Origin of the sequence: Kosakonia pseudosacchari, assembly GCF_900184035.1 — a bacterium.
GTDB lineage: Bacteria > Pseudomonadota > Gammaproteobacteria > Enterobacterales > Enterobacteriaceae > Kosakonia > Kosakonia pseudosacchari.
In genome coordinates, this window is the sequence record NZ_FXWP01000010.1 from 1 (window position 1) to 57,671 (window position 57,671).

A 57,671-nucleotide genomic window follows, 5' to 3' on the forward strand; every position below is an offset into this window, starting at 1 on the left:
GACGACGTTGATAGGCCGGGTGTGTAAGCGCAGCGATGCGTTGAGCTAACCGGTACTAATGAACCGTGAGGCTTAACCTTACAACGCCGAAGGTGTTTTGGCGTGAGAGACAGAAAAGATTTTCAGCGTGATACAGATTAGGTCAGAGTGTGAGAACGTTCTGACAGACAGAATTTGCCTGGCGGCACTAGCGCGGTGGTCCCACCTGACCCCATGCCGAACTCAGAAGTGAAACGCCGTAGCGCCGATGGTAGTGTGGGGTCTCCCCATGCGAGAGTAGGGAACTGCCAGGCATCAAATTTAGTGTGCTGATATGGCTCAGTTGGTAGAGCGCACCCTTGGTAAGGGTGAGGTCCCCAGTTCGACTCTGGGTATCAGCACCAGTTATAACGGTTAAAGTTCGGCATTTAGAAAAGAATTTGCCTGGCGGCACTAGCGCGGTGGTCCCACCTGACCCCATGCCGAACTCAGAAGTGAAACGCCGTAGCGCCGATGGTAGTGTGGGGTCTCCCCATGCGAGAGTAGGGAACTGCCAGGCATCAAATAAAGCAAAAGGCCCAGTCTTTCGACTGGGCCTTTTGCTTTTCTACTGCAACATCAAGCTTGATGGTCGCACCGCAGTCATTTGCCTCTATAGCCAATAGCCTTTGAGCATGGACAGGGTTAAGTACCACAGCCCTTGAGAGCTAGTGAGTCTTTCTTCTTCAACAGCCAGACATCAAACACACTAAGTCTGAAGTGAAACGCGTCGTGCCGATAATAGTGTGAGGTCTCCCCCGCGATAGCCGGGAACGTCGAGCAAATAAGCAAGTACATAAGAAGCAAAGAACCACATGCATGCAAGGCAGTAATATTTGGCGTGTCCCTGAATTCTTAAAAATCGAACCCGGTCAGCTCAGTGAGATAGGCAGCCAAAGCAATAAGGCCAGCCCCCAACTTTTTGTTAAGCATGCTTGCACGAGGAGGTTTTACGTGGGCAATAAAAAAGGCCACTCGTATGAATGGCCTGTAAGAAATCATATAGAGATCAATGGATAACCTGCGACAAAAACGCACGAGTACGTTCTGATTTCGGATTCGCAAAGAACTCTTCCGGTGGTGCCTGTTCAACGATTTCACCCCGATCCATAAAGATCACGCGATCGGCAACGGTGCGCGCAAAACCCATTTCGTGGGTGACACACAACATCGTCATGCCGGATTGCGCTAGCCCAATCATGGTATCCAGCACCTCTTTTACCATCTCCGGATCCAGCGCTGAAGTTGGTTCATCAAACAGCATGATTTTAGGTTTCATACATAATGAACGGGCAATCGCTACACGTTGCTGCTGGCCACCGGAAATCTGCCCCGGAAACTTATGTGCATGCTCGGCAATGCGCACACGCTCAAGATAATGCATCGCCAGCGCTTCAGCCTCTTTCCGGGGCATTTTGCGTACCCAAATCGGCGCCAGCGTACAATTTTGCAGGACGGTCAGATGCGGGAATAGATTAAAGTGCTGAAACACCATTCCCACTTCCTGGCGGATCTTTTCGATATTGCGGATATCTTCATTTAACTCTATACCGTCAACGACAATGCGCCCTTGTTGATGCTCTTCGAGGTGGTTGATACAGCGGATCGTTGTCGACTTTCCAGAGCCGGACGGGCCACAAAGCACAATGCGCTCGCCCTGTTTCACATTGAGGTTAATATCTTTCAGTACATGGAACTGACCGTACCATTTATTCACATTTTCGAGCGTAATCATCGCGTCGCCAGATTGCATAGTTGTATTACTCATGAGGATCCTCAGTGCGGTGTACGCCCGGTGTTAAAGCGCTTCTCCAGATACTGGCTATAGCGCGACATGCTAAAACAGAAAACCCAATAAACTAAGGCAGCAAAAACATAGCCTTCGGTGGACATCCCAAGCCATGCAGGATCGACCGTGGCTTGCTGTACGCTGCTGAACAGATCAAACAAGCCGATGATGATCACCAGACTCGTATCTTTGAACAGAGCAATGATGGTGTTCACAAGCCCCGGGATCACCAGCTTCAGCGCCTGCGGTAAAATTACCAGCCCTTGTGTTTTCCAGTATCCCAGCGCCAGAGACTCCGCCGCTTCATATTGCCCCTTCGGCAGTGCTTGTAAGCCACCACGCACCACTTCCGCCACGTAAGCGGACTGAAACAAGATCACACCGACCAGCGCACGGATCAGCTTATCAATACTGGTTCCTTCCGACATAAACAGCGGCAGCATCACTGAGGACATAAACAGCACGGTGATTAAGGGAACGCCGCGCCAGAACTCAATGAAAATGACCGATAACACGCGAACCACCGGCATTTTCGAACGGCGTCCAAGCGCCAGCAGAATCCCCAATGGTAATGCGCCAGCAATACCCACAGAGGCGATGATCAATGTCAGGGTCAAACCGCCCCACTGGCGGGTTTCAACCCGTTCCAGCCCCAGGAAGCCGCCAAATAACAACCACCACACAACAAGCGGATAAATAACCGCCCAGCACGCGATGTAGCGCCCGCGACGCGGCAGCGCCTTCCAGAACATCGGCGCGATAGAGATCAGGCCAACAAGTAGCGCCACATTAATGCGCCAGCGTTGATCATGCGGGTAGAGGCCATACATAAACTGGCCAAAACGCTCGTGGATAAACACCCAGCACGCACCTGCTTTCGTACAATCGGCGCGCGTCGAACCAAACCAGTTCGCCTGAAACAGCGCCCAGTCCAGCAAAGGGGGAATCAACTCCCACATTAACCACAGACACAGAAGCGTCAGCAGCGAGTTAGACCAACTGGAGAACAGATTTTTTCGTACCCACACTATCGCGCCATTGCTTCCTGCGGGTGTCTGGCGCGTGGAGGGAGACAGAATGGCTTTTGTCATCAAGGTTCCTTAGCGCTCAATCAGGGCAATACGGCGGTTATAGATGTTCATCAGCAACGAAATCGACAGGCTGATGAGCAAGTAAACCGACATGGTAATAGCGATAGTTTCAATCGCCTGACCGGTCTGATTCAGCACCGTGCCGGCAAACAGCGACACCATATCCGGATAACCAATTGCCGCGGCAAGCGAGGAGTTTTTGGCGATATTCAGATACTGGCTGGTCAGCGGAGGGATAATCACGCGCAGCGCCTGCGGAATAATCACCTGCCGCAGCGTTACCGGATTAGGCAATCCGAGAGAACGTGCAGCTTCATGCTGCCCATAGGGCACTGACTGAATACCTGAACGAATAATCTCGGCGATAAACGCAGAGGTGTAGACCGACAGCGCAATGGTGAGCGCGGCGAGTTCCGGGATCAGCACCATACCGCCCTGGAAGTTGAAGCCGCGCAGTTGCGGAACATCCCAGTGCAGCGCTGCGCCAAACACCCAGTGCGCGATCAGCGGCAGCAGAATAATCAATCCCAGCGCGGCAGGCCATGTGCGGCGTAACTGACCGGTTTTGATTTGATGCATTTTATTAAAGCGAAACAGACCAATGGAGATAGCCACTGCCACGATTATCGCGCCCACGAACGCCAGCATGCCCTCGCCCATTTGCGGGGAGGGAATATACAAGCCGCGGTTGCTCAGAAATACCAGTTCCATTGCGTTGACCGCCTGGCGCGGGCCGGGTAGGTTACGCAGCACCGCGAAATACCAGAAAAAGATCTGCAACAGCGGCGGGATATTACGGAACGTTTCGATATAAATGGTCGATAGCTTCCGCAGTAGCCAGTTTTCTGACAGACGAGCGAGTCCAAGAAAAAAACCGAGGAATGAGGCGAACACAATACACAGCGCTGAAACCAGCAGCGTATTAAGTAAACCTACAAGAAATACACGGCCATAGGTGTCACCTTGTTCATAATCAATAAGATGCTGAACAATACCAAAACCAGCGGCGCGATCCAGAAAGGCAAAACCGGAAGTGATGCCGCGGTTATTCAGGTTAGTAACGGTGTTGTGTATCAAATAAATTGCGACAACGACCACGGCGACAATCGCAAGGATTTGAAACAGCCAGGCACGAACCGCAGGGTTAGAAAGGGAAATAGCACCTTTCACGGTTGGGCGGCGATGGGACATAGGAAAACCTCAGTAACCATGACTCTGGGCTGGGCGCCACGCAAGCGTAGCGCCCGTTACAGCACTTACGTATTAGCGCACTGGCGGAGCGTACTGGATACCGCCGTTATTCCAGAGGTTGTTCTGGCCGCGTTTGATTTTCAGCGGGCTTTCAGAACCGACGTTACGTTCAAAGATTTCTGAATAGTTACCGACTTTCTTAATGATGTTGTAAGCCCACTTGTTATCCAGCTTCAGGTCTTTACCGAAGTCGCCTTCTTTACCTAACAGGTGTGCCATATCCGGCGTTGCTGGGTTAGCGGCTTTCTCATCAACGTTTTTCGAGTTAACACCCATCTCTTCTGCGTTCAGCATGGCGAACAGCGTCCAGCGAACAATCGAGAACCAGTCATCATCACCACGGCGAACCACCGGCCCCAGCGGCTCTTTCGAGATCACTTCCGGCAATACGATCCACTCTGCCGGGTTGCTCAGTTTGATACGCAATGCATACAGCTGAGACTGGTCGGAAGCGAGCGTATCGCAACGGCCTGATTCCAGCGCTTTCGCGGATTCATCGGAACGGTCGAAGGTCACCGGCGTATATTTCATTTTGTTGGATTTAAAGTAATCCGCTACGTTCAGCTCAGTATCGGTGCCCGCCTGAATACAAACGGTTGCGCCATCCAGCTCTTTAGCGCTTTTCAGGCCTGCTTTGTTGTGGGTCAGGAAGCCGATACCGTCGTAATAGGTTACGCCAGTGAATGACAGGCCCATGCCGCCATCGCGGGAAGAGGTCCAGGTGGTATTACGGGAGAGCATATCCACTTCGCCAGATTGCAGAGCGGTGAAACGCTCTTTGGCAGTCAGCGGGGTATATTTAACTTTCGTGTCGTCACCGAATACGGCAGCGGCAACGCCGCGGCAAACATCCACGTCGATACCGGTGAATTTACCGCTCGCGTCCGCGTAGGAAAAGCCAGGCAGACCGTCGCTGATACCGCATTGTACGAAACCTTTCTTTTTAACGGCATCCAGCGTTGCGCCTGCATGTGCCTGATTTGCGACAGCAAACAGTACACCGGCAGCGGCCAGGCTGGCGATCATCATCTTTTTCATAATGCATCCTGTGTGGCGAAAATTTATCGTTATATAAGGCGTTCGGGAAACGCCTGAACCTGTCTGTGGCAATGGCCATACTCTTTAAAGCAAAGGTAGTGCCAGTTTTGCGCGTGGCGTTATTTGGCTACCGTAGGCGCAATATTGAGAGTGTAGACAGGAAAAAATAAAACCATTGCCCCGTCATGGTGCAAAAATACAACCTGCGCCACAAAACAGAGCAAAAAGAGCATGCAATAAGAGGGCATTAACAGATAAGTTTCCTGCGTGAATATAAGCAATATATTGATTGGCATCGCTTTGTGAAATGGGTCACGCAAAAAAAGAGAAAAAACGGTGCGAGTGATAACCCGTCGGTTTAAATGAAACAAAGTGCGTGTTTGCTTTTTTATTTCTGCCTGTTAATGGGGCTGAAAATTTACTTATGCAAAATTAACTGCACCTAAATAAAGCAAAAGCGCGGCAAACCGCGCTTTTTATAACTATTTGGCTATTTAATACTATTTAGTCAGCGCTACGATACCGAGCGTCAGACCGGCAATCGCCGCTGCGCCGCCAGCAATGGCTCCGGCTGTTTCCCAGTTATCCTGTGTTGTGCCTTTCATACAGGTATTGGTATGTACCAGACGACCTTGATCATCATATACCGGTACACAAGGAGAATCGTGGGCACAGCCAGCCAGAAACGTCGCCAGTAATGCCACGGAAATGAATTTTTTCATAATATTACCTCGAAATAATCACGATTCCCGATATCAATAATTGCGATACCTGTCCAGAACCGATAAATCATATTTTACCATTCGCCGGTGAAAATTCCCCGGTGCAATAATCTCAAATTATGTTCTTTGTAAAAATCATGAAGAGAAAACCGTGTTGCGGGTTAAATAGTGCAGAAAAGATGAAGAGTGAAATAAAAAAATCGGTGCAATGCGTAAGCGCTTGATTAAATAGAGATGGCACATAACTTTATTTTTATAAGAATAATCTAGTTTGCTGACCGGGTAAAACAAAAGCGCCTGCAGGCGCTTTATTTAAATGGATCCCACTTCAGGAAAGCGTCTCGGGCGGAGGAAGTTTATTTCCGTAAGAAGTAATGGATTCCGCACTCACCGGTTTACCTAATAAATACCCCTGCAGCGTATTACAGCCCAGCTCGGTAAGAAATTTTTGTTGTTCTTCTGTTTCCACACCTTCCGCGACAACTTTTAAATTCAGCGTCCTGGCTAATGCCACGATGGCGGAGACGATAGTGGCATCTTCGCCTTCCCGGCTTAACTCACGAACAAACGCGCGATCAATCTTTAATTCGCAGGCCGGAAGGCGTTTCAGATACAGCAGGCTGGAGTAGCCTGTACCAAAGTCATCGATTGAGGCTTGAACGCCCGCATCCGTCAGCGCCGTTAACACGCGCACGCTCTCATCCGGGTTGCTCATTGCTGTGGTTTCAGTTACTTCGAGGATTAACTTTTGCGGCGGCACGCCATGCTTTTTCAGCGCCTCCATAATCGTTTCCACCAGGGTGCTCTGCTCAAACTGCAGGGTGGAAAGGTTCACCGCCACTGACCAGTCAGGGAGCCCCATTTTGCGCCATTCGCCAAGCTGACGGCAGGCTTCATCCACTACCCAGTTACCCAGTGGCACAATCAGGCCGGTTTTCTCTGCCAGTGGCAAAAAAACATCCGGTGTGAGTACACCCTGGTAGGGGTGATGCCAGCGCAACAGCGCCTCAAGGCCGATAACCGGCCCCGCAGGGGCTTTAAATTTGGGCTGGTAAACCAGCCGGAACTCCTGGCGCTCCAGTGCCATCCAAAGATCGTTGAGCAGTTGCAATTGCGTTTGCGCCAGCGTGTTCATCGATGGCTGGAAAAAGTGGTAACCGTTACGGCCCATATGTTTGGTGTGATACATCGCCGCATCGGCGTTGAACATCAATTCCCGTTCGTTCTTGCCATCATGCGGATAAAGCGCAATACCGACGCTCAGCGTCACCATCACGTCATAGGGATCGATAGTGAAGGGCTTATCAATCACGCGTACCAACGAACTGGCAAGCGTTGCCGCTTCATCTGGTGCACTGACTTCAGCCAGCAGAACAAACTCGTCACCACCAATGCGCGCCAGCGTATATTGCCCTGTTAATTTTTGTGTCAGGCGATCGGTCACCGCGACCAGCAATTTATCGCCGACATCATGGCCCCAGGCATCGTTAACGGTTTTGAAACCATCGAGATCCATAAACATCAGCGCGAAGAAAGAGCCTTCGCGTTTCGCTTTGTTGATGGCCTGCTCAAGGCGGTCTTCCAGCAACACACGGTTAGGCAGACGCGTTAAGGTATCGTGCAACGCCAGCCGCGCCAGTTCGCGGTTCGCGGCCGCCAGTGACGTTGCCAGTAGCGAGGTTCGCGCTTGCAGACGCGCATCGAACATCGACACCAGTAGCGTAATGCCCAGCACCGAGAAGGCCATCATGCCGACCAATACGGCTAACCAGTTATTGTTAAAACCGTTATGCCCCATGGCATGTTGAGGAGGGATTTGAGCCGCCATCATGCCGGTGTAATGCATACCCGCAATAGCGATGCCCATCAAAATCGCCGCACCAAAACGCATCAGCGCAACCTGGGCGGCGTCATGACGTAAATGGAAGGTGAGCCACAGGGCGGCGAAAGAGGCGACTAGCGCGATTGCTAAAGATAAAGCGACCCAATGCAGATTCCAGATGATGGCCGGCGAGACCTGAAGCGCCGCCATGCCGGTATAGTGCATCGCCGCAATGCCCAGACCCATGACAATTGCGCCCGGGATCAGGCGGCGCAGATGCAGATGAGGGGCGCTCACCAGCCACAGCGCGAACAATGAAGCGCCAATCGCGATAGCCATTGAGAGGGCAGTGAGAATCGGTTCGTAGCGCATGTTCATAGACATGTTCATCGCCAGCATGCCGATAAAGTGCATCGCCCAGATGCCTATCCCCATTGCTACGCCGCCGCCGCTAAGCCAGACCCATGACGATCCCTGGCTGCTGGTGGAAACACGGCCAGCCATATTCAGGGCGGTATAAGAGGCCAAAATGGCTACGATAAAAGAAACAACAACAAGGATATAGTCGTATTGGCTATCCAGCATGGTGTCATCAACTCATTCACTAAGGGCGTTACGCATTACTACGATCGGACTGGCGAAAAGGGCTGAGACATTAGCATCGTATGGGGATGGCTCAAAATGATTTAAATCCCTGCTTTAATCAGGGTGATGGCTGCATTTTCGCGAATTTTCGCTACAAGCAATCACTTACAGATTATTACAGTTAACCAGTTTGAGCGGATTTACGGAGTTCATATTGCGGCACTTATCGATCTCGGTGGTCATATACTCAATCCAGTACATGATTAAGCTATCCAGCATGAGGATCGACAGGGCGAAAGCCACCAGCCACCAATACTTGCGAAACATTCCGTATCTCCCTTTCTTGCAACCATTTGTTGAAATATACACGAATCCGTAACCCCGGAATGACAGGGAAAGCGGGGTTTTTAGCGCTATTTCAGACAATAAAAAAGGCGCTTTCCCATGCCGGTTAGCGCCTTTTTATCAATACAACTCACTGATTAAAAATCAGTTCATGCCGTATTTTTTCAGTTTTTTACGCAGCGTACCGCGGTTGATGCCCATCATCAGCGCCGCGCGGGTCTGATTACCACGGGTGTATTGCATCACCATGTCCAACAGTGGCTGTTCTACTTCAGCCAGTACCAGCTCATACAGATCATTAACATCCTGACCATTCAGTTGAGCAAAATAGTTCTTCAGTGCCTGTTTTACCGAGTCACGGAGCGGTTTTTGGGTTACCTGATCCTGAGAGTTAACGGTAGAAACGGTCAGTACGTCAGAATTTACGCGTTGTTCGAACATAGTTCTGTCAGCTCTTTATTTCTGTTTACGCAAAATTTTCGAAGTATGCCTCCAACGCCTCCAGCTGTTCGCTGGCATTCTCAATGGCGTTGAATGTGCGCCGAAACTGGTCATTCGGAGCGTGCTCCTGGAGATACCAGGAGACGTGTTTACGTGCGATTCGGTAACCTTTCGCCTGACCGTAAAAGTCATGCAGTTCCCGAACGTGCGCGCAAAGCAAGCGCTTAACCTCTGCCAAAGGCAGCGGGGCCAGCAGCTCCCCAGTGTCCAGATAATGCTGGATTTCCCGGAAGATCCAGGGTCTTCCCTGAGCTGCGCGGCCTATCATCAGGGCATCCGCCCCTGTATAGTCGAGCACAGCTCTGGCTTTAAGCGGGTCAGTAATGTCGCCATTCGCGATAACCGGAATGGAAACTTTCTGCTTAACTGCCCGAATACTGTCGTACTCAGCGTCTCCGTTGAACAAACAGGCGCGGGTGCGTCCATGAATGGTCAGAGCCTGAATACCACACTCTTCAGCCAGTTGGGCAATTTCTACGCAGTTACGGTGTTCTGGAGCCCAACCCGTGCGAATCTTCAGAGTGACAGGAACATCCACTGCATTAACTACCGAGGTCAGGATCGACTTCACCAGATCCGGGTATTGCAGCAGGGCGGAACCTGCAAGCTTGCGATTCACTTTTTTAGCCGGGCAACCCATATTGATATCAATAATTTGGGCGCCGCTTTCCACGTTAATACGTGCGGCTTCCGCCATTTCATCCGGGTCGCTGCCGGCAATTTGCACGGTGCGAATACCGGGTTCATCAATGTGCACCATCCGCAGTCGGGACTTGTCGCTTTCCCACACTTGCGGGTTAGAAGACATCATCTCGGATACGGTTAAACCGGCTCCCATCTCGTAGCACAACGTCCGGAATGGTCTGTCGGTAATGCCAGCCATGGGCGCTGCGATCAGGCGATTTCTGAGCTGGTGGTGTCCGATGCGCATGAGTTAAGAAATGACCATACTGTGACTGCAAGGCGGCGTATATTACGCATTTTTTGCACGAGATGAAAGGCCAAACTTTGAGCAATCCTCTGTTGTAGATCAAGGAATAGCCAGTCCACCAGAGCAATAAACCTATTAAATCATGTTTTTCATAGGGTTATGTAAAAGATAAAAATTTCACATAACGCATAAATTCGCACAAGTTATCGTTTTTTCATCGGTGATAAGCGGCTGAACTGCTGTTTTTTCAGACAAAAAAGACGGTTTTTGCGAAGCTACTCGCAATTTTTTGATCGACCTTCTGGCTGCTTTTTTCGACAGTTCAGCACGCGGGCTCCGCGAAACGTGGCCCGCAGGCCGCGTTCCGTTTTACCTTTTCTGTCCCGTAATACGGCACCACTCTTCTTTCTCGACCACCGGGTCAAGAGTAAAGAGTTCGGCATAGGCTTCGCATACGCTCTCTGCCTGGCTGGCAAGGATACCAGAGAGCCCCAGTAAACCGCCCTCGACGGGCAATACGCTGATTAACGGCGCCAGTTCACGCAACGGGCCAGCCAGAATATTAGCGACCACCACATCGGCTTTCATCGCGTCTGGCTGGTCTTTCGGCAAGTACAACTCAAGACGTTCGGAAACACCGTTGCGCTCGGCGTTATCACGGCTGGCCTGAATGGCTTGCGGATCAATATCAATCCCGATCGCTTTCGCCGCACCCAGTTTCAGCGCGGCGATCGCAAGGATCCCGGAGCCGCAGCCAAAATCGATCACCGTTTTGCCGACAAGATCCAGACTATCGAGCCATTGCAGGCACAGCGAGGTGGTGGGGTGCGTGCCAGTGCCGAAGGCCAGACCCGGATCGAGCATCACATTTACCGCATTCGCATCCGGCACGTCACGCCAGCTCGGGCAGATCCACAGGCGTTCGCCAAAGCGCATCGGGTGGAAGTTATCCATCCATTCGCGCTCCCAGTCTTTATCTTCCAGTTGCTCAATTTTGTGGGCGAAACCTTCGCCGAGCAGCGGGTGAAGCGCGAGTTGGGCAACAACGTCCGCCATCTCGGTTTCCGCGTCGAACAGGCCGATAACGTCGGTATCGCCCCACAGACGGGTTTCACCCGGCAGCGGTTCAAACACGGGCGTGTCGTGCGTGTCCTGGAAGGTAATGGACACCGCGCCCGCTTCCATCAGAGCATCGCTCAGATCTTCCGCATTCGCGCCGGTGGTGTTCAGTTTCAGTTGGATCCAAGGCATGGCATAACTCTTTATTCATTAACAGAAATAGTCGGGGCCTGCGGCGCGGGTTGACCGAAACGGTTCCCGACAACGAAGGCCAGCAAACTTAACAGCAGCGAGGGCACAATCGGATGGAAGCCCAGGTACTGAATATTAAAGGTGGCGAGCACGGCATACAGCGCGCCGCCAACAATCATGGCGCTGAGCGCGCCGGCGGAGTTGGCGCGATCCCAGTAAAGACCCAGCACCAACGGCCACAGGAATACCGCCTCCAGCCCGCCAAACGCCAGCAGGTTCAGCCAGATGATCATCTCTGGCGGACGCCATGCGGCCAGCATCATCAAAATGCCGAGCACCAGCGTGGTGACGGTGGAAATGCGTTTTAAGCGTGGCTCATGACGAATTTTAGTCGGCTGCGCGCTTAACCACAGATCTTTGATGATCGTTGCGGAAGCCTGCAGCAGATGCGCGTTGACGTTGGACATGATCGCGGCCATAGGTGCGGCGAGGAACAACCCTGCGGCCCACGGCGGCAGCACTTCGACCATCAGCGTGGGAATGACCTGATCCGGCACCGACAGATTCGGCAGCACAGCACGACCCAGCGCGCCCGCCAGGTGCATTCCCAGCATCAACAGTGCGATGACGATGGTGCCGATAATGATCCCCCGGTGCACCGACTTGCTGTCTTTATACGAAATACAGCGCACAGCGGTATGCGGCAGACCGATAACGCCAAAACAGACCAGTACCCAAAACGAGGTCATAAACGCCGGGGAGAGAATATCGCTCGCGCCGTGCGGACTCACCAGTTTCGGATCGATATGCTGCAAGGTGTCAACGGCGTTATGTAAACCGCCCGCCGCATGGATCACGCCGACCAGCAACACCAGCGTACCGATCAGCATCACCAGACCTTGCATCGTGTCGTTCAACACACTGGCGCGAAAACCGCCAAACGCTGTGTACAGCGCAATGGTAATGCCGAAGATCAGCAGGCCAGATTCGTATTTGATGCCGGCCGCTGTCTCCAGCAGACGCGCGCCGCCGATAAACTGCACGGCAATCGCACCGACAAAGGCCACCAGCAGACTGACGCTGGCAATCCACACCACCGCGCGGCTCTGGTAGCGCGCCATCAGCATGTCGTTGAGGGTAATCGCATTGTAGCGACGCGCCAGAATCGCGAATTTCTTGCCAAGAATGCCCAGCGACAACCAAATGGTAGGAACCTGGATCATCGCCAGCAGTACCCAACCAAGGCCGAATTTGTACGCGGCTCCCGGCCCGCCAATAAACGAACTGGCGCTGACATAAGTGGCGGTCAGCGTCATCGCCAGCACAAATCCGCCCATGGAACGGCTACCGAGGAAATACTCGCTCAGGAAAGTACCGCTGCTACGCTGGCGCATCGCATAGAAAGAGAGGCCGAAGACGACGATCAGGTAGATTATCAGTACGGCGATAATTTCAGTTTGCATCGTTATCCTCCAGAGAGATATCACGGAAGATAAAACGCACCATCGCCCAGCAGAGTAAAACAAACACCAGTGGCGTAAGCAGGCAGGCCAGTTCAAACCAACGCGGCAGCCCGGTGAAGCCCTGCTCTGTACCCGGTAGGTAAGCACACACTAACCAGGCGGCAAGATAAAGAAGGGTCAGCCACAGCGCCCAGCGGGCTTCTTTGTGCGCCTGAACAAAACGGTTGTCCATTTTTGTCCCTTGTAAATGAAGAAAGCGGGGATTGTACCCTATGGGCAAGTTGAGGGGAGAGAAAAACAAAAAAGGCCGGAAGATCCGGCCTTTTGCGCTGATTGCAGATTATTTTTCCTGCAAACCGAGTTTTTTCTCCAGATAGTGGATGTTGGTGCCACCATGCTGGAAGTTCTCGTCGCTCATAATACGCATCTGCAGATCAACGTTGGTTTTGATACCGTCGATAATCAGCTCCTGCAACGCATTCTTCATGCGCGCAATCGCCACATCGCGGCTCTCACCGTAGCAGATAAGCTTGCCAATCATTGAATCGTAATACGGCGGTACAGTGTAACCGGCGTAAATATGCGATTCCCAACGCACACCAAACCCACCAGGAGCATGGAAGCGGGTGATTTTGCCCGGGCTGGGCAGGAAGGTGTTCGGATCTTCGGCGTTAATACGGCATTCCACCGCATGGCCTTTCACCATCACTTCTTCTTGCTTAATGGACAGCGGCTGACCGGCAGCGATACGCAGCTGTTCTTTGATCAGGTCAACGCCGGTAATCATTTCGGTAACCGGGTGTTCAACCTGAATACGGGTGTTCATCTCGATGAAGTAGAACTCGCCGTTTTCGAACAAGAACTCAAACGTACCCGCTCCGCGATAGCCGATGTCGACACAGGCTTTCGCACAACGTTCGCCGATATAGCGACGCAGTTCCGGGGTGATGCCCGGTGCCGGTGCTTCTTCGACCACTTTCTGGTGACGGCGCTGCATGGAGCAGTCGCGCTCTGCCAGATAAATAGCGTTGCCCTGACCATCGGCCAGCACCTGGATCTCGACGTGGCGAGGGTTTTCCAGGTATTTTTCCATGTACACCATGTCGTTGTTGAAAGCGGCTTTCGCTTCCGCACGCGTCATGCTGATGGACTGCGCCAGGTCGGCGTCTTTGCGCACAACGCGCATACCGCGACCGCCGCCGCCGCCGGAGGCTTTGATGATAACCGGGTAACCAATGCGTTTAGCATGGGCGCGGTTGGCATCCATATCGTCGCCCAGCGGGCCGTCAGAACCCGGAACGGTCGGTACGCCTGCTTTCTTCATGGCGGTGATTGCCGACACTTTGTCGCCCATCAGGCGGATGGTGTCAGCTTTCGGGCCGATGAAGATAAAGCCAGAGCGCTCAACCTGCTCAGCGAAGTTGGCATTCTCAGAGAGGAAGCCATAACCAGGGTGAATCGCCACTGCGCCGGTGATTTCGGCGGCGGAGATAATCGCCGGGATATTCAGATAGCTTTTTACTGATGGCGCAGGACCGATACATACGGTCTCGTCAGCCAGCAGTACGTGTTTTAAATCGCGATCCGCAGTCGAGTGCACGGCGACAGTCTTGATGCCCAGTTCTTTACAGGCACGAAGAATACGCAGTGCAATCTCGCCGCGGTTAGCGATAACAATTTTATCCAGCATGTGCGCCTCGTTTACTCGATGACGACCAGCGGCTCGTCAAATTCAACCGGTTGGCCACTTTCAACCAGAATGGCTTTCACCACGCCTGATTTATCGGCTTCGATCTGGTTCATCATTTTCATGGCTTCAACGATGCACAGGGTATCGCCCACGTTAACTTTCTGGCCGATTTCGATAAACGCTTTCGCGTCCGGGCTCGGGGTGCGATAGAAGGTTCCGACCATCGGGGAACGTACGATGTGACCACTGATTTCCGCTGCGGCTGCAGGGGCTTCCGGCGCTGCGGTAGGTGCGACAGCGTTAGACAGGGCTGGCTGCTGTTGCATCATCGGCGCAGCATAAGCCTGCTGCATAACCGGGAAGCCAGCATTCGGCGCGCTGCGGCTGATGCGCACAGACTCTTCGCCTTCAGAAATTTCCAGTTCGGAGATGCCTGATTCTTCAACCAGCTCGATCAGTTTCTTAATCTTACGAATATCCATGAGTGGGTTCCGTACTCTTGTTTAGTGTGATTGTGACAGGCGTTTTACCGCCGTCTGTAAAGCGTATGAATAACCTTCCGCGCCCAGCCCGCAAATAACGCCCTCGGCGATATCTGACAGATACGAGTGGTGGCGGAATGGCTCCCGCGCATGCACGTTGGTGAGGTGGATCTCGATAAACGGGATGCCGACCGCCAGCAGTGCGTCGCGGATAGCAACACTGGTGTGCGTAAACGCGGCCGGATTGATCAGGATAAAGTCCATAATGTCTTTTGCCTGATGAATACGGTCGATGATTGCGTACTCCGCGTTTGACTGAAAATGCGCCAGTTCCACATCAAGCGCTGCCGCTTCGGTGCTCAAACCGTTAACAATCTCGCTAAGCGTAAGCGTGCCGTACTTATCCGGCTCACGGGTGCCAAGCATGTTTAGGTTCGGTCCGTTCAAAACTAATATGTGGAACTTGCCAGCCATTGTGCCGCTATCTCCTGCGATTCTCGGGTAAAAAACAAAATATACCTTCGATTAGCGATTGTCACCTTTTCAGAGGCTAAAAACCCCTGTCAGGAAAACCAAAGTCGCACATTATAACGATTTCGTAGCAATTGGCAGCTAAATACTGGTCTTATCAGGGAAGATTATCAACCACCGCCCGGAATCTGGCGGTGAATGATAGTAGATCTGCGGAGAACTGCACACAATGAGCGTATTAACGCCACCATTGGCGAAACTTCTTATAACGCCACGCTAACAGCCCAATCGCGGCAGCAGCGTACAGGATCGGTTGCGGTGACAAGATTTTCACCGACCAAAGGTAGTGAATCGGCGCGAGGATCGCCACCAGATAGACGAAATTGTGTAATTGTTGCCAGCGTTTGCCCAGCTTGCGCTGCGCCCATTGCGTTGAAGTCAACGCTAATGCCAGCAAAATCAGCCAACTTAGGGCACCCAGCGTTAAATAAGGGCGCGTTACCAACTCTTGTCCTAATAATGAAAGATTATTGATCCCCAGTTCCAGCAAGGTGTAGCTGGTCAAGTGCAGCGTCGCCCAGGCAAAGCACCACAGCCCCAGCAAACGTCGGGTTCTGATCAATAAAGGTTGTTTCGCGTAGCGTGCGAGCGGTGCTATCAGCAAACTGGCGAGCAGGAATTTTAGCGCCATTCTGCCCGTAAAATGCTGGATGTCTTTCGCCGGATCGGCGCTGAAATAGCCCTGGTTCGCCGCCCAGAAAAGCCACAGTAAAGGCAGCAGACCCGCCAGATGCAATGCGACTTTTAACCATGTCACCTGTTTTGCCGTTAAGCGCACTCAGAAATTCTCCCGCAGATCTAACCCGTGATAAAGCGAAGCCACCTCTTCAGCGTAGCCATTAAACAGCAGCGTTGGCTGACGTTTTACATCCAGCGCGCCGCCGGATCCAATAAAACGTTCCGTTGCTTGTGACCAGCGAGGGTGATCGACATGCGGGTTCACATTGGCATAGAAACCATATTCGTCGGGGGCGGCAAGATTCCAGGTGGTCGGCGGCCGTTTACTGGTGAGCTTGATACTGACTATCGATTTGATGCCTTTAAAACCATATTTCCACGGTACAGTCAGGCGGATCGGCGCGCCGTTTTGCGGCGGTAGCGCTTTGCCATACACCCCGACAGTAAGCAGCGTTAGTGGGTGCATCGCTTCATCTATACGCAGCGCTTCAACATACGGGTACTGGAGGCCACCGCCAATAAAGCGATCTTTTTGCCCCGGCATCTGATCCGGTGCGTAAAGGGTCTGGAACGCGACATATTTGGCGTTGCTGGTGGGTTCAACTAGCGCCAGCAGTTTATGCAGCGGGAATCCGATCCACGGCACCACCATGGACCAGGCCTCAACGCAGCGCATCCGGTAGATTCGCTCTTCCAGCGGGAAACGCGAGGTCAGCGCCGCGTGGTCGAGCGTCAACGGTTTCGCCACTTCACCGTCAATGGTCAATGTCCAGGGATCGGTTTTCATTCCCCCGGCGTTGGCGGCAGGATCGGCTTTATCGAGGCCAAATTCATAGAAATTGTTATAGCCGGTGACTTTCTCTTCCGGTGTCAGCGGGAGAGAGGCTTTCCACTGCGCAGGTTGCGTAAAATCGAGCGGTTTTCCCGATGGCGCTTTTGGCCGGTCATGGCCTTTAAACCAGTCCAACAGATCGGCCCGCGCGCCGGGTGCCAGGCTCAATGCCGAGGCGCTAATTCCCAGCATTTTCAGCACCTGGCGGCGCTGTAACATAAAAACGGATTCCGCAGTGACATCGGCTTCGGTTAGTTTTTTCTTCATCACATCCTCCGTTAGTCTCTCGTCAAGCATGGTGTAAGCGCAGCGTGAGCGCGAGCACGAGTGTGTTACCAAACATTGTAAATAGTCAGGTTAAGACATTTTTCAGGCTTATTGATTGTTGGCAAAAAATTTCTGAGGGCTATACTCGCAGGGATGAAACGCAGTGCCAGTTTTCCCCGCCGCCTGCACGCTATCCCGGGACGCGGGTAGACATCAAAGTTAGTACTTACTTCAATGACGTAACCCTGAGCGGTATCGTTTCGTTCTTTATACAAGCGGAGTTAACACAAGGATGCGATTAACGACGAAATTTTCAGCTTTTGTGACGCTACTGACAGGGTTGGCGTTTTTCGTCACCCTGATTGGGTGCTCACTGAGCTTCTATAACGCTATTCAAAACAAGGTTGCCAATCGTGTGGAAGCGGTGGCGGCAATTATTGATACGCGCCTGGTCTCAACGCCGGTTTCCCGGCTGTTGCCGCAGCTCAATGAATTGATGGTGCCGGTAGACATTATCGAGATTCAGATTAAGCAAGGCCGGCGCACAGTGCTCAGTTATGCGCATAACGGAAGTTATCGCCCGGCGGGCAGCAACTATCAATATCGGGAACTGCATATTCCCTCCCTGAAAAATCCCGGTTTCACCTTCACGCTGGTTTACCAGGATCCCATGGCGAATTACTTTCGTTCGCTGTTAACTACCGCGCCGCTGACGGTGGCGATCGGTTTTATGATCGTGATCCTCTTTCTCTCCGTTCGCTGGTTACGGCGACAGCTTTCCGGGCAGGAACTGCTGGAGACGCGCGCGACGCGGATCCTCAACGGCGAGCGTGGGCCACAGGTTCGCGGCAGCATCTATGAGTGGCCATCCCGCACCAGTAGTGCGCTGGATGTGTTGCTGACCGATATCCAGTTTGCCAGCGATCAACGTAGCCGCATGGATACGCTTATTCGCTCCTACGCCGCGCAGGACAAGCGGACTGGCCTGAATAACCGCCTGTTTTTTGATAATCAGCTCGCCACGCTGCTGGAAGATCAGGAAAAGGTGGGCTCGCACGGCGTAGTGATGATGATCCGTTTGCCGGACTTTGATCTGCTGCGGGATAGCGGCGGAACCACCACCGAAGAGTATCTCTTTACGCTCATTAACCTGCTTTCTACCTTTATTATGCGTTATCCCGGCGCGTTACTGGCTCGCTACCATCGCAGCGACTTCGCCGTGCTGCTGCCGCATCGCACATTAAAGGAAGCGGAGAGCATCGCCGGGCAGATCCTGAAAGCGGTGGACGGGTTACCCCCGTATAAAACGCTGACCCGCGAAGACATTATGCACATTGGTATTTGTGCCTGGCGTAGCGGGCAAGCCGGTGTGCAAGTCATGGAGCATGCCGAAGCCGCCGCGCGCAACGCGGTGTTACAGGGCGGAAACAGTTGGTCAGTGTACGACGACACATTACCGGAACAAGGGCGTGGAAATGTGCGCTGGCGAACGCTGATTGAGCAGATGCTGAGCCGCGGCGGGCCGCGCGTTTATCAGAAACCAGCGATTAACCGTGACGGCCAGGTTCATCACCGCGAGCTGATGTGTCGCATTTTCGACGGTGAACAAGAAGTGATTGCCGAAGAGTATATGCCCATGGTGCAGCAGTTTGGTCTGGCTGAAGAGTATGACCGCCTGCAGGTGACGCGTCTGATTCCCTTTATGGGTTTTTGGCCGGAAGAAAACCTCGCCATGCAAATAACCGTGGAATCATTGATCCGCCCCCGTTTTCAACGCTGGCTACGCGATATATTAATGCAGTGCGAAAAATCTCAACGTAAACGGATTATTTTTGAACTTGCTGAGGCGGATGTTTGTCAACATATCAGCCGGTTACAGTCGGTGGTGCGTTTAATCAACGCATTAGGCGCCCGCGTAGTGGTCAATCAGGCGGGTCTGACGTTGGTGAGCACCAGTTGGATTAAAGCGTTGGATGTTGAGTTATTAAAGCTGCATCCGGGGCTGGTCAGGAACATTGAAAAGCGCACCGAAAACCAGCTTCTGGTGCAGAGCCTCGTGGAAGCGTGCAAAGGCACGCGAACGCGAGTTTTCGCAACCGGCGTTCGCTCTCGTGGCGAATGGCAGACGCTGGTGGAACGGGGTGTTGCGGGTGGGCAGGGCGATTTTGTCGCGGCTTCCCAACCGCTCGATACCAATGTGAAAAAATATTCGCAAAGATACTCGGTTTGAACTGCTGTTTAAGTCGTTTTCACGTAGAATAACGCGCGCTGCCATGTTTGGGGGTGTGCGTGCCTGCCCGCCGGATTATCGCAGTGAACAAAGCCGGTTTGTCCTTATGAAAAACTGCAAACGCAACAGGCTGGAAGATGGGTTTATTTACTTCCAGGCAGATTCATGTCGTTTTGCAACAAAGGAAACAAACTGCACTAATTTTCACCGTAGCAGATGATTCTTATGCCTTGTCGCTGCTACGTGTGGTTGGTAAAGTAAGCGGATTTTGTTTCCGCCCCAGCTTTCAGGATTATCCCTTAGTATGTTGAAAAAATTTCGTGGCATGTTTTCCAATGACCTGTCCATTGACCTGGGTACCGCGAATACCCTGATTTATGTAAAAGGACAAGGCATCGTATTGAATGAGCCTTCCGTGGTGGCCATTCGCCAGGATCGTGCCGGTTCACCGAAAAGTGTAGCCGCAGTCGGTCATGAAGCGAAACAGATGCTTGGCCGTACGCCGGGCAATATCGCGGCCATCCGCCCGATGAAAGACGGCGTCATCGCCGACTTCTTCGTGACCGAAAAAATGCTTCAGCACTTTATCAAACAAGTGCACAGCAACAGCTTTATGCGTCCGAGTCCGCGCGTTCTGGTTTGTGTGCCGGTTGGCGCCACTCAGGTTGAACGCCGCGCAATTCGTGAATCCGCACAGGGTGCTGGTGCTCGTGAAGTATTCCTGATTGAAGAGCCGATGGCGGCCGCAATCGGCGCTGGCTTACCGGTTTCTGAAGCGACCGGTTCAATGGTGGTGGATATCGGTGGTGGTACCACTGAAGTTGCCGTTATCTCCCTGAACGGCGTGGTGTACTCCTCTTCTGTTCGTATCGGCGGTGACCGCTTCGATGAAGCGATCATTAATTACGTTCGTCGTAACTACGGCTCCCTGATTGGTGAAGCGACCGCTGAGCGTATCAAACACGAAATTGGCTCTGCTTACCCGGGCGATGAAGTGCGTGAAATCGAAGTGCGTGGCCGTAACTTGGCTGAAGGTGTTCCGCGTGGCTTCACGCTGAATTCTAACGAAATTCTGGAAGCGCTGCAGGAACCGCTGACCGGCATCGTGAGCGCCGTTATGGTTGCGCTGGAACAGTGCCCGCCAGAACTGGCTTCTGATATCTCCGAGCGCGGTATGGTATTGACCGGTGGTGGCGCGCTGCTGCGCAACCTTGACCGCCTGTTGATGGAAGAAACGGGTATTCCAGTTGTAGTTGCAGAAGATCCCTTGACTTGCGTAGCGCGCGGCGGCGGCAAGGCGCTGGAAATGATCGACATGCACGGCGGCGACTTGTTCAGCGAAGAATAGTCCGCGTCAGATGCGAAGCGGATAGTCGCTTCGCATCTGTCTGGCCTGAGAATACGCAAAGCCTATGAAGCCAATTTTTAGCCGTGGCCCGTCACTGCAGATTCGCCTTTTCCTGGCGGTTGTGGTGGCGCTCGGAGTCATTATTGCCGACAGCCGCCTCGGTACGTTCAGTCAAATCAGAACGTACATGGATACTGCCGTCAGCCCTTTCTATTTTATTTCCAATGGTCCCCGCGAATTATTAGATAACGTTTCCCAAACGTTGGCCTCGCGTGACCAGCTTGAGCTTGAAAACCGGGCATTGCGTCAGGAACTGCTGCTAAAAAACAGTGAGCTGCTGATGTTAGGGCAGTACAAGCAGGAGAATGCGCGCCTGCGTGAACTGCTGGGCTCGCCGCTGCGTCAGGATGAGCAGAAAATGGTGACCCAGGTGATCTCGACGGTTAACGATCCTTACAGCGACCAGGTGGTTATCGACAAAGGCAGCGCGAACGGCGTGTATGAAGGCCAGCCGGTGATCAGCGATAAAGGCGTTGTCGGCCAGGTGGTTGCGGTAGCGAAACTGACCAGCCGCGTACTGTTGATTTGCGATGCCACACACGCGCTGCCGATTCAGGTGCTGCGTAACGATATCCGCGTGATTGCCGCCGGTAACGGCTGCACAGACGATCTGCAACTCGAACATTTACCGGCGAATACGGATATTCGTGTTGGGGATGTGCTGGTGACGTCAGGTCTGGGCGGGCGTTTCCCGGAAGGATATCCGGTTGCGGTGGTCTCGTCGGTAAAACTGGATACGCAGCGGGCTTACACCGTGATTCAGGCGCGTCCAACCGCGGGCCTGCAACGTTTGCGTTATCTGCTGCTGCTGTGGGGCGCGGATCGTAACGGCACTAACCCAAGAACACCGGAAGATGTGCATCGTGTGGCGAACGAACGTCTGCTGCAAATGATGCCGCAAGTCCTTCCTTCTCCTGATGCGATGGGGCCGCCTGCGCCAATGCCCGCTCCGGCGACTGGCATTACGCAGCCGCCGCCGCAAGTCTCTCCGGGAGGGCAATAGTGGCAAGTTATCGTAGCCAGGGGCGCTGGGTTATCTGGCTCTCGTTTTTAATTGCACTGTTGCTTCAAATCATGCCCTGGCCGGATGAGATCATCGTCTACCGGCCAAACTGGGTGTTGCTCATTTTGCTTTACTGGATCCTCGCGCTGCCGCACCGCGTAAATGTTGGCACGGGTTTCGCGATGGGTGCCATACTGGATCTGATTAGCGGATCCACCCTCGGTGTACGCGCGCTGTCGTTAAGTATCGTCGCCTATCTGGTCGCACTGAAATTTCAGTTGTTCCGTAATCTGGCGCTCTGGCAACAGGCGCTGGTGGTGATGCTGTTGTCGCTGGCGACAGAAGTGATTGTCTTCTGGGCAGAGTTTCTGGTGATTAACGTTTCATTTAAACCAGAGATTTTCTGGAGCAGCCTGGTGAATGGCGTGCTCTGGCCGTGGCTCTTCCTGTTAATGCGTAAGATCCGTCAGCAGTTTGCGGTGCAATAAGGCTTTTATGACAGATATCTGGCTTGCTTCCGGTTCTCCTCGTCGCCAGGAGTTGCTCACACAACTGGGCGTCACTTTCACGCGTATTGTTCCGGGTATTGAGGAACAGCGTCAGGTGCAGGAGAGCGCCCGCCAGTATGTGTTACGCCTCGCGCGAGAAAAAGCGCAGGCCGGTGTGGCGATGGCCACAAGCGATCTGCCTGTGCTGGGCGCGGACACGATCGTTATATTTAATGGTGAAGTGCTTGAAAAACCAAAAGACTCCTCGCATGCTGCCAGTATGTTGCGCCTGCTTTCCGGGCAAACACATCAGGTAATGACGGCGGTTGCGCTGGCGGATAGCCAGCATGTGCTCGATTGTCTGGTGGAAACTGAAGTGACTTTCAGAGTGTTATCGGAAAAGGATATCGCCGATTACGTCGCCAGCGGGGAGCCGCTGGATAAAGCCGGTGCTTATGGCATTCAGGGGCTGGGTGGCTGTTTCGTGAGAAAAATAAACGGTAGTTATCATGCCGTTGTGGGTTTACCGCTGGTGGAAACCTGGGAATTGCTGAGCAATTTTAACGCACTGCGCGAGGGAAAAGATAATCATGACGGCTGAATTGTTGGTCAACGTTACTCCATCGGAAACACGCGTCGCTTATATTGACGGCGGCATCCTGCAGGAAATTCACATCGAGCGCGAAGCACGGCGCGGGATAGTAGGCAATATCTACAAAGGTCGGGTCAGCCGGGTTCTGCCGGGCATGCAGGCGGCTTTTGTAGATATTGGTCTGGAAAAGGCGGCGTTTCTTCACGCCTCCGACATTATGCCGCACACCGAATGCGTTGCCGGGGAAGAGCAAAAAAACTTCACCGTGCGCGACATCTCCGAACTGGTCCGTCAGGGGCAGGATTTAATGGTGCAGGTGGTAAAAGATCCGCTGGGTACTAAAGGCGCGCGCCTGACCACGGATATCACGCTGCCATCCCGTTACCTGGTCTTTATGCCGGGCGCTTCGCATGTCGGCGTTTCCCAGCGTATCGAGAGTGAAGCCGAGCGCGAACGCCTCAAACAGGTTGTTGCGGCGTATTGCGACGAGCAGGGCGGTTTTATCATTCGCACTGCGGCTGAAGGCGTGTGCGAAGAGGATCTTGCCTCCGATGCGGCGTACCTCAAGCGCGTCTGGACGAAGGTGATGGAGCGTAAAAAGCGCCAACAAAGCCGCTGCAAACTGTACGGCGAACTGGCGCTGGCGCAGCGTGTGCTGCGCGATTTCGCCGACGCTCACCTGGATCGTATCCGTGTAGACTCGCGTCTGACGTTTGAAGCGCTGCTGGAGTTCACGGCGGAATACATCCCGGAGATGACCAGCAAGCTCGAACACTACAGCGGTCGCCAGCCGATTTTCGATCTTTACGATGTGGAGAACGAAATTCAGCGCGCGCTGGAGCGCAAAGTGGAGCTGAAGTCCGGCGGCTATCTGATCATCGATCAAACCGAAGCGATGACCACCGTTGATATCAACACCGGTGCGTTTGTCGGCCATCGCAATCTCGACGACACCATCTTCAACACCAATATTGAAGCCACGCAGGCCATTGCACGCCAGCTGCGCTTACGCAATCTGGGCGGTATTATCATCATCGATTTTATCGATATGAATAATGACGATCACCGCCGTCGCGTGCTGCACTCGCTGGAGCAAGCGTTGAGCAAAGATCGGGTCAAGACCAGCATTAACGGTTTCTCCCAGTTGGGTCTGGTCGAGATGACGCGCAAACGCACGCGCGAAAGCGTGGAACATGTCCTCTGCAATGAATGCCCCACCTGTCATGGCCGCGGCACCGTTAAAACGGTGGAAACTGTGTGCTATGAAATCATGCGCGAGATCGTTCGCGTGCATCATGCCTATGATTCCGATCGTTTCCTGGTTTACGCTTCCCCGGCGGTGGCGGAAGCCCTGAAAGGTGAAGAGTCGCACGCGCTGGCGGAGGTGGAAATCTTCGTTGGTAAGCAGGTAAAAGTGCAAATCGAGCCGCTCTATAATCAGGAGCAGTTTGACGTCGTAATGATGTAATTCGCAGCGTGCTGCGACACGAGCGAGTCTGGGTTTGGATGACAAGGAGAGAGGCGTGAGGCGACTGCCGGGGATATTGCTGCTTACAGGCGCGACGCTGATTGTTATCGCGGCGCTGCTGGTAAGTGGGCTGCGCCTTGTTCTGCCACATCTGGATAGCTGGCGCGGGCAAATCCTGGCGCAAATCACCGCGCAAACCGGCGTTTCCGTCTCGGCCAGCCAGATACAGGCGCGCTGGGAGAATTTCGGCCCTGAACTGGATGTGCGCGACATTAGCGCGACGCTGCCCGATGGCGGCGACCTGTCGGTCAAACGCGTGACGCTGGCGCTCGATGTCTGGCAAAGCCTGCTGCACATGCGCTGGCAGTTCCGCAATCTCACCTTTTACCAGCTGGTCGCGCACAGTAATACCCCGCTACAACGCAATGACACCGGCGAACCGATCACCACAGATCGCATCAGCGATCTGTTTTTGCGCCAGTTCGATCACTTTGACCTGCGCGACAGTCGCATCAGCTTCTTAACGCTCTCCGGACAACGCGCAGAGCTGGCTATCCCGCAACTTACCTGGCTTAACGGCAGCGATCGTCACCGTGCGGAAGGGCAAGTCAGCCTGTCGAGCCTCACCGGTCAGCACGGCATTATGCAGGTGCGCATGGATCTGCGTGACGACAACGGGCTGTTGAACAATGGGCGGGTGTGGTTGCAGGCGGACGACATTGATGTCAAACCCTGGCTCGCCAAATGGATGCAGGATAAGGTCGCGCTGGATACCGCGCGCTTTAGCCTTGAAGGCTGGATGACATTAAGCAAAGGCGTTGTGGAAAGCGGCGACGTATGGCTGAAAAAAGGCGGTGCCAGCTGGCAGGGCAATAATACGCAGCACCGCATGACGGTGGATAACCTGACCGCACATGTCTCTCGTCAGCAGCAGGGCTGGCAGTTTGATGTACCGGTAACGCGTATCGCAATTGATGATCATCCCTGGCCGCAGGGCGCGCTGAGTTTTGCCTGGGTTCCGGCGCAGGAAGTGGGCGGTGCCAGCAGCGTGCGCAGCGATGAACTGCGCGTTCGTGCCAGTAACCTTGAGCTCAGTGGCTTAGAGGGGCTGCTGCCGATTGCGCAGAAAATCTCCCCGGAACTATACGACATCTGGCATACCATGCAGCCTCGCGGCAAGCTGGAACAGCTGGCGCTGGATATCCCCTTGCAGGCGACAGAAAAAACGCGCTTCCACGCGCAGTGGCAGGATATTGCCTGGCAACAGTGGGAATTGCTGCCCGGTGTTGAACACCTCAGTGGAACGCTTGCCGGTAGCCTGGAAAATGGGCGCTTAACTGCCGATATCGCACAGGCGAAGATGCCGTATAAGACGGTATTCCCCGAACCGCTGGAGATTGAAAAAGGCGTTGCCACGCTGAACTGGCAGAATAACGAACACGGCTTCCAGCTGGACGGGCGCAATATCGACGTTCAGGCGAATGCCCTGCGTGCGCGCGGTGATTTCCGTTATCTCCAGCCGCAAGGTGATGAGCCCTGGTTAGGTATCCTGGCTGGCATCAATGTGACGGATGCAGGCCAGGCCTGGCGCTACTTCCCGGAAAATTTGATGGGCAAAGAGCTGGTGGCGTACCTGAGCTCGTCGATCAAAGGCGGGCAGACGCAAGATGCCACGCTGCTGTTTGGCGGTAATCCGAAGCTCTTCCCGTTTAAGCACAATGAAGGCCAGTTTGAAGTCGCGGTGCCGCTGCGCAACGCGACCTTTGCTTTCCAGCCGGACTGGCCGGCGCTGCAAAACCTCGATATCGATCTCGACTTTCTCAACGACGGCTTGTGGATGAAAAGCAGTAAAGTGGCGCTGGGCGGTGTCACAGCCAGCAATCTGACTGCCAACATCCCGGATTACGTCAAAGAGAAGCTGCTGATTGATGCCGACATTAACGGTCCGGGCAAAGCCGTAGGGCTCTATTTCAAAGAGACACCGCTGCACGATACGCTGGGCAGCGCGCTGGATGAGCTGCAAATCGATGGTGATGTAAGCGCTCGCTTACATCTTGATATTCCGCTGGACGGGGCGCAGACCGTCGCCAAAGGTGATGTGGCGCTGAACAACAATAGCCTGTTTATCAAGCCGCTTAACAGCACACTGAAGAACCTCAGCGGCAAATTCAGTTTCGAGAACGGTACGCTGAAAAGCGAACCATTACAGGCAACCTGGTTTAACCAACCGGTGAACCTCGATTTCTCCACCACCGAGGGAGATAAAGCTTATCAGGTGGCGGTGAATCTCAACGGGAACTGGCAACCGGCAAAAACCGGCGTTTTACCCCCACAACTTAATGATGCGCTGCGCGGCAGCATCGCATGGAAAGGCGATGTCGGCGTAGAGTTGCCGCACCGTGGCGGTACCACTTATAAGGTCAATATTGATGGCGATCTGGGCAACCTTGCCAGCACGTTACCGCCGCCGCTGGATAAACCCGCAGGCAAAGCGCTGCCGCTGAAGGTGAAGGTAGAAGGAAACCTGCACAGTTTCGAGTTAACCGGGAATGCTGGTGGTAACAACCATTTCAATAGCCGCTGGTTGCTGAATAATAAGCTGACGCTCGATCGCGGGATCTGGACTTCGGATAGCCGAACACTACCGCCGCTGCCGGAGCAAGCCGGGCTTGAACTCAACTTGCCGGCAATGAACGGTGCGCAGTGGCTGGGCCTGTTCAGACAAGGCGTGGCAAATAATGTCAGCAGTGCAACCACCTTCCCGCAGAGCATTACGCTGCGTACGCCAGCTCTGACGCTGGGCGGGCAGCAGTGGAATAACCTCAGCATCGTTTCACAGCCGCAAGATGCAGGTTCGACCATCGAAGCGCAAGGGCGTGAAATCAGCGGTACGTTGACGATCCATGATAATGCGCCGTGGCAGGCCGCGATTCGCTACCTCTACTACAACCCGTCGAACACGGCACCGAACGATGATGACATCTCTTCTCCTTCAACGCTGTTGCGCGGTCAGACGCGAGTGGACTTTACCGGCTGGCCGGATTTGCAACTGCGCTGTGCGGAGTGCTGGCTGTGGGGGCAAAAATATGGTCGCATCGATGGCGATTTCGCCATTCAGGGCGATACGTTGACGCTGGCAAATGGCCTGGTGGACAGCGGCACTGCGCGGCTCACCGCCGACGGTGAATGGGTTAACCGTGAAGGCGCAGAACGTACCTCGCTGAAAGGCGTGCTGCGCGGCGAGAAAATTGATTCCGCAATGGGCTTCTTTGGCATACCGACGCCGGTGCGTGATTCGTCGTTTGATATTAATTATGACCTGCACTGGCGCAGCACACCGTGGCAACCGCAGGAAGAGTCACTTAATGGCATCCTGCGTACGCGTCTTGGCAAAGGCAAAATTACCGATATCAGCACCGGCCATGCCGGGCAGTTGCTACGCCTGTTCAGCGTCGATTCGCTGTGGCGTAAATTGCGTTTTGACTTCAGCGATACCTTCAGCAGTGAGGGGTTCTGGTTTGATTCCATCCGCAGCACCGCGTGGATCAAAGACGGTGTGCTGCATACCGACGATACGCTGGTGGACGGTCTGGAAGCGGATATCGCCATGAAAGGCTCGGTGAATTTGGTGCGCCGCGAGCTGGATATGGAAGCGGTTGTTGCGCCAGAAATTTCCGCGACTGTCGGTGTGGCGGCGGCCTTTGCCGTTAACCCGATTGTCGGTGCGGCGGTGTTTGCCGCCAGCAAAGTGCTGGGGCCACTGTGGAACAAAGTCTCGATTTTGCGCTACCGCATTACCGGCCCGGTTGATCAGCCGCAAATCAACGAAGTCCTGCGCCAGCCGCGTACGGACAAAAAGCAATGATTTGACGGCATCGGCGAATTGCCTCAAGCTCCTTGTATCGCACTTTTTATTGCCCGCAGTGGCGGCAACGACGAGAAAAAATGATGAGTCTTAATCTGGTAAGTGAACAACTTCTGGCAGCGAACGGCCTGAGCCATCAGGATCTGTTTGCTATTCTCGGTCAACTGACCGCGCGTCGTCTTGATTACGGCGATCTCTATTTCCAGTCGAGCTATCACGAATCCTGGGTTTTAGAAGACAGCATCATTAAAGATGGCTCTTACAATATCGACCAGGGCGTGGGCGTACGCGCCGTCAGCGGCGAGAAAACCGGTTTTGCTTATGCGGACCAAATCAGCCTGCTGGCGCTGGAACAGAGCGCGCAAGCCGCGCGTACCATCGTGCGGGAAGAGGGCGATGGCAAAGTGAAAACGCTGGGCGCGGTTGAGCATCAAAGCCTTTATACCAGCATCGATCCGTTGCAAAGCATGAGCCGTGAAGAGAAGCTCGATATTCTGCGTCGCGTGGATAAAACCGCGCGCGCGGCGGATAAACGCGTACAGGAAGTGACCGCCAGTCTGACTGGCGTTTACGAACTCATTCTGGTGGCGGCGACCGATGGCACGCTGGCGGCGGATGTTCGCCCGCTGGTGCGGCTTTCCGTGAGCGTACAGGTTGAAGACGATGGTAAACGCGAGCGCGGTTCCAGCGGCGGCGGCGGTCGTTTTGGTTATGACTGGTTCTTGCAGGATGTGGATGGCGACGTCCGCGCGGATGCGTGGGCGAAAGAAGCCGTGCGCATGGCGCTGGTCAACCTTTCTGCCGTTGCCGCGCCTGCGGGCACGCTGCCGGTGGTGCTGGGCGCGGGCTGGCCGGGCGTGCTGCTGCACGAAGCGGTTGGGCATGGGCTGGAAGGCGACTTCAATCGCCGCGGAACATCGGTATTTAGCGGTCAGATGGGGCAACTGGTGGCATCAGAGCTGTGTACCGTTGTGGACGATGGTACCATCGCCGATCGTCGCGGTTCGGTGGCGATTGATGATGAAGGAACGCCTGGCCAGTACAACGTGCTTATCGAAAATGGCGTGTTGAAAGGCTATATGCAGGACAAACTGAATGCGCGTCTGATGGGCGTTAAGCCGACAGGTAATGGGCGTCGCGAATCTTACGCGCATCTGCCGATGCCGCGTATGACCAACACCTATATGCTCGCGGGCAAATCAACACCGCAGGAGATTATCGAATCTGTCGACTACGGTATCTACGCCCCGAATTTTGGCGGCGGCCAGGTCGATATTACTTCCGGTAAATTTGTTTTCTCCACTTCTGAGGCGTACCTGATTGAAAAAGGTAAGGTCACTAAAGCGGTAAAAGGCGCAACGCTGATTGGTTCCGGTATCGAAGCGATGCAGCAAATCTCCATGGTGGGTAACGATCTGAAGCTGGATAACGGCGTGGGTGTCTGCGGCAAAGAGGGGCAGAGCCTGCCGGTGGGTGTCGGTCAACCGACGCTGAAAGTCGATAACCTGACCGTCGGTGGTACGGCTTAACGCTTTTCTCACCCTCTTCGCAAGAAGAGGGTGACTCCTTCACACGCTGCGTCCCTGCATGCCCTGATACACCTTCGCCACTTCAATAAAGTACTCCGTCAGATAGTTAATACACACCTGCACTTTTAGCGGCAGCTTATCTTTTTCGGTATAGAGCGCGTAAACCGGGCGAGGATCGGACTGGTAGCGCGGCAGCAGGATCTCAAGTTGACCGCTGTTGATCTCGTCGATCACCCACATTAATGGCACGAAGGCGATCCCGGCTCCGGCGGTCAGCCAGCGCGTGAGCGTCATCGGATCGTTAGTGACAAACCGCCCTTGTGGGATAAGCCGCGTGGCGATCCCTTCAGGTGCCACCAGCTCAAATTCGTTATCCGGACGCACGCTGTATTCCAGCCAGGAGTGGTTCACCATATCGGCTGGTTTTTCAGGAATGCCGTACTGAGCGAGGTAGCTTTTAGCCGCGCAAACCACCATTGGCATCGCGCCAAGGCGGCGGGAGAAGAGGCTGGAATCCTGCAGTGCGCCAACGCGGATCACCAGATCCAGACCGTCAGCAATCAGATCCGGCGCCGGTATCCCGGTGACGAGATTTACCGACAAACCCGGATGCTCTTTGAGCATATCGGCGGTCATTTTTGCCAGCACATTTTGCGCCATGGTTGAAGAACTGCCAATGCGCAGCGTACCGATTGGGGTGTTGTTAAAGGCGTAAAGCTGCTCGTGAACGTCCTGCACTTCATGCAGCATCCGGCGGCAGCCCTGGTAGTAAATCTTGCCCGCTTCGGTGAGGCCCAGGCTGCGCGTGCTACGGTTTAGCAGCTTTACCTGCAACTCATCTTCAAGTTTGGCGACGGTCTGGCTGATGGAGGAAACACTCATTTGTAGCTGTCGGGCGGCGGCGGTAAACGAACCTAATTCCACCACTTTGGCAAACACCGACATGCGTTTTAGTCGTTCCATTATTCACTCTGAGTTAAAAGTGATTTAGATCACATAATATAGATAACAGCATAACAGTTACGTTAATATACTATCTATTAAGAATATTCACGTCACTCTCGCCTGGCTCTCCTTGCCCTTACTCCTGCGGTGACGTTAGAACGAATTGTCACCTGCACGCACTCTAATCAAGGTCAACATGAGTCTGTTTCCCGTCATCGTGGTGTTCGGTTTGTCGTTCCCACCGATTTTTTTCGAATTAATTTTGTCACTGGCGATCTTCTGGCTGGTGCGCCGTGTGCTGGTCCCCACCGGGATCTATGACTTCGTCTGGCACCCGGCGCTGTTTAACACTGCGCTGTATTGCTGCCTTTTTTACCTGCTGTCGCGCCTGTTTGTTTGAGGTAGAAGTGAAAACACTAACAAGAAATATCTCTCGCACCGCTATCACTATGGTGCTGGTCATCCTGGCGTTCGTCGCGATTTTCCGCGCCTGGGTTTATTACACCGAATCGCCCTGGACGCGCGACGCGCGCTTTAGTGCCGACGTCGTGGCTATCGCGCCAGATGTCACTGGCCTTGTCACCGCTGTCAATGTGCATGACAACCAACTGGTGAAAGAGGGCCAGGTGCTGTTTACCATCGATCAACCGCGTTACCAAAAAGCGCTGGCGGAAGATGAAGCAGACGTTGCCTATTACGAAGCGCTGGTGGCGGAGAAACGCCGTGAAGCCGGGCGGCGTAACCAGCTGGGTGTTCAGGCCATGTCACGTGAAGAGATCGACCAGGCCAACAACACCCTGCAAACCGAGCTGCATCAATTAGCCAAAGCACAAGCAGCCCGCGATCTGGCTAAGCTGGATCTGGAGCGCACGATCATTCGTGCACCGGCCGATGGTTGGATCACGAACCTGAATGTCTACACCGGTGAGTTTATTACCCGTGGTTCCACCGCTGTGGCGCTGGTGAAACAACACACGTTCTACGTGCTGGCGTATATGGAAGAGACCAAGCTGGAAGGCGTGCGTCCCGGTTATCGCGCGGAGATCACCCCGCTTGGCAGCAATCTGGTATTAAAAGGCACGGTGGACAGCATCGCCGCAGGCGTCACGAACGCCAGCAGCAGTAATGACAGCAAAGGCATGGCGACCATCGATTCCAACCTTGAATGGGTGCGGCTGGCGCAGCGTGTGCCGGTACGTATTCGTCTCGACAAACAACCAGGCAATCTGTGGCCGGCGGGCACCACCGCGACGGTGGTGGTGACGGGAAAATCCGATCGTGATGAAAGCCAGGATTCGTTCTTTCGCAAAATGGCGCATCGCCTGCGTGAGCTGGGGTAATCGCTATGGGGCTGTTATCCATTGCCAGCCAGCATTTGCGTTTTGCTTTCAAGCTGGCCTTTGCCGTGGTACTGGCACTGTTTGTTGGCTTTCACTTTCAGCTTGAAACCCCGCGCTGGGCGGTATTAACCGCGGCGATTGTCGCGGCGGGACCCGCTTTTGCCGCCGGTGGCGAGCCTTATTCCGGGGCGATTCGCTACCGGGGAATGTTGCGTATTGTCGGCACCTTTATCGGCTGTATTGCCGGGCTGGCCATCATCATCATGCTGATCCGCACCCCGCTTCTGATGTTAATGGTGTGCTGTATTTGGGCCGGATTTTGTACCTGGGTCTCGTCGCTGGTGCGTGTTGAAAACTCTTACGCCTGGGGGCTGGCGGGTTATACCGCGTTGATTATTGTTGTCACTATTCAGACGGAACCCCTGCTGGCACCGCAATATGCCGTTGAGCGGTGCAGTGAAATCGTGGTGGGCATTCTCTGCGCCATTGTCGCCGATCTGCTCTTTTCTCCGCGCTCCGTCAAACAGGAAATTGACCGCGAGCTGGATAGCCTGCTGCTGGCCCACTATCAACTGATGCAGTTGTGTATTAAGCATGGCGATAGCGAAGAGGTGGACAACGCCTGGGCTGCGCTGGTGCGCCGTACCACTGCACTTGAAGGGATGCGCAGCAATCTGAATATTGAGTCTTCCCGTTGGGGGCGCGCAAACCGCCGTCTGAAAGCGATCAATACCCTGTCGCTGACGCTGATCACCCAGGCGTGTGAAACGTACCTGATTCAGAACACTCGCCCGGAGCTTATCACTGATACGTTTCGCGAGTTGTTTGCCGAGCCGGTCGAGAACGTGCAGGAGATGCACAAGCAATTAAAAAGAATGCGTCGGGTCATCGCCTGGACCGGTGAGCGGGAAACGCCGGTCACGATTTATAGCTGGGTGGGTGCGGCGACCCGCTATCTGCTGCTGAAACGCGGTGTTATTGGCAACGCGAAAATCAGCGCCGTTGAAGAAGAGGTTCTGCAGGGCGAAGTGGTGGTGAAAGCCGAATCAGCCGAACGTCATCATGCGATGGTTAACTTCTGGCGCACCACGCTTTCTTGCATGCTGGGCACGTTGTTCTGGCTGTGGACTGGCTGGACTTCCGGCAGCGGTTCGATGGTAATGATCGCGGTAGTCACGTCGCTGGCGATGCGTCTGCCGAACCCGAAAATGGTGGCGAAAGACTTTATCTACGGCATGTTATGGGCGCTGCCGATTGGTTCGTTCTATTACCTGGTTATCCTGCCATCGACGCAACAAAGCATGCTGCTGCTGTGTATTAGCCTTGCGGTACTGGCGTTCTTTATCGGTATTGAAGTGCAAAAACGGCGGCTGGGTTCAATGGCGACGCTGGCGGGCACCATTAATATTCTGGTGCTTGATAACCCGATGACCTTTAAATTCAGCCAGTTTTTGGATAACGCGCTGGGACAACTGGTTGGCGTGGTTCTGGCGATGGTTGTGCTTTTGCTGGTGCGCGATAACTCGCAAGCGCGTACCGGGCGCATGCTGTTGAACCAGTTTGTTTCCGCTGCCGTTTCGGCAATGACCACCAATACCGCGCGTCGCAAAGAGAACCATTTGCCTGCACTGTATCAACAGCTTTTCTTGCTGCTGAATAAATTTCCGGGTGATATCGCCAAGTTCCGCCTCGCGCTAACGTTGATTATTGCGCATCAGCGCCTGCGGGATGCACCGGTGCCAATCAATGATGATCTGTCGGCGTTTCATCGCCAGTTACGACGTACGGCGTCACAAGTAATATCGGCGGGCAGCGACACGAAACGTCGACGTTACTTCACCCAGTTGCTGGAAGAGCTGGATATCTACCAGCACAAGCTACACCACTGGAACGCACCGCCGCAGGTTACCGAGCCGGTACACCGGCTAACCGGCATGTTGCACAAATACCAACATGCGCTGACCAGCAGTTAATGCCAAACCGACGCCAAAAGCGTCGGTTTTTTTATGGCTATACTTTCTAAGAGTTTTTATAAACCGCAGATCAGGAGGACAAATGACAACGCAGTCACTGCAGGACAATGCGCTTTTTCAGACCGGCTATCTGGTTGATGGGGTCTGGAAAACGCTGGATACCACATTTGACGTTCTGAATCCGGCTACGGGTGAAACTATCGCGAAAGTTGCCAAAGCAGGCAAGAAAGAGACCGAAGAAGCCATTGCTGCCGCGACGCGCGCTTTTCCCGCATGGCGGGCGAAAACCGCGAAAGAGCGTTCGACCATTTTGTATCGCTGGTATGAGTTGATTATCGAAAACAAAAGCTGGCTGGGGCGATTGATGACCACCGAGCAGGGCAAACCATTGAAAGAAGCGGAAGGCGAAGTTGACTATGCCGCCAGCTTTATTCAGTGGTTTGCTGAGCAGGCGAAACGCGCTAACGGTGAAATTATCCCGCCCATCAAGCCCGGCTCACGCATTCTGGCGACGCGAGAGCCCATTGGCGTAGTGGCCGCGATTACGCCGTGGAATTTCCCAATGGCGATGTTGACCCGCAAGCTTGGACCCGCGCTGGCGGCAGGCTGTACCGGCGTTATTAAACCGGCAAATAACACACCGCTTAGCGCGTTTGCTTTGCTGGCGCTGGCGAAAAAAGCTGGTGTGCCGGACGGTGTGCTGAATGCCGTTGCCGGAAATACGTCTGAAATCAGCGATGCGATCATGGCCAGCCATGAAGTGCGCAAAATCTCGTTTACCGGCTCGACGGCGGTGGGGAAAACGCTGGTGCGCAACGCGGCTGAAACCATGAAAAAAGTGTCGATGGAGCTGGGAGGAAATGCGCCTTATATCGTGTTTGAGGATGCCGACATTGACGCGGCGGTGCAGGGCGCTATCGCCAATAAATTCCGTAATGCGGGGCAGGTGTGCGTCAGTGTTAACCGCTTCTATATCCATGAATCGGTCTACGAGACCTTTACGCAAAAACTGACGCAGGCTGTTAATGGATTAAAAGTGGGTAATGGTCTGGATGAGGGCGTGGTTGTCGGACCGCTTATTGAACGCGCCGCGGTGGACAAAGTGCGCGAGCATGTCGACGATGCCGTCGCCAAAGGAGCGAAAGTATTGGCCGGTGGCAAACCACACAGCCTCGGCGGAAACTTCTGGCAGCCAACGGTGCTGGGTGATTGCAGCGATGGCATGAAGCTGGCGCAGGAGGAGACGTTTGGCCCGGTAGCCGCCTGTTTCCGTTTCACCAGCGAAGAGGAGGTGGTGCAACGCGCCAACGCAACACCGTTTGGTCTGGCCGCCTATTTCTATACGCAGAACCTGCAGCGGGTATTTCGCGTTTCGCAGGCGATTGAAAGCGGCATGATCGGCATTAACGAATGTGCGGTATCAACGGAGCTGGGACCGTTTGGCGGGGTGAAAGAGTCCGGCCTTGGCCGGGAAGGTTCGGTGCTGGGGCTGGAAGAGTTTCTGGAAGTGAAAACTCTGCACCTTGGGGGGTTGTAATCATGCGGGCGGCGTCTTGCCGCCCTGTTGGGCTGATGGCGGAAAATGAATATCTACACTTTCGATTTTAAACATATCGACGATCAAAGTGCTTTCTACCGCGAGTTTAGCCGCCAGTTCGCTATTGAGCGCGAGAAAGTTCACGATCTGGATTCCCTGTGGGACACAGTGATGGATGGCGCGCTGCCTTTGCCGCTGGAAATTGAATTTATTCATCTGCCGGAAAAACAGCGCCGTCGTTTTGGCGCGTTGATTCTGCTCTTTGATGAAGCGGAAGAGGAGCTGGAAGGCGAGTTGCGTTTTAATGTGCGGTGAGTGAAGGCAAAAAAAAGCCCCTGACAGGCAGGGGCAAGTCGTCGGACAAGACGACGAGGGTTTATTTATACAGTTCAGCCGTAACGTGGGTGCTATCACCCGTACGCGCTTCAATAATACGGTAGCTGCTCGCGCCAGCCTGATCGGCTTTAGCAGAGAGCTCCTGGCGAATGTCCATCGGGACGCCCGCTCGTTGGGAAATCGAAACACTGCCCATAGATTGCAGGTTGCTGGCTTGTTCACTGTTAACTAACGTTGCGGCGCTCGCGCCGAAAGCGATCAGGGATGCAAGGCCAAGGGATGCGATGATGATATTACGTTTCATTGTCTGTCTCCTTTAGAGAGGCTCAACGGCGAGAAGGGTTGAACAGCTATTTTTGTGCCTGGTGCCGTTGAGTGACGAATTCATAGGGTTATCGGTAAAACTTATTTGTACAGCTCTGCGGTTGCGTGCCACTGGTCGCCGCTACGTGCTTCAATGATGCGGTAAGCTGACGCACCTTGTTCTTCCGCTTTTTTGCTCAGTTGCGCGTTCATGTCCATCGGTGATGCGGTTACAGAACCGATCGAAACGGTACCCAGCGACTGGCGAGATTGCGCCTGTTCCGCGTTGATGGAATCCGCCGCGAAAGCGCCAAATGACAGGGCTGAAAGGACACTCAGTGTTGCAACGGTAGATTTGATATTCATGTCTATTACCTCGTCGTATTCTTTTCTTTAAATTTTTCGGAAGGTCTTGTTTCGTGACCCTCATCACAAAATCAAGTATACACTAGTCACGCGAATAATTAATACCAAGCTAATTATAACTATGATGAATGGGAATATGATTTGCGGTTTTATATTGCTGAAATGCATAAAAAACAGCGTTCAGGTAAGAATATAGTTAACGTTAGTTAAGAAAATCATATGGATAGATGAATTTGATTTTTTGTGCGGTGGTATACGCTGGGAAAGGGAAGGGAAACCATAAATCGCACTAACTGCTAAGTTAGCAGCAGGTGAAAAGTCGAATTGTGCAGCAAAAAGCCGAACATTCCCCCGCGAGCGAAGCCGGGGGAGAGGCGCTAATTACAGTTCTTGTTCGAACAGTACCAAAATAGCTTCATAGAGATCTTTAACCGTGAAGCCTTTGGCTGGTGTGGTGAAAATCGTGTCATCCCCGGCGATAGTGCCAAGGATGCCTTCCGCTTTGCCCAGAGAGTCCAGCAGGCGCGCAATCAGCTGCGCCGCGCCGGGACTGGTGTGGATCACCACGACGGCATCATTGTAATCAATATCCAGCACCAGGTTTTTCAGCGGGCTGGAGGTGGTGGGAACCCCGAGTTCTATCGGCAGGCAGTAGACCATTTCCATTTTCGCGTTGCGCGTGCGCACCGCGCCGAATTTGGTCAGCATGCGAGAGACTTTAGACTGATTGATATTGTCGAAGCCCTCTTCCTGCAGAGCCTGAACAATTTCTCCCTGAGAACTGAATTTCTCTTCTTTAAGAAGCGCCTTAAACGCTTTAACTAATTCTTCTTGTTTTGCCGAGCTTCGCATAAGTCACCCGTAATATGGCCGTGAAAACAACATTATTATGCATATTGATGAATTTTTATGCAAATATTCTCGCGAGGGAATTTCTGAAAACTGCTGAGAAGGCGCGAAGTTTATCAAATCCTGTGATGAAGCACAGCCACATGTGTCTTACGTCGCAAATAAGATTAAAAAGTAAATTAAATGTTATAAAGTTGATGTTATTTTGGTGAATATCGCAGCTATATTATAGACTCTGAGTGTTAGTTGCTTAACTTGCCGATCTGACGGTCATATCCATCCTTATATAAGATCTTAACAGTGGGCTGCGCCGCACTATTTTGGCGCGTTTACTGTCATAATTACCAGGGTGGATTAAGGTCGCCGCAACGGAGTAACAAAATATTTAGCTAACCATAATAAGGAGTTTAGGATGAAAGTCGCAGTCCTCGGCGCGGCCGGCGGTATCGGTCAAGCGCTCGCCCTACTACTGAAAACACAACTGCCTTCAGGTTCAGAACTCTCCCTGTATGATATTGCACCTGTAACCCCTGGGGTTGCCGTTGACCTCAGCCATATTCCTACCGCTGTCACCATTAAAGGCTTCTCCGGCGATGATGCGACGCCTGCGCTGGAAGGCGCCGATGTGGTGCTGATTTCCGCAGGTGTGGCGCGTAAACCGGGTATGGATCGCTCCGACCTGTTTAACGTCAACGCCGGTATCGTGAAAAACCTGGTCGCTCAGGTGGCGAAAACCGCGCCGAAAGCCTGTATTGGCATCATCACTAACCCGGTGAATACGACAGTCGCGATTGCCGCTGAAGTGCTGAAAAAAGCCGGTGTATACGATAAGAACAAGCTGTTTGGCGTGACGACGCTGGACATCATCCGTTCCAACACCTTCGTGGCAGAGTTGAAAGGCAAACAGCCGACAGATATCGAAGTTCCGGTTATCGGTGGTCACTCTGGTGTGACAATTCTGCCGCTGCTGTCGCAGATCCCGGGTGTCACTTTCAGCGAGCAGGAAGTGGCCGATCTGACAAAACGTATTCAGAATGCCGGTACCGAAGTGGTGGAGGCGAAAGCGGGTGGCGGTTCAGCAACGCTTTCTATGGGCCAGGCCGCCGCACGTTTTGGTTTGTCGCTGGTGCGCGCGCTGCAGGGCGAGCAAGGCGTTGTTGAGTGCGCTTATGTGGAAGGTGACGGTGAGTACGCGCGTTTCTTCTCGCAGCCGCTGCTGCTGGGTAAAAACGGTATTGAAGAGCGCCATGCTATCGGTAAGCTCAGCGCGTTTGAGCAGCAGTCGCTGGAAGGCATGCTGGATACGCTGAAAAAAGATATTCAGCTTGGCGTGGATTTCGTTAACCGTTAAGCCTTGCTGTCCTGCAAGCGCAGGAAGAAAAAACCGGAGCCTGTTGCTCCGGTTTTTTATGAAACTCAGTTGGTCGCCGGGTATTCCTGAATCGTGACCTTGAAGGTGAGTTTCTTGTCGTCGCGCATGACCTCGACCGGAATTTCAGACCCTGGCCGGATTTCCGCCACTTGATCCATGGTTTCGAGGGCGGAAACAGCCGGTTTTCCGTTCACCGAGGTGATCACATCATTGACCTGAATCCCCGCGCGCGCCGCCGGGCCATCCGGCGAGACTTCGTTAACGACAATCCCCTGGATCGGGTCGATACCGCCGCCCTGGGTGTGCAACGGCGCGATCTCCCGGCCGCCAATGCCGATATAGCCACGGATCACGCGGCCATCGCGGATCAACTTATCCATGATTTTGGTCGCCAGCTGGAAAGGAATGGCGAACCCGATACCTTCCGGCGTTTCACCGTCATTACTTTTATCAAATGACAGGGTGTTGATACCCATCAGTTCGCCCAGCGAATTCACCAGCGCGCCGCCGGAGTTACCATGGTTAATGGAAGCATCGGTCTGCAAAAAGTTTTGCCGTCCGCTGGGATTCAAACCAATACGACCCGTGGCGCTGATAATCCCCTGGGTCGTTGTCTGACCAAGGTTATACGGGTTGCCGATCGCCAGTACCACATCGCCGATATGCGGTGTGCGCTTTGTGTTGATGGGGATCACCGGCAAGCCGCCGTTAGCATTAATCTTCAATACCGCAAGGTCGGTTAACGTATCCGAGCCCACCAGTAACGCTTCAAACACCCGGCCATCCTGCAGCGCGACAATGATTTGGTCCGCATCGTTAATCACGTGTTTGTTGGTGATGATATAGCCGCGTTGATCCATGATGACGCCGGAACCGAGCGTACGAATTTCGAGACGATCATGGGTGGAGCTATTCAGGCTACGGTTATAGACGTTCACGACCGCAGGCGCTGCGCGACGAACTGCCGGGTTATAGCTGGCAGGCGTTTCATCGGCGCTGTCGATTTGCGGCGTCGCGAGCGGAATGTTTTTACGCAGCGAAGGCATGGCGACGATGATCAGACCACCGACAACCAAACCGATTGCCACGGAACGTAAAAGCTTCACATACATGATGGGATAGTCATTAAAAGGAGAACGGCAGCAGCATAACATGAGTTATCCGGACATCACACGCAGGCGGTGATGTCCGGCGATAGAATTACTTAGCGCAGCAGCAGATAGATACTGTCGTTGCCCCGCACGATATGCAGCGCCATCACGGAAGGTTTCGCTTCCAGCACTTTGCGCATTTCAGCAATCGACTGTACGCGATCCCGGTTAACGCCAATGATCACATCATCTTTGTGCAGGCCAGCCTGCGCGGCGGCGCTGCCTTTTTCCACATTGCCGACGGTGATGCCTTTGGTGCCATCTTTCAGCTGACCGTCGCTCAGTTCCGCGCCTTGCAACGACGGAGAGATCAGCTCGGCGCTGGCAGAAGAGGAGGTGCTTTTATCAAGCGTCACTTCGACATCCAGTGGTTTGCCGTCGCGCAATATCCCCAACTTCACCTTCGCTCCCGGTTCTGTGGTCGCAATACGCGAACGCAGCTCGGCGAAGCTGCTCAGTGGTTTACCATTCAGGCTAACAATCACATCACCCGATTTGATCCCCGCTTTTGCCGACCCCGAATTCGGCAGCACTTCACTGACAAATGCGCCGCGCTGCACGTTCAGGTTAAAGGCTTTGGCGATATCCGCGCTCATTTCGGTGCCTTTAATACCCAACAGACCACGTTTGATTTCACCAAACTGGATTAACTGGCGGGAGAGGGTTTGCGCCATGTTACTGGGGATCGCAAAGCCGATGCCGACGCTGCCGCCGCCCGGTGCGAGTATCGCCGTGTTAATGCCGATAAGTTCGCCGTTCAGGTTGAGCAGCGCGCCGCCGGAGTTGCCACGGTTAATGGAAGCATCGGTCTGGATAAAGTTTTCCAGCCCTTCAAGGTTCAGGCCGCTGCGGCCCAGGGCAGAAACAATCCCGGATGTGGCGGTTTGACCCAGGCCGAAGGGGTTGCCGACGGCAATAACGAAATCGCCGACGCGCAGCTGATCGGAATCGGCGATGGAAATTTGTGTCAGATTGCTCGCATTTTGTAATTGCAGCAGCGCGATGTCGCTCTGGTCGTCCCCGCCAATCAATTTGGCTTCGAATTCACGCCCGTCATTCAACTGCACATTGATTTTTTGTGCCTGGTTAATCACGTGGTTATTAGTCAGCACGTAACCTTTAGCGGCATCAATAATCACCCCGGAACCCAGGCCTTCGAACGGTTGTGGTTGCTGCTGTGGTTGATCCGGCATCTCTTCGCCGAAATATTTTTTCAGTTCTTCAGGGACTTTCTGGCCTTGTACCGCCGTGCCTTCTACCTGCACGCTGACAACCGCCGGCAGAACCTTTTCCAGCACGGGCGCGAGGCTTGGTAACGCGCCCTGACCAGGGACTTGTGACGGCATTGCCGCAACGGTCTGAAAGGGTGCCGAGAGAATTAACCCGACACTTAACGCAAATGCACTCAACAGCTGGGTTTGTTTCTTCATTGATGCTGGCTCTCGTAACCTGAAGTGGAAGGAATGACGCCCCAAAACAGTTTGATGTTATTGAAATTTCAACCGCGTAACAATGAGGTGAATGACTAAATAATAGCTGCGATGCGCAAGAAGGGACGGGCGCAAGGAGCGCGCCCGTAAATATTTCAGAAGTGTTCGATTATTTACGGCTGGCGCCGCCGCGCAGCAGGCCAGAAGCACCTTCAGAATAGTCGCGCGGGATCTGCACCGGCGCCTGATCGTTGCTGGCTTCGGATTCGGCCAGACGGTTGCGGAACGGGTTCTCTTCCGCGGACATTTCCGGCAGCAGGCTGGTAGAGCTTTTCGCCATATGCTGATAAAGCTGGCGGTAATCGTGCGCCATGTTATCCAGCAGCTCAGCGCTGCGGGCAAAGTGGCTTACCAGCTCTTCGCGATACTCTTCGAGTTCCGCTTTGTTTTTTTCCAGCTCGTACTGCAAGGCCTGCTGTTGGCGCAATTTGCGGTTTCCGAAACGCATACCCACGGCACCAATAATAATGCCGACAACCAACCCAATTAGCGCATATTCCCAGGTCATGAACTTCTCCCGTTGTTTTTTGATTCCGTAGGGTGTGGGCTGCAAGCTCCTGCCTGCGCCTGATTGTGCCACTATAACCGCTAATCGTGCAGAAGTGGAATCCTGACGCAGCATCGCGTAGTGTAGAACGGCCTTTTTTTCGTCAACCCTGTGGGGGCGGATCGATTTTCAAGGAATAACAACAACACCATGCAGAGCCTTTCCCCAACATCGCGATATTTAAATGCCCTGAACGAGGGTAGCCATCAACCGGATGATGTGCAAAAAGAAGCCGTCTCGCGGCTGGATGTCATTTACCAGGCATTAATTAACCGCAGCGAACCCGCCGCGCCGCAAAGTGGCGGCTTGATGGCGAAGTTTGGCAAGCTGCTCGGCAAACCTGAGCGGAAAGAAGCCGCACCTGTACGTGGTCTCTATATGTGGGGCGGCGTCGGGCGGGGAAAAACCTGGCTGATGGACATGTTCTATCAAAGCCTGCCCGGCGAGCGTAAACAGCGTCTGCACTTTCACCGCTTTATGCTGCGCGTCCATGAAGAGCTGACCTCGCTGCAGGGGCAAAGCGATCCGCTGGAAATCGTGGCCGATCGCTTTAAAGCCGAAACTGATGTGCTGTGCTTTGACGAATTTTTTGTCTCAGATATCACCGACGCCATGCTGCTTGGTGGGCTGATGAAAGCGCTATTCGCACGCGGTATCACGCTGGTGGCGACCTCGAATATTCCGCCGGATGAACTGTACCGTAACGGTTTGCAGCGGTCGCGGTTTTTACCCGCTATCGACGCGATTAAACAGTTTTGCGACGTCATGAATGTCGATGCGGGTGTCGATTATCGCCTGCGGACACTGACGCAGGCGCACCTGTGGTTAACGCCGTTAGATGGCAGTACTGCTCAGCAGATGGACAAACTGTGGCTGGCATTGGCGGGGGCGGCACGACAAAACGCGCCGGAACTAGAGATTAATCATCGACCATTGCCAACGCTGGGTGTGGAAAACCAGACGCTGGCGGTGTCGTTTTCTACCCTTTGCGTGGATGCCCGCAGCCAGCATGACTATATTGCGCTTTCACGGCTCTTTCATACGGTGATGTTGTTTGATGTGCCGGTGATGACGCCGCTGATGGAGAGCGAAGCGCGGCGGTTTATCGCGCTGGTGGATGAGTTCTACGAGCGCCACGTGAAGCTGGTGGTTAGCGCTGCGGCAGCGCTGCATAACATCTACCAGGGCGAGCGGCTGAAGTTTGAGTTCCAGCGCTGTTTATCTCGCTTGCAGGAGATGCAGAGCGAAGAATACCTGAAACGCGCACATATGCCCTGATGCGGCCTTGCCTTCTTTTCTTGCCAGAGGGCGACAAAACCTGCGTCAAATCACGAAAAGGGGTCGATCTTTGACCCCGACTTCTCTATAATCCTGCGACCCCACGTTACAAGAAGGTTTTTTTCCCGAAACTTTCTCTGTGTCGGCATAAGCTATTCGAAGGGGTAGGTTTGCCGGACTTTGTCGTGTGAACCTCAACTGACTAAACGTTTGGGTGTTCACCAACGTGTAACTAATTATTTGGGTAAGCTTTTAATGAAAACTTTTACAGCTAAACCAGAAACCGTAAAACGCGACTGGTATGTTGTTGACGCGACCGGTAAAACCCTGGGCCGTCTGGCTTCCGAACTGGCTCGTCGCCTGCGCGGTAAGCATAAAGCGGAATACACTCCGCACGTTGATACAGGTGATTACATCATCGTTCTGAACGCAGAAAAAGTTGCTGTAACCGGCAACAAGCGCGAAGACAAAATGTATTACCACCACACCGGCCACATCGGTGGTATCAAAGAAGCGACCTTTGAAGAGATGATTGCTCGCCGTCCTGAGCGTGTGATTGAAATCGCGGTTAAAGGCATGCTGCCAAAAGGTCCGCTGGGTCGTGCTATGTACCGTAAACTGAAAGTTTACGCTGGCAACGAGCACAACCACGCGGCACAGCAACCGCAAGTTCTTGACATCTAATCGGGATTATAGGCAATGGCTGAAAATCAATACTACGGCACTGGTCGCCGCAAAAGCTCCGCCGCTCGCGTGTTTATCAAACCGGGCAACGGTAAAATCGTAATCAACCAGCGTTCGCTGGAACAGTACTTCGGTCGTGAAACTGCCCGCATGGTAGTTCGTCAGCCGCTGGAACTGGTCGACATGGTTGAAAAATTGGACCTGTACATCACCGTTAAAGGTGGTGGTATCTCCGGTCAGGCTGGTGCGATCCGTCACGGTATCACCCGCGCTCTGATGGAGTACGACGAGTCCCTGCGTTCCGAACTGCGTAAAGCTGGCTTCGTCACTCGTGACGCGCGTCAGGTTGAACGTAAAAAAGTCGGTCTGCGCAAAGCACGTCGTCGTCCGCAGTTCTCCAAACGTTAATTGGTTTCTGCTTCGGCAGAACGATTGGCGAAAAAACCCGGTGCGAACCGGGTTTTTTTATGGATAAAGATCGTGTTATCCACAGCAATCCATTGATTATCTCTTCTTTTTCAGCATTTCCAGAATCCCCTCACCACAAAGCCCGCAAAATCTGGTAAACTATCATCCAATTTTCTGCCCAAATGGCTGGGATTGTTCATTTTTTGTTTGCCTTACAACGAGAGTGACAGTACGCGCGGGTAGTTAACTCAACATCTGACCGGTCGATTAAGTCCGGTAGCAGTAAATTCTGAATATATACCTGGAGGTTTTCATGGCTGTCGCTGCCAACAAACGTTCGGTAATGACGCTGTTTTCTGGTCCTGTGGACATCTATAGCCATCAGGTCCGTATCGTGCTGGCCGAAAAAGGTGTCAGCTTCGAAATTGAGCACGTGGAAAAGGATAATCCTCCTCAGGATCTGATTGACCTCAACCCGAATCAAAGCGTACCGACACTTGTAGATCGTGAACTCACCCTGTGGGAATCACGCATCATTATGGAATATCTGGACGAACGTTTCCCGCACCCGCCGTTAATGCCGGTTTACCCGGTGGCGCGCGGTGAGAGCCGTCTGTACATGCATCGTATTGAGAAGGACTGGTATTCGCTGATGAATACCATCCAGAACAGCAGTGGCGCACAGGCGGACGCGGCGCGTAAACAGCTGCGTGAAGAACTGTTGGCGATTGGCCCGCTGTTCACCCAGAAACCTTACTTCCTGAACGATGAGTTCAGCCTGGTTGACTGCTACCTCGCTCCGCTGCTGTGGCGTCTGCCGGTACTGGGTATCGAACTGAGCGGTGCCGGTGCGAAAGAGCTGAAAGGGTATATGACACGCGTTTTCGAGCGTGATTCCTTCCTTGCCTCTCTGACAGAAGCCGAGCGCGAAATGCGCCTGGGCCGGGGTTAACTGAATGGATTTGTCACAACTGTCTCCACGCCGTCCGTATTTACTGCGGGCCTTCTACGAATGGCTGCTGGATAACCAGCTTACGCCGCATCTGGTTGTTGATGTGACGTTGCCGGGCGTACGCGTGCCGATGGAGTATGCGCGTGACGGGCAGATCGTGTTGAACATTGCACCGCGCGCGGTCGGCAATCTGGAACTGGCGAATGACGAAGTGCGTTTCAACGCGCGCTTCGGCGGCGTGCCGCGTCAGGTTGAAGTGCCAATGGCCGCCGTGTTGGCGGTTTATGCCCGTGAAAACGGTGCCGGTACGATGTTTGAACCGGAAGCCGCGTACGATGAAGAGGTCGTCGGCCTGAACGATGACGACAATACTTCTGCGCAGGAAAACGAGACGGTGATGTCGGTTATCGACGGTGATAAACCCGATCACGAAGACGATCACGATAACAGCCCTGATGACGATCCGCCGCCGCGCGGTGGGCGTCCATCGCTGCGCGTGGTGAAATAACCTGGAAAGCAGAACCTGACGGTTCTGCTTTTTTTTACCTTTAAAATGCGTATAAAAAAGGAGGCCGAAGCCTCCTTTTGGGTCGCTACATGGATATTACACTTCGAGGTAGTTCAGGATGCCGTCCGCCGCCTTACGGCCTTCGGCAATCGCCGTTACCACCAAGTCAGAGCCACGCACGATGTCGCCGCCAGCAAAGATTTTTGGGTTGCTGGTCTGGAACGCATTTTCGCTGCCTTCTGGCGCAATCACACGGCCCTGCGAATCCAGCTCAACGCTGTGTTTTGCCAGCCACTCCATGCTGTGTGGGCGGAAACCAAACGCCATGACAACAGCGTCAGCCGGAACCACATGTTCGGAACCGGCAACAATTTCCGCACGGCGACGGCCTTTCGCATCCGGCGCGCCCATTTCGGTGCGTGCCATCTTCACACCGCACACTTTACCATTGGCATTGATTTCAATGCCCAGCGGCTGCACGTTAAACTGGAACTCGACGCCTTCTTCACGCGCGTTTTTCACTTCGCGTTTCGAACCTGGCATGTTCTCCTCATCACGGCGATAGGCACAGATAACGTGCGTCGCGCCCTGGCGTACTGAAGTGCGCACACAGTCCATCGCGGTATCGCCACCGCCAAGCACCACAACACGTTTGCCTTCCATGCTGACATACGGTTCTTCCGGCGTTTCGCCAAAGCCCATAATCTGCTTGGTGTTGGCGATGAGGAACGGCAGTGCATCGAAGACGCCGTTTGCGTCTTCATTTTCCAGTCCGCCGCGCATCGACTGATAAGTCCCGACGCCAAGGAACACCGCGTCGTACTCTTTCAGCAGCTCGTCAATCTGCACGTCGCGACCCACTTCGGTATTGAGTTTGAACTCAATACCCATGCCGGTGAAAATTTCACGACGGCGGATCATCACCTCTTTTTCCAGCTTAAAGGCCGGAATACCGAAGGTCAGCAGGCCGCCGATCTCCGGGTGGCGATCGAACACCACCGCTTTTACACCGTTGCGGGTCAGTACATCGGCACACGCCAGGCCTGCCGGGCCTGCACCAATAATCGCCACGCGCTTATCGGTCTGTTTCACACCGGTCAAATCCGGGCGCCAGCCCATTTCGAACGCTTTGTCATTGATATAGCGTTCAATGTTGCCGATGGTCACCGCGCCAAACTCGTCGTTCAGCGTACAGGAACCTTCACACAACCGGTCTTGCGGGCAAACGCGGCCGCATACTTCCGGCAGGGTGTTGGTCTGATGCGACAGCTCAGCCGCTTCAAAAATACGCCCCTCATTTGCCAGTTTCAGCCAGTTCGGGATGTAGTTATGGACCGGGCATTTCCACTCGCAGTAAGGGTTGCCGCAGGAGAGGCAGCGATCTGCCTGTGCTTTGGCCTGGCCTTCTGAAAACGGCTCATAGATTTCAACAAATTCAATTTTACGGATCTTCAGCGCTTTCTTCGGCGGATCAACGCGCTGCAAGTCGATAAACTGGTACACGTTCTGACTCATTGCTACCCCTTACTGCGCCTGCACACGCAGCTCTGCTGCGCTACGACTACGGTGACCCAACAGTGCTTTCACATCGCTGGACTTCGGCTTAACCAGCGCGAATTTGCTGGAGAAGGCTGGCCAGTTCGCCAGGATCTCTTCACCGCGCTGCGAACCGGTATGCTGCACATGCTCGGTGATAAGACCACGCAAGTGCTCTTCGTGGATGGCGAGGTCATCGACGCTCAGCACTTCCACCAGCTCCGGGTTCACGCGTTTACGGAATTCACCATCTTCATCCAGTACATAGGCGAAACCGCCCGTCATCCCCGCGCCAAAGTTAACACCGGTTCGACCCAATACGCAGACAATGCCGCCGGTCATGTATTCACAGCCGTTATCGCCGATACCTTCCACCACGGTGATTGCGCCAGAGTTACGGACCGCGAAACGCTCACCCGCACGGCCTGCGGCGTACAAACGACCGCCGGTTGCGCCATACAGACAGGTGTTACCAATAATGCTCGCTTCGTGGCTGCGGAAAGCAGAACCCACCGGCGGACGTACTGCCAGCAAGCCGCCAGCCATACCTTTACCCACATAGTCGTTCGCGTCGCCCGTCAGATACAGCTCCACGCCGCCTGCGTTCCACACGCCGAAGCTCTGGCCTGCGGTGCCGCTAAAGTGTGCCTTGATCGGATCTGCCGCCAGCCCTTGGTCGCCATGCGTCTGCGCGATATAACCCGACAACAGCGCGCCGACGGAACGATCGGTGTTGCGAATATCGAACCAGAAGGTTTTGCTCTGCTTCTCATCGACAAACGGTTTCGCCTGTTGCAGCAACTGCGCGTTCAGTACGCCATTATCAAACGGCGGGTTGTGCTCGGTGCAGTACAGCGCTTTACCTGGGTGCGGTTCTGCCGTCTCCAGCAGTTTCGACAGATCCAGTTTTTGCTGCTTGGCGGTAAAGCCATCAAGCTCTTTGAGCAGGTCGGTGCGACCAATCAGATCCACCAGACGTTTCACGCCCAGTTGCGCCATCAGCTCGCGGGTTTCACGGGCGATAAATTCAAAGTAGTTGGTCACTTTGAACGGCAGGCCGTGATAGTGGTTTTTACGCAGCTTCTCGTCCTGGGTTGCCACACCGGTCGCGCAGTTGTTCAGGTGACAAATTCGCAGATATTTACAGCCCAGCGCCACCATCGGGCCGGTACCGAAACCAAAGCTTTCCGCCCCCAGAATCGCCGCTTTGATGATGTCCTGGCCGGTTTTCAGACCGCCATCCACCTGCAAACGGATCTTATGACGCAGGCCGTTAGCCACCAGTGCCTGTTGGGTTTCAACCAGACCAAGCTCCCACGGACAACCGGCATATTTCACCGAAGAGAGCGGGCTTGCGCCGGTACCACCGTCATAACCGGCGATAGTGATAAGGTCAGCGTAGGCTTTCGCCACGCCGGTCGCGATGGTGCCAACACCTGGTTCGGAGACCAGTTTGACGGAAATCATCGCTTTCGGGTTGACCTGTTTCAGGTCGAAAATCAGCTGCGCCAGATCCTCGATAGAGTAAATATCGTGGTGCGGCGGCGGGGAAATAAGCGTAACGCCAGGCACGGAGTAGCGCAGTTTGGCGATGTACGGCGTGACTTTATCACCCGGTAACTGACCACCTTCGCCCGGTTTTGCCCCCTGAGCCACTTTGATCTGAATAACATCCGCGTTGACCAGATACGCAGGCGTAACGCCAAAACGACCGGAGGCCACCTGTTTGATGCGCGACACTTTATTGGTGCCGTAGCGCGCCGGATCTTCGCCGCCTTCGCCGGAGTTAGAAAAACCGCCAAGGCTGTTCATCGCTTCCGCCAGTGCTTCGTGCGCTTCCGGGCTCAGCGCGCCGATGGACATCGCTGCGGTATCGAAGCGTTTAAACAGCTCCGTCGCCGGTTCAACATCTTTCAGGCTCACCGCTTCGCCGTTTGGCGTAATCGCCAGCAGATCGCGCAGCGTTGCCGCCGGGCGCTCGTTTACCAGCTTCGCGTATTGCTGGTAATCGCTGTATTCGCCGCTCTGTACCGCTTGTTGCAGCGTACGCACCACATCCGGGTTGTACGCATGGTACTCGCCGCCGTGGACATATTTCAGCAAACCACCTTGCTCCAGCGGCTTACGCGCCAGCCATGCACGTTTGGAAAGGTTCAGCAGATCCTGCTGGAAATCGGCAAAGCCTGCGCCGCCGATACGGCTGACCACGCCTTGGAAGCACAGCCCGGACACGTCATCGTGCAGGCCGACGGCTTCAAACAGTTTCGAACAGCGGTAAGAGGCGATAGTCGAAATGCCCATTTTGGACATGATCTTGTACAGCCCTTTGTTGATGCCGTTACGGTAGTTCAGCATCACCGTGCGGTAATCTTTTTCGATGGCTTTGCTGTCCACCAGTTTCGCCAGCGTCTCATAGGCCAGGTACGGGTAGATTGCCGTCGCGCCGAAGCCCAGCAGCACCGCGAAGTGGTGCGGATCACGGGCGCTTGCGGTTTCGACAATAATGTTGGCGTCGCAGCGCAGGCTCTTATCCACCAGGCGGGTCTGAATCGCGCCAACGGCCATCGGCGCCGGAACCGGCAGACGGTTTTTGGCGATATTACGGTCAGAGAGCACCAGCAGAACCGTGCCGTTACGCACCATCTGCTCGGCTTTGTCGCACAGCGCTTTGATGGTCTCTTCCAGCGTGGTTTCCGTCACGTCGAAAGTGATATCCAGCTTATCGGCGCGGTAGTGCTCCTCTTTCATCGTCGTCAGCTGTTTGAAATCAGAGAACAGCAGGATCGGCGATTTAAAGCTCAAACGGTGGGCCTGGCCTTCCGCTTCGCAGAAAACGTTCATCTCGCGGCCAATGCTGGTCGCCAGCGACATCACGTGCGCTTCACGCAGTGGATCGATAGGCGGGTTGGTGACCTGCGCGAACTGCTGGCGGAAGTAGTCATAAATAATGCGCGGCTGGCTGGAGAGCACGGCAAACGGCGTGTCATCGCCCATTGAGCCGACCGCTTCCTGGCCGTTTTCACCCAGCACACGAATCACTGAATCCAGCTCTTCGAAGCTGTAATTAAACTGTTTCTGGTAGCTTGCCAGCAGGTCGTCGTCCAGTTCGCGGGTGCCGACTTCTTCATCCGGCAGGTCTTCGAACGGCACCAGACGGCGGACGTTTTTCTCCATCCACTCTTTGTACGGGTGGCGGCTTTTCAGATCGTCATCGGTTTCAGCGGAGTGCAGAATACGCCCACCGCGAGTATCGATAACCATCAGCTCGCCAGGGCCAACGCGACCTTTTTCGACCACTTCATCCGGCTGGTAATCCCAAATCCCCACTTCAGAGGCGCAGGTGATGAGCTTGTCTTTGGTGATGACATAGCGCGCCGGGCGCAGGCCGTTACGGTCGAGGTTACAGGCGGCGAAGCGACCATCGGACATCACGATGCCCGCCGGGCCGTCCCACGGTTCCATATGCATGGAGTTAAAGTCAAAGAAGCTGCGCAGATCCGGATCCATCTCCGGGTTGTTCTGCCATGCTGGCGGCACCAGCAAACGCATGGCGCGCACAATATCCATCCCGCCAGCCAGCAGCAGCTCGAGCATGTTATCCATGGAGCTGGAGTCGGAGCCGGTTTCGTTGACGAATGGCGCGGCGTCATGCAGATCCGGGATCAGCGGCGTCTGGAATTTGTAAGTACGTGCGCGTGCCCACTGGCGGTTACCGGTAATGGTGTTGATTTCACCATTGTGCGCCAGGTAGCGGAAAGGCTGCGCCAGCGGCCAGCGTGGAACGGTGTTGGTGGAGAAGCGCTGGTGGAACAGGCAAATGGCTGATTCCAGACGCAGATCCGCCAGGTCCAGGTAGAAGCGCGGCAGATCCGCCGGCATACACAGACCTTTATAGATGTTCACCAGATTCGAGAGACTACATACGTAGAACTCTTTATCTTCCTGCAGGCGTTTTTCGATACGACGACGGGCGATAAACAGGCGGCGCTCCATATCGCGCGGACGCCAGCCCGCAGGGGCGTTAACAAAAATTTGCTCAATACGAGGCAGCGAGGAGAGGGCGATTTCACCGAGCACCCCTTCGTTGGTTGGCACATCGCGCCAGCCGACAATCGACAGGGTTTCACGTTGAAGTTCTTCTTCTACGATACGGCGCGACGCGTTGGCTTTATCGGGGTCCTGGTTCAGGAACAGCATACCAACGGCGTAGTTTTTGGCTAAACGCCAGCCGCGTTCTTCCGCAACGATACGGAAAAAACGATCGGGTTTTTGCAGCAGCAGGCCGCAACCGTCACCGGTTTTGCCGTCAGCGAGAATCGCGCCACGGTGCTGCATTCGGGCCAGTGCGTGAATAGCGGTACGCACTACCTTGTGGCTAGGTTCGCCTTCTATGTGGGCGATCAGGCCGAAACCACAGTTATCTCTCTCAAGAGATTTATCGTACAACATATCAGTGAACCTCCCCAGGCTCTACGAGAGCCCCTCCAGAACGTTACGCACAGGCACAAAAAGAGCATGGCGACGGGGCAATTGCCTCGCATGTCGCCCTCTTTAATTTCCTTTTCGCATCGATACACAAGTGTTGAGGACTTGCTTAAGAGGGAATCTCAATTACTGCATAAATATGATGAGCAGACTGCTCATCCAGAAAGCTTCCAGCGGATTCCCAAGTTATCGGGAATCCGTACACAGGTCAAATGCCGAGCTTATTTATACAAAAAAGTGCTAAAACATATTTATATAATTGATTTTTATGATTATTTAATCATTTTTACATTCAATGAACGCGTTACTAAGCGGCAGCATAGTGTGATCTGACTCACTATCTAAAAGCGCTGTTTATGATGTTCTATTCTGAGTGAGGTTTTAATAGCAGATTTTTATTCTGCTATGCGCTCTGGAGTCGCATGAACGCACTGTTTTTCACGGGTGATAGTATTTCTGCAAAATAACGCAGCGACATAAGGAAAAGTAATCGTCTTTAGGGTGAATGAAATTGCGATTATATTGACTGATTATGCAATGAATAAAAGCCTTCCCGGGCGATTGATCCAGGTCATCGCCGACGAAAGCTAAAAGTGGCAGGCTACGCCCTTTTATTTGGGCGGCCTCTCAGATTATGCAGTTACAGAAATTAGTCAATATGTTTGGTGGGGATCTTGCCCGCCGCTATGGCGAAAAAGTCCATAAACTGACCTTACATGGCGGCTTTAGCTGCCCTAATCGCGATGGCACCCTTGGTCGCGGCGGTTGCACTTTCTGTAATGTCGCCTCTTTTGCTGACGAAACGCAGCAGCATCAATCTATTGCCGCACAGCTTGCTCACCAGGCGCAGTTGGTGAATCGCGCCCGGCGCTATCTCGCTTATTTCCAGGCGTACACCAGCACCTGGGCGGAAGTGCAGGTGCTGCGCTCGATGTACCAGCAAGCAGTCAGTCAGGCGAATATTGTTGGCTTGTGCGTGGGAACACGTCCGGATTGCGTACCAGAAGCTGTGCTGGATTTGCTGTGCGAATACCGCGAGCAGGGCTATGAAGTGTGGCTGGAGCTGGGTTTGCAGACCGCGCATGATAAAACGCTGCATCGGATCAATCGTGGGCACGACTTCGCCTGTTATCAACACACAACACAGCAAGCCCGTGAGCGCGGCCTGAAAGTCTGCACGCATCTTATCGTCGGCTTACCCGGCGAACGCCAAGTGGAGTGCCTGGAGACGATACAGCGTGTTGTAGAGACTGGCGTCGACGGCATCAAGCTCCATCCTTTACATATTGTGAAAGGCAGCATTATGGCGAAGGCATGGGAGGCGGGGCGCCTGAATGGAATAGGGCTGGAAGAGTACACCGTGATCGCTGGCGAAATGATTCGCCATACGCCGCCGGAGGTGATTTTCCACCGTGTTTCCGCCAGCGCACGCCGCCCGACACTGCTTGCCCCGCTGTGGTGTGAAAACCGCTGGACGGGAATGGTAGAGCTGGATCGTTACCTGAAAGAGCAGGGCGGGCAAGGTTCTGCGCTGGGGCGTTGCTGGCAATTTCCCGTCTGATCTCATCGCGAAACGCTAATCACCTCAGCATTTTTCGCACAAGCTTCAACGCCTTGCTCAGAATTGAGTATTATTGAGCGGAATTGTTCGAGGAAATCTCTATGAAGCAAATCCGTTTACTGGCGCAATATTACGTCGACCTGATGATGAAGCTAGGTCTGGTGCGTTTTTCCATGTTGCTTGCGTTGGCGCTAGTGGTGCTGGCCATCGTGGTGCAAATGGCCGTTACCATGGTGTTGCAGGGGCAAGTGGAAAGCATTGATGTTATTCGCTCCATCTTTTTTGGCCTGCTGATTACGCCGTGGGCGGTCTATTTCTTATCGGTAGTGGTTGAGCAGCTCGAAGAGTCGCGTCAGCGTTTGTCGCGGCTGGTTGAGAAACTGGAAGAAATGCGCGAGCGTGACCTGAAGCTCAATGTGCAGTTGAAAGACAATATTGCCAAGCTTAACCAGGAGATCAGCGACCGCGAGAAAGCGGAAGCAGAGCGCCAGGAAACCTTTGAACAGTTAAAAATAGAGATGCAGGAGCGTGAGCAGACGCAAATCCAGCTCGAACAGCAATCCTCTTTTCTGCGTTCCTTCCTCGACGCCTCGCCGGATCTGGTGTTCTATCGCAACGAAGATAAAGAGTTCTCCGGCTGTAACCGGGCGATGGAGCTGCTAACCGGTAAGAGCGAGAAACAGCTTATTCATCTTAAACCGCAGGATGTCTATTCCCCGGAAGCGGCGGAAAAAGTGATTGAAACCGACGAGAAAGTCTTCCGTCACAACGTCTCTTTAACCTACGAACAGTGGCTGGATTACCCGGATGGTCGCAAAGCCTGTTTCGAGATCCGCAAAGTGCCTTATTACGATCGCGTGGGTAAACGCCACGGACTGATGGGCTTTGGTCGCGATATCACTGAGCGTAAACGCTACCAGGACGCGCTTGAGCGTGCCAGCCGGGATAAGACTACCTTTATTTCCACTATCAGCCACGAACTGCGTACGCCGCTGAATGGCATTGTTGGGTTAAGCCGGATCCTGTTGGATACCGATTTAACGCAAGAGCAGGAAAAATACCTGAAGACAATCCATGTCTCCGCCGTAACGCTCGGCAACATTTTCAACGATATTATCGACATGGATAAAATGGAGCGGCGCAAAGTTCAGTTGGATAACCAACCGCTTGATTTCACCAGCTTCCTGGCCGATCTGGAAAACCTCTCCGCCCTGCAGGCGCACCAGAAAGGGTTGCGCTTTGTCCTTGAGCCCACGTTGCCACTGCCGCATCAGGTCATTACGGACGGTACGCGTTTGCGCCAGATCCTGTGGAACCTTATCAGTAACGCCGTCAAATTTACCCGTGAAGGGCAGGTGGAGGTGCGCGTGCGTTACGACGAAGGCGATATGCTGCACTTTGAAGTGCAGGATTCCGGGATCGGTATTCCGCGCGATGAGCAGGATAAAATTTTCGCCATGTATTACCAGGTGAAAGACAGCCACGGCGGTAAACCGGCGACGGGCACTGGCATTGGCCTGGCCGTTTCACGCCGTCTGGCGAAGAACATGGGCGGCGACATTACCGTCAGCAGTGAGCCGGGGGCGGGTTCAATATTTACGCTGACCATTCACGCACCGGCGGTGGCGGAAGAAGTTGAAGACGCGTTTGAAGATGATGATATGCCGCTTCCGGCGTTACATGTGCTGCTGGTAGAAGATATCGAGCTGAACGTGATTGTCGCGCGTTCGGTGCTGGAAAAACTGGGCAGCAGCGTGGATGTCGCCATGACCGGCACTGCCGCGCTGGAGATGTTCACGCCGGGTGAATACGATTTGGTGTTGCTGGACATTCAGTTGCCGGATATGACCGGGTTGGATATTTCACGGGAGTTGACCCGCCGTTACGCGCGTGAGGAGTTACCGCCGCTGGTGGCGCTTACCGCCAACGTGCTGAAAGACAAACAGGAATACCTCGATGCGGGCATGGATGATGTACTGAGCAAACCGCTGGCAGTCCCGGCATTAACTGCCATGATTAAAAAGTTCTGGGATGCGAGTGAAAGTGAGGAGGAACCGGTGACAACCATGGACAACAGTAAAGTACAAACGCTGCTTGATACCGCCATGCTTGAGCAATATATCGAGCTGGTCGGGCCGAAATTAATTACCGACGGACTGGATGTGTTTGAAAAAATGATGCCGGGCTATTTGAGCGTGCTTGAATCAAACCTGACCGCGCGCGACCAAAAAGGGATTGTGGAAGAGGGCCATAAAATTAAAGGCGCTGCGGGTTCTGTCGGGCTGCGTCATTTGCAACAGCTTGGTCAGCAGATTCAGTCCCCCGATCTGCCTGCGTGGTGGGATAACGTCGGTGACTGGGTGGAAGAGATGAAGCAGGAGTGGCGCAACGATGTGGCGGTGTTAAAAGCCTGGGTAGCGGACGCTGGAAAAAAATGACCCCGGATTAACCGGGGTGCGCGAATACTGCGCCAACACCAGGGAAATCGTGGCTGCGCCGTAATTGAGTTGTTTTTTTGCAAGGGCGTAGCCTGAAAAAATTCGACCACACGCACATAAGATAGCAAATCTTAAATGATTTGTTACATCAATCAGTGAAATGTGTGAAGCAAGGCTCCCTTATCAAAATTTTTAATTATCATCAGTATGTTAGTGCGTTGCATAAAGGATGAGCAAAATGAAAAAAGTCGGCGTGATTCTCAGCGGTGCAGGCGTGTATGACGGCTCGGAGATTCATGAAGCGGTGATTACGCTGTTAGCCATTGCCCGTCATGGTGCGCAGGCGGTCTGTTTCGCCCCCGATAAATGGCAAAGCGATGTGGTAAATCACGTCACGGGCGAAACGCTGGCTGAGCGACGTAATGTGCTGATTGAAGCCGCCCGTATTGCTCGTGGTAATGTCCAGCCGTTATCGCAGGCATCTGCAAACGATCTGGATGCGCTGATTGTACCGGGTGGTTTTGGCGCGGCGAAAAATCTCAGTAACTTTGCCAGCCTCGGCAGTGAATGCACCGTTGACAGCAGTCTTAAAACGCTGGCGCTGGAGATGCATGAGGCAGGAAAACCGCTCGGTTTTATGTGCATCGCACCGGCGATGTTGCCGAAAATTTTCGATTTTCCACTACGCCTGACGATCGGCACGGATATTGATACCGCAGAAGTGCTGGAAGAGATGGGGGCCGAGCATGTGCCGTGCCCGGTCGACGATATTGTTGTCGACGAAGAACACAAAGTAGTAACGACGCCTGCATATATGCTGGCGGAAGACATCGCGCAGGCTGCTTCCGGTATCGAAAAGCTGGTAGCGCGCGTGCTGGTGCTGGCCGAATGAGGAAATGGTTTCGCGGTCCGCTGAAAGCCACTTTTAAGCGTATTGCTCTGCGGGTGTTATGCGTACTGGCGCTCTTCTGGGGGGGCGGCATTGTGCTGTTCAGTTTCCTGCCGGTTCCTTTTTCCGCCGTGATGGTGGAACGCCAGTTGGGCGCGTGGTTTAGCGGCGACTTTGGCTATGTCGCGCATTCCGACTGGGTCGGTATGGATGATATTTCGCCGTGGATGGCGCTGGCCGTGGTGGCCGCTGAAGATCAGCGTTTTCCTGAACACTGGGGGCTGGATTTTAGCGCCATTGAGAAAGCGCTCTCACATAACGAGCGGCATGAGAACCGTATTCGCGGTGCCTCGACGATCTCACAACAGACGGTGAAAAACCTGCTGCTATGGGATGGAAAAAGCTGGGTGCGCAAAGGGCTGGAAGCAGGGCTGACGCTAGGGATGGAAGCCGTGTGGACCAAGCGGCGGATCCTGACCGTGTACCTGAATATCGCAGAGTTCGGGGACGGCGTATTTGGTGTCGAGGAGGCCTCGCAGCGCTATTTTCATAAACCGGCGAGCCGCTTAACCATGTCAGAAGCGGCGCTACTGGCCGCCGTATTGCCAAATCCGATTCGTTTTCAGGCCGCCGCGCCCTCTGGCTATGTACGCAGCCGTCAGGCATGGATCCTGCGGCAGATGCGGCAACTGGGTGGGGAAGCGTTCTTAGCGCGCAACAAGTTGTACTAAATTAATCTTCATCAAACCCGGCGTTAAACAGTGCAATCACAGCTGCCAGCGCTTCTTCTTCCTGCGGGCCGCTGGCCTCCACTTCAATTTGCCGACCTTTTGCAGAATCCAGCATCAGCAGC

General features: G+C 53.9%; 50 protein-coding genes, 1 tRNA gene and 3 rRNA genes (1 of these 54 running past the window's edge). 27 read left to right on the forward strand and 27 right to left on the reverse strand.

Features of this window, described 5'->3' with window-relative positions; all coding sequences use genetic code 11:
- From BN2591_RS06280 to rrf (BN2591_RS06295), 4 genes are all read left to right on the forward strand, one after another.
- Nucleotides 1-80, forward strand: a 23S ribosomal RNA gene (locus tag BN2591_RS06280); the annotation flags it as partial.
- A 97-nt stretch (nt 81-177) separates the two neighbouring features.
- A 5S ribosomal RNA gene (rrf, locus tag BN2591_RS06285) occupies nt 178-293 on the forward strand.
- A 14-nt stretch (nt 294-307) separates the two neighbouring features.
- Nucleotides 308-383 (forward strand) — tRNA-Thr (locus BN2591_RS06290).
- Between the two features lie 39 nt (nt 384-422).
- Nucleotides 423-538, forward strand: a 5S ribosomal RNA gene (rrf, locus tag BN2591_RS06295).
- 489 nt (nt 539-1,027) lie between these two features.
- On the opposite strand, the gene BN2591_RS06300 is transcribed toward rrf (BN2591_RS06295), so the two are convergent.
- From BN2591_RS06300 to msrP, 17 genes are all read right to left on the reverse strand, one after another.
- Nucleotides 1,028-1,786, reverse strand: coding sequence for an amino acid ABC transporter ATP-binding protein (locus BN2591_RS06300; RefSeq protein WP_086869996.1), 759 nt, complete (start codon nt 1,784-1,786; stop codon nt 1,028-1,030).
- A gap of 8 nt (nt 1,787-1,794) precedes the next feature.
- Nucleotides 1,795-2,898, reverse strand: coding sequence for an amino acid ABC transporter permease (locus BN2591_RS06305; RefSeq protein ID WP_086869999.1), 1,104 nt, complete (start codon nt 2,896-2,898; stop codon nt 1,795-1,797).
- Nucleotides 2,899-2,907: 9 nt separating this feature from the next.
- Nucleotides 2,908-4,089 carry an amino acid ABC transporter permease gene (locus BN2591_RS06310; RefSeq protein WP_086870001.1) on the reverse strand — a complete coding sequence of 394 codons (1,182 nt, stop codon included), beginning with the start codon at nt 4,087-4,089 and terminating at the stop codon, nt 2,908-2,910.
- Nucleotides 4,090-4,161: 72 nt separating this feature from the next.
- The gene (locus BN2591_RS06315) at nt 4,162-5,187 is read right to left on the reverse strand and encodes an amino acid ABC transporter substrate-binding protein (RefSeq protein WP_020455478.1); all 1,026 of its coding nucleotides are present in this window, start codon (nt 5,185-5,187) and stop codon (nt 4,162-4,164) included.
- A gap of 500 nt (nt 5,188-5,687) precedes the next feature.
- A complete protein-coding gene (locus BN2591_RS06320) occupies nt 5,688-5,909 on the reverse strand; it encodes a lipoprotein (protein WP_017457276.1) in 222 nt (73 codons plus the stop codon).
- Between the two features lie 328 nt (nt 5,910-6,237).
- Complete coding sequence (locus BN2591_RS06325; RefSeq protein WP_086870003.1) at nt 6,238-8,316, reverse strand: putative bifunctional diguanylate cyclase/phosphodiesterase; 2,079 nt, start codon at nt 8,314-8,316, stop codon at nt 6,238-6,240.
- A 165-nt stretch (nt 8,317-8,481) separates the two neighbouring features.
- Nucleotides 8,482-8,643 carry a DUF2556 family protein gene (locus BN2591_RS06330; protein ID WP_017457278.1) on the reverse strand — a complete coding sequence of 54 codons (162 nt, stop codon included), beginning with the start codon at nt 8,641-8,643 and terminating at the stop codon, nt 8,482-8,484.
- A 162-nt stretch (nt 8,644-8,805) separates the two neighbouring features.
- On the reverse strand, nt 8,806-9,102 hold the full coding sequence (fis, locus tag BN2591_RS06335) for a DNA-binding transcriptional regulator Fis (RefSeq protein WP_000462905.1): 297 nt from the start codon (nt 9,100-9,102) through the stop codon (nt 8,806-8,808).
- 25 nt (nt 9,103-9,127) lie between these two features.
- The gene (gene dusB / locus BN2591_RS06340; protein WP_044489505.1) at nt 9,128-10,093 is read right to left on the reverse strand and encodes a tRNA dihydrouridine synthase DusB; all 966 of its coding nucleotides are present in this window, start codon (nt 10,091-10,093) and stop codon (nt 9,128-9,130) included.
- 369 nt (nt 10,094-10,462) lie between these two features.
- Complete coding sequence (gene prmA / locus BN2591_RS06345; protein ID WP_086870005.1) at nt 10,463-11,344, reverse strand: 50S ribosomal protein L11 methyltransferase; 882 nt, start codon at nt 11,342-11,344, stop codon at nt 10,463-10,465.
- Between the two features lie 11 nt (nt 11,345-11,355).
- On the reverse strand, nt 11,356-12,807 hold the full coding sequence (gene panF, locus BN2591_RS06350) for a sodium/pantothenate symporter (RefSeq protein WP_086870007.1): 1,452 nt from the start codon (nt 12,805-12,807) through the stop codon (nt 11,356-11,358).
- Nucleotides 12,797-13,039 (reverse strand): YhdT family protein, encoded by a 243-nt coding sequence (locus BN2591_RS06355; protein WP_017457282.1) that lies wholly within the window; start codon nt 13,037-13,039, stop codon nt 12,797-12,799. Before BN2591_RS06355 ends, panF begins: the two co-directional genes overlap by 11 nt.
- Before the next feature lie 108 nt (nt 13,040-13,147).
- Nucleotides 13,148-14,497, reverse strand: coding sequence for an acetyl-CoA carboxylase biotin carboxylase subunit (accC, locus tag BN2591_RS06360; RefSeq protein ID WP_086870009.1), 1,350 nt, complete (start codon nt 14,495-14,497; stop codon nt 13,148-13,150).
- 11 nt (nt 14,498-14,508) lie between these two features.
- Complete coding sequence (gene accB, locus BN2591_RS06365) at nt 14,509-14,979, reverse strand: acetyl-CoA carboxylase biotin carboxyl carrier protein (RefSeq protein WP_017457284.1); 471 nt, start codon at nt 14,977-14,979, stop codon at nt 14,509-14,511.
- Between the two features lie 21 nt (nt 14,980-15,000).
- A complete protein-coding gene (gene aroQ / locus BN2591_RS06370) occupies nt 15,001-15,453 on the reverse strand; it encodes a type II 3-dehydroquinate dehydratase (protein ID WP_086870011.1) in 453 nt (150 codons plus the stop codon).
- A gap of 235 nt (nt 15,454-15,688) precedes the next feature.
- Nucleotides 15,689-16,288: a protein-methionine-sulfoxide reductase heme-binding subunit MsrQ gene (msrQ, locus tag BN2591_RS06375; RefSeq protein WP_086870013.1), complete on the reverse strand. Its 600-nt coding sequence runs from the start codon at nt 16,286-16,288 to the stop codon at nt 15,689-15,691.
- On the reverse strand, nt 16,289-17,290 hold the full coding sequence (msrP, locus tag BN2591_RS06380; RefSeq protein WP_086870016.1) for a protein-methionine-sulfoxide reductase catalytic subunit MsrP: 1,002 nt from the start codon (nt 17,288-17,290) through the stop codon (nt 16,289-16,291). It lies immediately after the preceding gene.
- 289 nt (nt 17,291-17,579) lie between these two features.
- Between msrP and csrD the strand changes: the two genes are divergently transcribed.
- The 8 genes from csrD to tldD all read left to right on the forward strand — a co-directional run bounded on the left by csrD (nt 17,580) and on the right by tldD (nt 29,870).
- Entirely contained in the window at nt 17,580-19,517 is a 1,938-nt protein-coding gene (csrD, locus tag BN2591_RS06385) for an RNase E specificity factor CsrD (RefSeq protein WP_086870018.1), read from the forward strand.
- A gap of 304 nt (nt 19,518-19,821) precedes the next feature.
- Nucleotides 19,822-20,865: a rod shape-determining protein MreB gene (mreB, locus tag BN2591_RS06390; RefSeq protein ID WP_006818047.1), complete on the forward strand. Its 1,044-nt coding sequence runs from the start codon at nt 19,822-19,824 to the stop codon at nt 20,863-20,865.
- Between the two features lie 64 nt (nt 20,866-20,929).
- On the forward strand, nt 20,930-21,928 hold the full coding sequence (mreC, locus tag BN2591_RS06395) for a rod shape-determining protein MreC (RefSeq protein ID WP_017457289.1): 999 nt from the start codon (nt 20,930-20,932) through the stop codon (nt 21,926-21,928).
- Nucleotides 21,928-22,416: a rod shape-determining protein MreD gene (mreD, locus tag BN2591_RS06400; RefSeq protein ID WP_017457290.1), complete on the forward strand. Its 489-nt coding sequence runs from the start codon at nt 21,928-21,930 to the stop codon at nt 22,414-22,416. The genes mreC and mreD overlap by 1 nt, the downstream gene beginning before the upstream one ends.
- A gap of 7 nt (nt 22,417-22,423) precedes the next feature.
- On the forward strand, nt 22,424-23,017 hold the full coding sequence (locus tag BN2591_RS06405) for a Maf family protein (RefSeq protein WP_086870020.1): 594 nt from the start codon (nt 22,424-22,426) through the stop codon (nt 23,015-23,017).
- Nucleotides 23,007-24,476, forward strand: a complete 1,470-nt coding sequence (rng, locus tag BN2591_RS06410; RefSeq protein ID WP_017457292.1) for a ribonuclease G — start codon at nt 23,007-23,009, stop codon at nt 24,474-24,476. The genes BN2591_RS06405 and rng overlap by 11 nt, the downstream gene beginning before the upstream one ends.
- Before the next feature lie 55 nt (nt 24,477-24,531).
- On the forward strand, nt 24,532-28,341 hold the full coding sequence (gene yhdP / locus BN2591_RS06415; protein ID WP_086870023.1) for an AsmA2 domain-containing protein YhdP: 3,810 nt from the start codon (nt 24,532-24,534) through the stop codon (nt 28,339-28,341).
- Nucleotides 28,342-28,424: 83 nt separating this feature from the next.
- Complete coding sequence (gene tldD, locus BN2591_RS06420) at nt 28,425-29,870, forward strand: metalloprotease TldD (protein WP_044489503.1); 1,446 nt, start codon at nt 28,425-28,427, stop codon at nt 29,868-29,870.
- A 39-nt stretch (nt 29,871-29,909) separates the two neighbouring features.
- On the opposite strand, the gene aaeR is transcribed toward tldD, so the two are convergent.
- Entirely contained in the window at nt 29,910-30,833 is a 924-nt protein-coding gene (gene aaeR / locus BN2591_RS06425; RefSeq protein ID WP_017457295.1) for an HTH-type transcriptional activator AaeR, read from the reverse strand.
- A 178-nt stretch (nt 30,834-31,011) separates the two neighbouring features.
- Here aaeR and aaeX point away from each other — a divergent pair, with 178 nt between their 5' ends.
- From aaeX to BN2591_RS06450, 5 genes are all read left to right on the forward strand, one after another.
- On the forward strand, nt 31,012-31,215 hold the full coding sequence (gene aaeX / locus BN2591_RS06430) for a p-hydroxybenzoic acid efflux pump operon protein AaeX (RefSeq protein ID WP_061492969.1): 204 nt from the start codon (nt 31,012-31,014) through the stop codon (nt 31,213-31,215).
- A gap of 7 nt (nt 31,216-31,222) precedes the next feature.
- Nucleotides 31,223-32,155: a p-hydroxybenzoic acid efflux pump subunit AaeA gene (gene aaeA / locus BN2591_RS06435; protein WP_086870025.1), complete on the forward strand. Its 933-nt coding sequence runs from the start codon at nt 31,223-31,225 to the stop codon at nt 32,153-32,155.
- Between the two features lie 5 nt (nt 32,156-32,160).
- Nucleotides 32,161-34,128, forward strand: a complete 1,968-nt coding sequence (gene aaeB / locus BN2591_RS06440; protein WP_086870027.1) for a p-hydroxybenzoic acid efflux pump subunit AaeB — start codon at nt 32,161-32,163, stop codon at nt 34,126-34,128.
- An 82-nt stretch (nt 34,129-34,210) separates the two neighbouring features.
- On the forward strand, nt 34,211-35,665 hold the full coding sequence (locus tag BN2591_RS06445) for an NAD-dependent succinate-semialdehyde dehydrogenase (protein WP_086870029.1): 1,455 nt from the start codon (nt 34,211-34,213) through the stop codon (nt 35,663-35,665).
- Between the two features lie 45 nt (nt 35,666-35,710).
- Nucleotides 35,711-35,980 carry a barstar family protein gene (locus BN2591_RS06450; RefSeq protein ID WP_017457300.1) on the forward strand — a complete coding sequence of 90 codons (270 nt, stop codon included), beginning with the start codon at nt 35,711-35,713 and terminating at the stop codon, nt 35,978-35,980.
- Nucleotides 35,981-36,041: 61 nt separating this feature from the next.
- Here BN2591_RS06450 and yhcN (BN2591_RS06455) read toward each other — a convergent pair whose 3' ends face one another.
- From yhcN (BN2591_RS06455) to argR, 3 genes are all read right to left on the reverse strand, one after another.
- The gene (gene yhcN, locus BN2591_RS06455; RefSeq protein ID WP_086870032.1) at nt 36,042-36,305 is read right to left on the reverse strand and encodes a peroxide/acid stress response protein YhcN; all 264 of its coding nucleotides are present in this window, start codon (nt 36,303-36,305) and stop codon (nt 36,042-36,044) included.
- Nucleotides 36,306-36,406: 101 nt separating this feature from the next.
- The gene (gene yhcN, locus BN2591_RS06460) at nt 36,407-36,670 is read right to left on the reverse strand and encodes a peroxide/acid stress response protein YhcN (RefSeq protein WP_086870034.1); all 264 of its coding nucleotides are present in this window, start codon (nt 36,668-36,670) and stop codon (nt 36,407-36,409) included.
- Nucleotides 36,671-37,051: 381 nt separating this feature from the next.
- Nucleotides 37,052-37,522, reverse strand: coding sequence for a transcriptional regulator ArgR (gene argR, locus BN2591_RS06465; protein WP_017457303.1), 471 nt, complete (start codon nt 37,520-37,522; stop codon nt 37,052-37,054).
- A gap of 409 nt (nt 37,523-37,931) precedes the next feature.
- On the opposite strand from argR, the gene mdh reads away from it, so the two are divergent.
- Nucleotides 37,932-38,870: a malate dehydrogenase gene (gene mdh / locus BN2591_RS06470; protein ID WP_086870036.1), complete on the forward strand. Its 939-nt coding sequence runs from the start codon at nt 37,932-37,934 to the stop codon at nt 38,868-38,870.
- A 65-nt stretch (nt 38,871-38,935) separates the two neighbouring features.
- Here mdh and degS read toward each other — a convergent pair whose 3' ends face one another.
- From degS to zapG, 3 genes are all read right to left on the reverse strand, one after another.
- On the reverse strand, nt 38,936-40,003 hold the full coding sequence (gene degS, locus BN2591_RS06475; protein WP_017457305.1) for an outer membrane-stress sensor serine endopeptidase DegS: 1,068 nt from the start codon (nt 40,001-40,003) through the stop codon (nt 38,936-38,938).
- A gap of 92 nt (nt 40,004-40,095) precedes the next feature.
- Nucleotides 40,096-41,472, reverse strand: coding sequence for a serine endoprotease DegQ (degQ, locus tag BN2591_RS06480; RefSeq protein ID WP_086870038.1), 1,377 nt, complete (start codon nt 41,470-41,472; stop codon nt 40,096-40,098).
- Nucleotides 41,473-41,641: 169 nt separating this feature from the next.
- Nucleotides 41,642-42,040 (reverse strand): Z-ring associated protein ZapG, encoded by a 399-nt coding sequence (zapG, locus tag BN2591_RS06485; RefSeq protein ID WP_065369473.1) that lies wholly within the window; start codon nt 42,038-42,040, stop codon nt 41,642-41,644.
- Nucleotides 42,041-42,229: 189 nt separating this feature from the next.
- Here zapG and zapE point away from each other — a divergent pair, with 189 nt between their 5' ends.
- The 5 genes from zapE (at nt 42,230) to sspB (ending at nt 45,909) form a co-directional block, all read left to right on the forward strand.
- A complete protein-coding gene (gene zapE, locus BN2591_RS06490; protein WP_086870040.1) occupies nt 42,230-43,357 on the forward strand; it encodes a cell division protein ZapE in 1,128 nt (375 codons plus the stop codon).
- A gap of 255 nt (nt 43,358-43,612) precedes the next feature.
- Entirely contained in the window at nt 43,613-44,041 is a 429-nt protein-coding gene (gene rplM, locus BN2591_RS06500) for a 50S ribosomal protein L13 (protein ID WP_004868222.1), read from the forward strand.
- Nucleotides 44,042-44,056: 15 nt separating this feature from the next.
- Entirely contained in the window at nt 44,057-44,449 is a 393-nt protein-coding gene (gene rpsI, locus BN2591_RS06505; protein WP_000829818.1) for a 30S ribosomal protein S9, read from the forward strand.
- A 313-nt stretch (nt 44,450-44,762) separates the two neighbouring features.
- The gene (gene sspA, locus BN2591_RS06510; RefSeq protein ID WP_017457310.1) at nt 44,763-45,401 is read left to right on the forward strand and encodes a stringent starvation protein SspA; all 639 of its coding nucleotides are present in this window, start codon (nt 44,763-44,765) and stop codon (nt 45,399-45,401) included.
- Between the two features lie 4 nt (nt 45,402-45,405).
- The gene (gene sspB / locus BN2591_RS06515) at nt 45,406-45,909 is read left to right on the forward strand and encodes a ClpXP protease specificity-enhancing factor (protein ID WP_086870042.1); all 504 of its coding nucleotides are present in this window, start codon (nt 45,406-45,408) and stop codon (nt 45,907-45,909) included.
- A 96-nt stretch (nt 45,910-46,005) separates the two neighbouring features.
- On the opposite strand, the gene BN2591_RS06520 is transcribed toward sspB, so the two are convergent.
- Together BN2591_RS06520 and gltB are read right to left on the reverse strand one after the other, a co-directional pair.
- Complete coding sequence (locus BN2591_RS06520) at nt 46,006-47,424, reverse strand: glutamate synthase small subunit (protein WP_017457312.1); 1,419 nt, start codon at nt 47,422-47,424, stop codon at nt 46,006-46,008.
- 9 nt (nt 47,425-47,433) lie between these two features.
- Entirely contained in the window at nt 47,434-51,894 is a 4,461-nt protein-coding gene (gene gltB / locus BN2591_RS06525; RefSeq protein ID WP_086870044.1) for a glutamate synthase large subunit, read from the reverse strand.
- A gap of 670 nt (nt 51,895-52,564) precedes the next feature.
- Here gltB and mnmL point away from each other — a divergent pair.
- The 4 genes from mnmL (at nt 52,565) to mtgA (ending at nt 57,549) form a co-directional block, all read left to right on the forward strand.
- Nucleotides 52,565-53,491, forward strand: a complete 927-nt coding sequence (gene mnmL / locus BN2591_RS06535) for a tRNA modification radical SAM protein MnmL/YtqA (protein ID WP_086870047.1) — start codon at nt 52,565-52,567, stop codon at nt 53,489-53,491.
- A gap of 101 nt (nt 53,492-53,592) precedes the next feature.
- Nucleotides 53,593-55,929 carry an aerobic respiration two-component sensor histidine kinase ArcB gene (arcB, locus tag BN2591_RS06540; protein WP_086870049.1) on the forward strand — a complete coding sequence of 779 codons (2,337 nt, stop codon included), beginning with the start codon at nt 53,593-53,595 and terminating at the stop codon, nt 55,927-55,929.
- A gap of 238 nt (nt 55,930-56,167) precedes the next feature.
- Nucleotides 56,168-56,821, forward strand: coding sequence for an isoprenoid biosynthesis glyoxalase ElbB (elbB, locus tag BN2591_RS06545; protein ID WP_086870051.1), 654 nt, complete (start codon nt 56,168-56,170; stop codon nt 56,819-56,821).
- Nucleotides 56,818-57,549 (forward strand): monofunctional biosynthetic peptidoglycan transglycosylase, encoded by a 732-nt coding sequence (gene mtgA / locus BN2591_RS06550; RefSeq protein WP_086870053.1) that lies wholly within the window; start codon nt 56,818-56,820, stop codon nt 57,547-57,549. The genes elbB and mtgA overlap by 4 nt, the downstream gene beginning before the upstream one ends.
- A gap of 1 nt (nt 57,550) precedes the next feature.
- Here the strand turns inward: mtgA and npr are convergent, their stop codons facing one another.
- Nucleotides 57,551-57,671 carry the end of a PTS phosphocarrier protein NPr gene (gene npr, locus BN2591_RS06555; RefSeq protein WP_007369893.1) on the reverse strand. The gene runs 152 nt beyond the window's last position, so 121 of the gene's 273 nt are visible here — the last part of the coding sequence; its start codon lies beyond the right edge, outside the window; its stop codon occupies nt 57,551-57,553.

What these genes read in the sequence shown, in the direction of transcription:
- csrD (WP_086870018.1), top strand. Translation starts at nt 17,580, where the DNA reads ATGCGATTAACGACGAAATTTTCAGCTTTTGTGACGCTACTGACAGGG.
- prmA (WP_086870005.1), bottom strand. Translation starts at nt 11,344, where the DNA reads ATGCCTTGGATCCAACTGAAACTGAACACCACCGGCGCGAATGCGGAA.
- argR (WP_017457303.1), bottom strand. Translation starts at nt 37,522, where the DNA reads ATGCGAAGCTCGGCAAAACAAGAAGAATTAGTTAAAGCGTTTAAGGCG.
- BN2591_RS06300 (WP_086869996.1), bottom strand. Translation starts at nt 1,786, where the DNA reads ATGAGTAATACAACTATGCAATCTGGCGACGCGATGATTACGCTCGAA.
- rplM (WP_004868222.1), top strand. Translation starts at nt 43,613, where the DNA reads ATGAAAACTTTTACAGCTAAACCAGAAACCGTAAAACGCGACTGGTAT.
- BN2591_RS06330 (WP_017457278.1), bottom strand. Translation starts at nt 8,643, where the DNA reads ATGTTTCGCAAGTATTGGTGGCTGGTGGCTTTCGCCCTGTCGATCCTC.
- BN2591_RS06310 (WP_086870001.1), bottom strand. Translation starts at nt 4,089, where the DNA reads ATGTCCCATCGCCGCCCAACCGTGAAAGGTGCTATTTCCCTTTCTAAC.
- BN2591_RS06450 (WP_017457300.1), top strand. Translation starts at nt 35,711, where the DNA reads ATGAATATCTACACTTTCGATTTTAAACATATCGACGATCAAAGTGCT.
- mreB (WP_006818047.1), top strand. Translation starts at nt 19,822, where the DNA reads ATGTTGAAAAAATTTCGTGGCATGTTTTCCAATGACCTGTCCATTGAC.
- rng (WP_017457292.1), top strand. Translation starts at nt 23,007, where the DNA reads ATGACGGCTGAATTGTTGGTCAACGTTACTCCATCGGAAACACGCGTC.
- aaeR (WP_017457295.1), bottom strand. Translation starts at nt 30,833, where the DNA reads ATGGAACGACTAAAACGCATGTCGGTGTTTGCCAAAGTGGTGGAATTA.
- BN2591_RS06325 (WP_086870003.1), bottom strand. Translation starts at nt 8,316, where the DNA reads ATGCTGGATAGCCAATACGACTATATCCTTGTTGTTGTTTCTTTTATC.
- aaeX (WP_061492969.1), top strand. Translation starts at nt 31,012, where the DNA reads ATGAGTCTGTTTCCCGTCATCGTGGTGTTCGGTTTGTCGTTCCCACCG.
- sspB (WP_086870042.1), top strand. Translation starts at nt 45,406, where the DNA reads ATGGATTTGTCACAACTGTCTCCACGCCGTCCGTATTTACTGCGGGCC.
- accB (WP_017457284.1), bottom strand. Translation starts at nt 14,979, where the DNA reads ATGGATATTCGTAAGATTAAGAAACTGATCGAGCTGGTTGAAGAATCA.
- gltB (WP_086870044.1), bottom strand. Translation starts at nt 51,894, where the DNA reads ATGTTGTACGATAAATCTCTTGAGAGAGATAACTGTGGTTTCGGCCTG.
- sspA (WP_017457310.1), top strand. Translation starts at nt 44,763, where the DNA reads ATGGCTGTCGCTGCCAACAAACGTTCGGTAATGACGCTGTTTTCTGGT.
- BN2591_RS06355 (WP_017457282.1), bottom strand. Translation starts at nt 13,039, where the DNA reads ATGGACAACCGTTTTGTTCAGGCGCACAAAGAAGCCCGCTGGGCGCTG.
- zapE (WP_086870040.1), top strand. Translation starts at nt 42,230, where the DNA reads ATGCAGAGCCTTTCCCCAACATCGCGATATTTAAATGCCCTGAACGAG.
- degS (WP_017457305.1), bottom strand. Translation starts at nt 40,003, where the DNA reads ATGTATGTGAAGCTTTTACGTTCCGTGGCAATCGGTTTGGTTGTCGGT.
- mnmL (WP_086870047.1), top strand. Translation starts at nt 52,565, where the DNA reads ATGCAGTTACAGAAATTAGTCAATATGTTTGGTGGGGATCTTGCCCGC.
- elbB (WP_086870051.1), top strand. Translation starts at nt 56,168, where the DNA reads ATGAAAAAAGTCGGCGTGATTCTCAGCGGTGCAGGCGTGTATGACGGC.
- zapG (WP_065369473.1), bottom strand. Translation starts at nt 42,040, where the DNA reads ATGACCTGGGAATATGCGCTAATTGGGTTGGTTGTCGGCATTATTATT.
- fis (WP_000462905.1), bottom strand. Translation starts at nt 9,102, where the DNA reads ATGTTCGAACAACGCGTAAATTCTGACGTACTGACCGTTTCTACCGTT.
- mdh (WP_086870036.1), top strand. Translation starts at nt 37,932, where the DNA reads ATGAAAGTCGCAGTCCTCGGCGCGGCCGGCGGTATCGGTCAAGCGCTC.
- aaeB (WP_086870027.1), top strand. Translation starts at nt 32,161, where the DNA reads ATGGGGCTGTTATCCATTGCCAGCCAGCATTTGCGTTTTGCTTTCAAG.
- BN2591_RS06405 (WP_086870020.1), top strand. Translation starts at nt 22,424, where the DNA reads ATGACAGATATCTGGCTTGCTTCCGGTTCTCCTCGTCGCCAGGAGTTG.
- rpsI (WP_000829818.1), top strand. Translation starts at nt 44,057, where the DNA reads ATGGCTGAAAATCAATACTACGGCACTGGTCGCCGCAAAAGCTCCGCC.
- BN2591_RS06305 (WP_086869999.1), bottom strand. Translation starts at nt 2,898, where the DNA reads ATGACAAAAGCCATTCTGTCTCCCTCCACGCGCCAGACACCCGCAGGA.
- accC (WP_086870009.1), bottom strand. Translation starts at nt 14,497, where the DNA reads ATGCTGGATAAAATTGTTATCGCTAACCGCGGCGAGATTGCACTGCGT.
- BN2591_RS06520 (WP_017457312.1), bottom strand. Translation starts at nt 47,424, where the DNA reads ATGAGTCAGAACGTGTACCAGTTTATCGACTTGCAGCGCGTTGATCCG.
- tldD (WP_044489503.1), top strand. Translation starts at nt 28,425, where the DNA reads ATGAGTCTTAATCTGGTAAGTGAACAACTTCTGGCAGCGAACGGCCTG.
- BN2591_RS06445 (WP_086870029.1), top strand. Translation starts at nt 34,211, where the DNA reads ATGACAACGCAGTCACTGCAGGACAATGCGCTTTTTCAGACCGGCTAT.
- mtgA (WP_086870053.1), top strand. Translation starts at nt 56,818, where the DNA reads ATGAGGAAATGGTTTCGCGGTCCGCTGAAAGCCACTTTTAAGCGTATT.
- BN2591_RS06320 (WP_017457276.1), bottom strand. Translation starts at nt 5,909, where the DNA reads ATGAAAAAATTCATTTCCGTGGCATTACTGGCGACGTTTCTGGCTGGC.
- panF (WP_086870007.1), bottom strand. Translation starts at nt 12,807, where the DNA reads ATGCAAACTGAAATTATCGCCGTACTGATAATCTACCTGATCGTCGTC.
- arcB (WP_086870049.1), top strand. Translation starts at nt 53,593, where the DNA reads ATGAAGCAAATCCGTTTACTGGCGCAATATTACGTCGACCTGATGATG.
- dusB (WP_044489505.1), bottom strand. Translation starts at nt 10,093, where the DNA reads ATGCGCATCGGACACCACCAGCTCAGAAATCGCCTGATCGCAGCGCCC.
- yhcN (WP_086870032.1), bottom strand. Translation starts at nt 36,305, where the DNA reads ATGAAACGTAATATCATCATCGCATCCCTTGGCCTTGCATCCCTGATC.
- aroQ (WP_086870011.1), bottom strand. Translation starts at nt 15,453, where the DNA reads ATGGCTGGCAAGTTCCACATATTAGTTTTGAACGGACCGAACCTAAAC.
- degQ (WP_086870038.1), bottom strand. Translation starts at nt 41,472, where the DNA reads ATGAAGAAACAAACCCAGCTGTTGAGTGCATTTGCGTTAAGTGTCGGG.
- yhcN (WP_086870034.1), bottom strand. Translation starts at nt 36,670, where the DNA reads ATGAATATCAAATCTACCGTTGCAACACTGAGTGTCCTTTCAGCCCTG.
- BN2591_RS06315 (WP_020455478.1), bottom strand. Translation starts at nt 5,187, where the DNA reads ATGAAAAAGATGATGATCGCCAGCCTGGCCGCTGCCGGTGTACTGTTT.
- mreC (WP_017457289.1), top strand. Translation starts at nt 20,930, where the DNA reads ATGAAGCCAATTTTTAGCCGTGGCCCGTCACTGCAGATTCGCCTTTTC.